General features: G+C 66.7%; 52 protein-coding genes and 1 riboswitch (2 of these 53 only partly in view). Of the genes, 28 read left to right on the top strand and 24 right to left on the bottom strand.

The window, feature by feature from the left end:
• The 4 genes from thrH to CGK74_RS03770 form a co-directional block, all read left to right on the top strand.
• A protein-coding gene (gene thrH / locus CGK74_RS03785) for a bifunctional phosphoserine phosphatase/homoserine phosphotransferase ThrH (RefSeq protein WP_094267163.1) crosses the window boundary here: on the top strand, positions 1-578 show its 3' portion. Its footprint begins 34 nt before the window's first position; only the last 578 of its 612 coding nucleotides appear in the window; its start codon lies beyond the left edge, outside the window; its stop codon occupies positions 576-578.
• Between the two features lie 8 nt (positions 579-586).
• Positions 587-1,462 (top strand): formyltetrahydrofolate deformylase, encoded by an 876-nt coding sequence (gene purU / locus CGK74_RS03780; protein WP_094267162.1) that lies wholly within the window; start codon positions 587-589, stop codon positions 1,460-1,462.
• A 144-nt stretch (positions 1,463-1,606) separates the two neighbouring features.
• Entirely contained in the window at positions 1,607-3,007 is a 1,401-nt protein-coding gene (locus CGK74_RS03775; RefSeq protein WP_094267161.1) for an aspartate kinase, read from the top strand.
• A 249-nt stretch (positions 3,008-3,256) separates the two neighbouring features.
• A complete protein-coding gene (locus CGK74_RS03770; protein WP_094267160.1) occupies positions 3,257-5,053 on the top strand; it encodes an acyl-CoA dehydrogenase C-terminal domain-containing protein in 1,797 nt (598 codons plus the stop codon).
• Between the two features lie 123 nt (positions 5,054-5,176).
• Here CGK74_RS03770 and CGK74_RS03765 read toward each other — a convergent pair whose 3' ends face one another.
• Genes CGK74_RS03765 through CGK74_RS03755 form a run of 3 tightly spaced genes read right to left on the bottom strand, consistent with a single transcriptional unit; the run spans position 5,177 to position 7,612 of the window.
• A complete protein-coding gene (locus CGK74_RS03765) occupies positions 5,177-6,508 on the bottom strand; it encodes an ammonium transporter (RefSeq protein ID WP_206186169.1) in 1,332 nt (443 codons plus the stop codon).
• Positions 6,509-6,522: 14 nt separating this feature from the next.
• Positions 6,523-6,861: a P-II family nitrogen regulator gene (gene glnK / locus CGK74_RS03760; RefSeq protein ID WP_094267159.1), complete on the bottom strand. Its 339-nt coding sequence runs from the start codon at positions 6,859-6,861 to the stop codon at positions 6,523-6,525.
• A gap of 28 nt (positions 6,862-6,889) precedes the next feature.
• On the bottom strand, positions 6,890-7,612 hold the full coding sequence (locus CGK74_RS03755; RefSeq protein ID WP_094267158.1) for a TorF family putative porin: 723 nt from the start codon (positions 7,610-7,612) through the stop codon (positions 6,890-6,892).
• 279 nt (positions 7,613-7,891) lie between these two features.
• On the opposite strand from CGK74_RS03755, the gene CGK74_RS03750 reads away from it, so the two are divergent.
• Together CGK74_RS03750 and CGK74_RS03745 are read left to right on the top strand one after the other, a co-directional pair.
• Entirely contained in the window at positions 7,892-8,149 is a 258-nt protein-coding gene (locus tag CGK74_RS03750; protein ID WP_094267157.1) for an accessory factor UbiK family protein, read from the top strand.
• A 90-nt stretch (positions 8,150-8,239) separates the two neighbouring features.
• A complete protein-coding gene (locus CGK74_RS03745) occupies positions 8,240-9,739 on the top strand; it encodes a YifB family Mg chelatase-like AAA ATPase (protein ID WP_094267156.1) in 1,500 nt (499 codons plus the stop codon).
• Positions 9,740-9,767: 28 nt separating this feature from the next.
• Here the strand turns inward: CGK74_RS03745 and CGK74_RS03740 are convergent, their stop codons facing one another.
• The 7 genes from CGK74_RS03740 to CGK74_RS03710 all read right to left on the bottom strand — a co-directional run bounded on the left by CGK74_RS03740 (position 9,768) and on the right by CGK74_RS03710 (position 16,635).
• The gene (locus CGK74_RS03740; RefSeq protein WP_094267155.1) at positions 9,768-10,160 is read right to left on the bottom strand and encodes a rhodanese-like domain-containing protein; all 393 of its coding nucleotides are present in this window, start codon (positions 10,158-10,160) and stop codon (positions 9,768-9,770) included.
• 84 nt (positions 10,161-10,244) lie between these two features.
• A complete protein-coding gene (locus CGK74_RS03735) occupies positions 10,245-10,979 on the bottom strand; it encodes an ABC transporter ATP-binding protein (RefSeq protein ID WP_094267154.1) in 735 nt (244 codons plus the stop codon).
• Positions 10,969-11,742, bottom strand: coding sequence for an ABC transporter ATP-binding protein (locus tag CGK74_RS03730; protein ID WP_094267153.1), 774 nt, complete (start codon positions 11,740-11,742; stop codon positions 10,969-10,971). The genes CGK74_RS03735 and CGK74_RS03730 overlap by 11 nt, the downstream gene beginning before the upstream one ends.
• The gene (locus CGK74_RS03725) at positions 11,739-12,836 is read right to left on the bottom strand and encodes an ABC transporter permease subunit (RefSeq protein WP_094267152.1); all 1,098 of its coding nucleotides are present in this window, start codon (positions 12,834-12,836) and stop codon (positions 11,739-11,741) included. The genes CGK74_RS03730 and CGK74_RS03725 overlap by 4 nt, the downstream gene beginning before the upstream one ends.
• A gap of 15 nt (positions 12,837-12,851) precedes the next feature.
• Positions 12,852-13,784 carry a branched-chain amino acid ABC transporter permease gene (locus tag CGK74_RS03720; RefSeq protein ID WP_094267151.1) on the bottom strand — a complete coding sequence of 311 codons (933 nt, stop codon included), beginning with the start codon at positions 13,782-13,784 and terminating at the stop codon, positions 12,852-12,854.
• 148 nt (positions 13,785-13,932) lie between these two features.
• Positions 13,933-15,048: a branched-chain amino acid ABC transporter substrate-binding protein gene (locus CGK74_RS03715; RefSeq protein WP_094267150.1), complete on the bottom strand. Its 1,116-nt coding sequence runs from the start codon at positions 15,046-15,048 to the stop codon at positions 13,933-13,935.
• Positions 15,049-15,522: 474 nt separating this feature from the next.
• Positions 15,523-16,635: a branched-chain amino acid ABC transporter substrate-binding protein gene (locus CGK74_RS03710; protein WP_094267149.1), complete on the bottom strand. Its 1,113-nt coding sequence runs from the start codon at positions 16,633-16,635 to the stop codon at positions 15,523-15,525.
• 120 nt (positions 16,636-16,755) lie between these two features.
• Between CGK74_RS03710 and CGK74_RS03705 the strand changes: the two genes are divergently transcribed.
• The 5 genes from CGK74_RS03705 to CGK74_RS03685 all read left to right on the top strand — a co-directional run bounded on the left by CGK74_RS03705 (position 16,756) and on the right by CGK74_RS03685 (position 24,196).
• A complete protein-coding gene (locus CGK74_RS03705; RefSeq protein ID WP_094267148.1) occupies positions 16,756-17,247 on the top strand; it encodes a hypothetical protein in 492 nt (163 codons plus the stop codon).
• Between the two features lie 13 nt (positions 17,248-17,260).
• Positions 17,261-17,851, top strand: coding sequence for a hypothetical protein (locus CGK74_RS03700; protein WP_094267147.1), 591 nt, complete (start codon positions 17,261-17,263; stop codon positions 17,849-17,851).
• Between the two features lie 63 nt (positions 17,852-17,914).
• A riboswitch (S-adenosyl-L-homocysteine riboswitch) is annotated at positions 17,915-17,991 on the top strand.
• Positions 17,992-18,067: 76 nt separating this feature from the next.
• Positions 18,068-21,829, top strand: a complete 3,762-nt coding sequence (gene metH / locus CGK74_RS03695) for a methionine synthase (protein ID WP_094267146.1) — start codon at positions 18,068-18,070, stop codon at positions 21,827-21,829.
• An 86-nt stretch (positions 21,830-21,915) separates the two neighbouring features.
• Positions 21,916-23,736 (top strand): response regulator, encoded by a 1,821-nt coding sequence (locus CGK74_RS03690; RefSeq protein WP_133091768.1) that lies wholly within the window; start codon positions 21,916-21,918, stop codon positions 23,734-23,736.
• Positions 23,737-23,818: 82 nt separating this feature from the next.
• Positions 23,819-24,196 (top strand): thioredoxin family protein, encoded by a 378-nt coding sequence (locus CGK74_RS03685; RefSeq protein ID WP_094267144.1) that lies wholly within the window; start codon positions 23,819-23,821, stop codon positions 24,194-24,196.
• Between the two features lie 12 nt (positions 24,197-24,208).
• Here CGK74_RS03685 and CGK74_RS03680 read toward each other — a convergent pair whose 3' ends face one another.
• The gene (locus tag CGK74_RS03680) at positions 24,209-25,102 is read right to left on the bottom strand and encodes a LysR family transcriptional regulator (protein WP_094267143.1); all 894 of its coding nucleotides are present in this window, start codon (positions 25,100-25,102) and stop codon (positions 24,209-24,211) included.
• A 171-nt stretch (positions 25,103-25,273) separates the two neighbouring features.
• On the opposite strand from CGK74_RS03680, the gene CGK74_RS03675 reads away from it, so the two are divergent.
• Together CGK74_RS03675 and CGK74_RS03670 are read left to right on the top strand one after the other, a co-directional pair.
• Positions 25,274-25,681 carry a TerB family tellurite resistance protein gene (locus CGK74_RS03675; RefSeq protein WP_094267142.1) on the top strand — a complete coding sequence of 136 codons (408 nt, stop codon included), beginning with the start codon at positions 25,274-25,276 and terminating at the stop codon, positions 25,679-25,681.
• Between the two features lie 64 nt (positions 25,682-25,745).
• Positions 25,746-26,219, top strand: a complete 474-nt coding sequence (locus CGK74_RS03670) for a phosphate-starvation-inducible PsiE family protein (protein ID WP_094267141.1) — start codon at positions 25,746-25,748, stop codon at positions 26,217-26,219.
• Positions 26,220-26,252: 33 nt separating this feature from the next.
• On the opposite strand, the gene CGK74_RS03665 is transcribed toward CGK74_RS03670, so the two are convergent.
• From CGK74_RS03665 to CGK74_RS03655, 3 genes are all read right to left on the bottom strand, one after another.
• Positions 26,253-27,890, bottom strand: a complete 1,638-nt coding sequence (locus tag CGK74_RS03665; RefSeq protein ID WP_094267434.1) for a methyl-accepting chemotaxis protein — start codon at positions 27,888-27,890, stop codon at positions 26,253-26,255.
• Between the two features lie 244 nt (positions 27,891-28,134).
• Entirely contained in the window at positions 28,135-29,079 is a 945-nt protein-coding gene (locus CGK74_RS03660; protein ID WP_206186168.1) for a ribose-phosphate diphosphokinase, read from the bottom strand.
• Between the two features lie 193 nt (positions 29,080-29,272).
• Positions 29,273-30,160 (bottom strand): THxN family PEP-CTERM protein, encoded by an 888-nt coding sequence (locus CGK74_RS03655; RefSeq protein WP_206186167.1) that lies wholly within the window; start codon positions 30,158-30,160, stop codon positions 29,273-29,275.
• Positions 30,161-30,522: 362 nt separating this feature from the next.
• Between CGK74_RS03655 and CGK74_RS03650 the strand changes: the two genes are divergently transcribed.
• From CGK74_RS03650 to CGK74_RS03640, 3 genes are all read left to right on the top strand, one after another.
• A complete protein-coding gene (locus tag CGK74_RS03650) occupies positions 30,523-31,239 on the top strand; it encodes a PEP-CTERM/exosortase system-associated acyltransferase (protein ID WP_206186166.1) in 717 nt (238 codons plus the stop codon).
• 86 nt (positions 31,240-31,325) lie between these two features.
• Positions 31,326-32,750: a phenylacetate--CoA ligase family protein gene (locus tag CGK74_RS03645; protein WP_133091766.1), complete on the top strand. Its 1,425-nt coding sequence runs from the start codon at positions 31,326-31,328 to the stop codon at positions 32,748-32,750.
• Between the two features lie 120 nt (positions 32,751-32,870).
• Positions 32,871-34,472 carry a SulP family inorganic anion transporter gene (locus CGK74_RS03640; protein ID WP_094267137.1) on the top strand — a complete coding sequence of 534 codons (1,602 nt, stop codon included), beginning with the start codon at positions 32,871-32,873 and terminating at the stop codon, positions 34,470-34,472.
• 13 nt (positions 34,473-34,485) lie between these two features.
• On the opposite strand, the gene CGK74_RS03635 is transcribed toward CGK74_RS03640, so the two are convergent.
• On the bottom strand, positions 34,486-35,706 hold the full coding sequence (locus CGK74_RS03635; RefSeq protein ID WP_094267136.1) for an exo-beta-N-acetylmuramidase NamZ family protein: 1,221 nt from the start codon (positions 35,704-35,706) through the stop codon (positions 34,486-34,488).
• Complete coding sequence (locus CGK74_RS03630; RefSeq protein WP_240498607.1) at positions 35,706-36,350, bottom strand: DOMON-like domain-containing protein; 645 nt, start codon at positions 36,348-36,350, stop codon at positions 35,706-35,708. Before CGK74_RS03630 ends, CGK74_RS03635 begins: the two co-directional genes overlap by 1 nt.
• 237 nt (positions 36,351-36,587) lie before the next feature.
• Here CGK74_RS03630 and CGK74_RS03625 point away from each other — a divergent pair, with 237 nt between their 5' ends.
• Entirely contained in the window at positions 36,588-37,790 is a 1,203-nt protein-coding gene (locus tag CGK74_RS03625; RefSeq protein WP_240498606.1) for an MFS transporter, read from the top strand.
• A gap of 63 nt (positions 37,791-37,853) precedes the next feature.
• Here CGK74_RS03625 and CGK74_RS03620 read toward each other — a convergent pair whose 3' ends face one another.
• The gene (locus CGK74_RS03620) at positions 37,854-38,711 is read right to left on the bottom strand and encodes a mechanosensitive ion channel family protein (protein WP_094267133.1); all 858 of its coding nucleotides are present in this window, start codon (positions 38,709-38,711) and stop codon (positions 37,854-37,856) included.
• Between the two features lie 244 nt (positions 38,712-38,955).
• Between CGK74_RS03620 and CGK74_RS03615 the strand changes: the two genes are divergently transcribed.
• Positions 38,956-40,263, top strand: a complete 1,308-nt coding sequence (locus tag CGK74_RS03615; RefSeq protein ID WP_094267132.1) for a tryptophan--tRNA ligase — start codon at positions 38,956-38,958, stop codon at positions 40,261-40,263.
• Between the two features lie 77 nt (positions 40,264-40,340).
• Here CGK74_RS03615 and CGK74_RS03610 read toward each other — a convergent pair whose 3' ends face one another.
• Positions 40,341-41,180: a class I SAM-dependent methyltransferase gene (locus tag CGK74_RS03610; protein ID WP_094267131.1), complete on the bottom strand. Its 840-nt coding sequence runs from the start codon at positions 41,178-41,180 to the stop codon at positions 40,341-40,343.
• 186 nt (positions 41,181-41,366) lie between these two features.
• Between CGK74_RS03610 and CGK74_RS03605 the strand changes: the two genes are divergently transcribed.
• Positions 41,367-42,434, top strand: coding sequence for an AraC family transcriptional regulator (locus CGK74_RS03605; RefSeq protein ID WP_094267130.1), 1,068 nt, complete (start codon positions 41,367-41,369; stop codon positions 42,432-42,434).
• Here CGK74_RS03605 and CGK74_RS03600 read toward each other — a convergent pair.
• Genes CGK74_RS03600 through cysT form a run of 4 tightly spaced genes read right to left on the bottom strand, consistent with a single transcriptional unit; the run spans position 42,356 to position 46,161 of the window.
• Positions 42,356-43,285: a CysB family HTH-type transcriptional regulator gene (locus CGK74_RS03600; RefSeq protein ID WP_094267129.1), complete on the bottom strand. Its 930-nt coding sequence runs from the start codon at positions 43,283-43,285 to the stop codon at positions 42,356-42,358. The two genes, CGK74_RS03605 and CGK74_RS03600, sit on opposite strands and share 79 nt — an antisense overlap.
• A complete protein-coding gene (locus CGK74_RS03595) occupies positions 43,282-44,379 on the bottom strand; it encodes a sulfate/molybdate ABC transporter ATP-binding protein (RefSeq protein WP_094267128.1) in 1,098 nt (365 codons plus the stop codon). The genes CGK74_RS03600 and CGK74_RS03595 overlap by 4 nt, the downstream gene beginning before the upstream one ends.
• Positions 44,376-45,284 (bottom strand): sulfate ABC transporter permease subunit CysW, encoded by a 909-nt coding sequence (gene cysW, locus CGK74_RS03590; protein WP_094267127.1) that lies wholly within the window; start codon positions 45,282-45,284, stop codon positions 44,376-44,378. Before cysW ends, CGK74_RS03595 begins: the two co-directional genes overlap by 4 nt.
• A 1-nt stretch (position 45,285) precedes the next feature.
• Positions 45,286-46,161: a sulfate ABC transporter permease subunit CysT gene (gene cysT / locus CGK74_RS03585; RefSeq protein WP_206186165.1), complete on the bottom strand. Its 876-nt coding sequence runs from the start codon at positions 46,159-46,161 to the stop codon at positions 45,286-45,288.
• Between the two features lie 138 nt (positions 46,162-46,299).
• Here cysT and CGK74_RS03580 point away from each other — a divergent pair, with 138 nt between their 5' ends.
• On the top strand, positions 46,300-46,560 hold the full coding sequence (locus tag CGK74_RS03580; protein ID WP_094267125.1) for a hypothetical protein: 261 nt from the start codon (positions 46,300-46,302) through the stop codon (positions 46,558-46,560).
• A 49-nt stretch (positions 46,561-46,609) separates the two neighbouring features.
• On the opposite strand, the gene CGK74_RS03575 is transcribed toward CGK74_RS03580, so the two are convergent.
• Both CGK74_RS03575 and CGK74_RS03570 read right to left on the bottom strand, forming a co-directional pair.
• On the bottom strand, positions 46,610-47,629 hold the full coding sequence (locus tag CGK74_RS03575; protein WP_094267124.1) for a sulfate ABC transporter substrate-binding protein: 1,020 nt from the start codon (positions 47,627-47,629) through the stop codon (positions 46,610-46,612).
• A gap of 97 nt (positions 47,630-47,726) precedes the next feature.
• Positions 47,727-48,617, bottom strand: coding sequence for a LysR family transcriptional regulator (locus tag CGK74_RS03570; RefSeq protein ID WP_094267123.1), 891 nt, complete (start codon positions 48,615-48,617; stop codon positions 47,727-47,729).
• A 138-nt stretch (positions 48,618-48,755) separates the two neighbouring features.
• On the opposite strand from CGK74_RS03570, the gene CGK74_RS03565 reads away from it, so the two are divergent.
• The 8 genes from CGK74_RS03565 to CGK74_RS03530 all read left to right on the top strand — a co-directional run.
• Positions 48,756-49,292 carry a cytochrome b gene (locus CGK74_RS03565; RefSeq protein ID WP_094267122.1) on the top strand — a complete coding sequence of 179 codons (537 nt, stop codon included), beginning with the start codon at positions 48,756-48,758 and terminating at the stop codon, positions 49,290-49,292.
• Positions 49,293-49,322: 30 nt separating this feature from the next.
• Positions 49,323-49,880, top strand: coding sequence for a YceI family protein (locus CGK74_RS03560; RefSeq protein ID WP_094267121.1), 558 nt, complete (start codon positions 49,323-49,325; stop codon positions 49,878-49,880).
• Between the two features lie 62 nt (positions 49,881-49,942).
• Complete coding sequence (locus CGK74_RS03555) at positions 49,943-50,518, top strand: YceI family protein (protein ID WP_004260398.1); 576 nt, start codon at positions 49,943-49,945, stop codon at positions 50,516-50,518.
• Positions 50,519-50,592: 74 nt separating this feature from the next.
• Positions 50,593-51,309 (top strand): pirin family protein, encoded by a 717-nt coding sequence (locus tag CGK74_RS03550; RefSeq protein WP_094267120.1) that lies wholly within the window; start codon positions 50,593-50,595, stop codon positions 51,307-51,309.
• Between the two features lie 139 nt (positions 51,310-51,448).
• The gene (locus tag CGK74_RS03545) at positions 51,449-52,579 is read left to right on the top strand and encodes a trans-sulfuration enzyme family protein (protein ID WP_165770035.1); all 1,131 of its coding nucleotides are present in this window, start codon (positions 51,449-51,451) and stop codon (positions 52,577-52,579) included.
• Between the two features lie 38 nt (positions 52,580-52,617).
• Positions 52,618-53,583: a D-2-hydroxyacid dehydrogenase gene (locus CGK74_RS03540; protein ID WP_094267118.1), complete on the top strand. Its 966-nt coding sequence runs from the start codon at positions 52,618-52,620 to the stop codon at positions 53,581-53,583.
• A 133-nt stretch (positions 53,584-53,716) separates the two neighbouring features.
• Positions 53,717-54,463, top strand: coding sequence for a bifunctional NADP-dependent 3-hydroxy acid dehydrogenase/3-hydroxypropionate dehydrogenase YdfG (gene ydfG, locus CGK74_RS03535; RefSeq protein ID WP_094267117.1), 747 nt, complete (start codon positions 53,717-53,719; stop codon positions 54,461-54,463).
• 111 nt (positions 54,464-54,574) lie between these two features.
• Positions 54,575-55,217, top strand: partial view of a transglycosylase domain-containing protein gene (locus tag CGK74_RS03530; protein WP_094267116.1) — the 5' portion only. It continues 2,822 nt past the right edge of the window; only the first 643 of its 3,465 coding nucleotides appear in the window; it begins with the start codon at positions 54,575-54,577; its stop codon lies beyond the right edge, outside the window.

Here is a 55,217-nt window from a genome sequence, read left to right as displayed (position 1 = left end):
TGGTCCCCGAAATCTGGATCGAATTCGCCGAACGTACCGGCATTCCCGAGCTGCGCCGCACCACCCGCGACGAGCCCAACTACGACACGCTGATGAAGTACCGCCTGAACATCCTGGCGGAGAAGAAGCTCGGGCTGCCCGACATCCAGGACGTGATCGCCAGCATGGGCCCGATGGAAGGCGCGCGCGCTTTCCTCGATGACCTGCGCGATACCTATCAGGTCGTGATCCTGTCCGACACCTTCTACGAGTTTGCCAAGCCGCTGATGAAGCAGCTCGGCCTGCCGACGCTGTTCTGCCACAGCCTCGAGGCCAACGCCGAGGGCATCCTGGTCAACTACCATCTGCGCATGCCCGACCAGAAGCGCGAGGCCGTCAGGCGCTTCAAGGAACTGAACTTCAAGGTCGTGGCTGCGGGCGACTCCTACAACGACACCGCGATGCTGGGCGAAGCCCACGGCGGCATCCTGTTCCATCCGCCGGAGAACGTCGTGCGCGAGTTCCCGCAGTATCCGGTGGTGCGTGACTACGCCGCACTGCGCGCCGAAATCGACAAGGCATTCGCCCGCGCCGGCTGATCGAGACCATGCACCGCGAACGCTTCTACACCCTGTCCGCCTCCTGCCCCGACCGCGTCGGCATCGTCGCCAAGGTCTCCGGCTTCATCGCCGAGCACAAGGGCTGGATCCTCGAGACCTCGCTGCACGCCGAGCCGCCGCAGGACGACAATACGGTCGGCCGCTACTTCATGCGCATCGAGATCAAGGCCGACTCGCTGCCCTTCCACCTCGCCGAGTTCCGCGAGCGCTTCCGGCCCCTGGCCGAAGAGCTCGAAATGGAGTGGAAGATCAGCGACTCCGCGGTCAAGAAGCGCGTGGTGATGCTGGTGAGCAAGCAGGAGCACTGCCTGTACGACCTGCTCGCGCGCTGGCAGTCCAAGGAGCTCGATATCGAGATCCCGTGCGTGATCTCCAACCACGACACCTTCCGCGGTTTCGTCGAGTGGCACGGCATTCCCTTTCACCACGTGCCGGTGACCGCCGACAACAAGGCCTCGGCCTACGCCGAAGTGCAGCGCATCTTCGAGGAAGTGCGCGGCGACACCATGGTGCTTGCGCGCTACATGCAGATCCTGTCGCCGGAGCTGTGCGCCGCGTATCCGGGCCGCATCATCAACATCCATCACAGCTTCCTGCCCAGCTTCGTCGGCGCCAAGCCCTACCACCAGGCCTGGGCCAAGGGCGTCAAGCTGATCGGCGCGACCTGCCACTACGTCACCGCCGACCTCGACCAGGGACCGATCATCGAGCAGGACGTGATCCGCATCGATCACTCGGACGCGGTTGAGGACATGGTGCGCTACGGCAAGGACATCGAGAAGACCGTGCTGGCACGCGGCCTGCGTTACCACCTGGAAGACCGGGTGCTGGTGCACGGCAACAAGACCATCGTGTTCCGCTGAGCGATCGGCGCGGCAGCTGCGCACCGCGCGGCCGGGACCGTGGTCCGCCTATGTCCAAATCCCCGTCGAGACAATACGATGTCGGGTTTCGGGCGGTCCGCAAAAAGAACTGGGATACACCTCATGCAAAACTCGGGAAAAAACATGCTCACGGTCGAGAAAATCGGTGGCACGTCGATGTCGGCATTCGGCGACGTGCTGCGCCACATCATGCTCCACGACAAGTCGCGCATCTACGGGCGCATCTACGTGGTGTCCGCCTACTCGGGCGTGACGAACCAGCTGCTGGAGCACAAGAAGACCGGCGAGCCCGGCATCTACGCCCTGTTTGCCGACGGTGCGGACTACCATGCCGCGCTCGACGGCCTGGCGGTCAGCCTGAAGAAGCTCAACGCCGGTTTTGCCGAACTCGGCCTGCCGCTGGACGTGGCCGACGCCTTCGTCGACACCCGCATCGGCGAGGTCAAGAAGTACCTCGACGCGATGCACCACGTGCTCGCCAGCGGCTACATCAGCCGCAAGGACGTGCTGCTGGCCGCGCGCGAGGTGCTGGCCTCGATCGGCGAATCGCACAGCGCGTTCAACAGCGTCGAGATGCTCAAGGCCAATGGCGTCAACGCCATCCTGCTGGACCTGGCCGGCTTCCACGACGATGAGGCCTGGAGCATCGATGAACGCATCCACAACAGCTTCAAGGGCCTGGATCTCGCCAATAACGTCATCGTCGCCACCGGTTACACCAAGGGCACCGAAGGCATCATGCGCGAGTTCGACCGCGGCTACTCCGAGGTCACCTTCAGCAAGATCGCCGTCGAGCTGCGTCCCGCCGAAGCCGTCATCCACAAGGAGTTCCACCTGTCCTCGGCCGACCCCAACGTGGTCGGGCTCGAGAATGCGGTGGTCGTGGGCGCGACCAACTACGACGTCGCCGACCAGCTCGCCGACGTCGGCATGGAGGCGATCCACCCGAAGGCGGCCAAGCCGATCGAACTGGCGGGCATCGCGATCCGGCTGAAGAACACCTTCGAGCCCGATCATCCGGGCACGCTGATCACCAAGGACTACGTTGGCGAACGCGCCCGCGTCGAGATGGTGACCGGCAGCGACAAGGTCACGCTGGTCGAGATCCACGACCCCAGCATGGTGGGCACCGTCGGCTTCGACCTCGGGCTGATGGAGATCTTCTGCCAGCACGATATCTCCTACATTCTGAAGGCGACCAACGCCAACTCGATCGCCCACGTGCTGTGGGAAAGCTCGGTGACGCCGGCACTCATCGCCGAACTCGAGGCGCGCTACGAAGTGGTGACCGTGAAGCCCAGCGCCATCGTGTGCGCGATCGGCTCCAACATCAGCATTCCCGGCGTGCTCGCGCGCGCGGCGCAGACGCTTGCCGACGCGGGCGTCAACGTCAACTGCGTGTCGCAGACCCTGCGTCAGGTGAACATGCAGTTCATCATCGAGCGCGGCGACTACAAGAAGGCGATCGTGGCCCTCAATCAGGCGCTGTGCGTCAATCCCGGCGTGCCGGTGCCGCGGGCCTGAGCGTCCGGCCCGGCGTCCATGCCGGGACGATGAGCGTACGAGCAGGGCGACCTTCGGGTCGCCCTTTTTGTTGGTGCGCCCAGCCACAGGGCGCATGCCTCACCGTGACGGTCCAGCTCACGTGGTGCAAGTCGATTCAAACGGTCGTTTGACATCGATTTATCCTTCTATAAAATAAAACGAACGTTTGATTAACGAACGGCCGTCTCAAGGCGGCCGTCTTCGATTCCACCCGAAGGAGACCCCGCGATGCCCCAATACACGCCGCCCCTGCGCGACATGCAGTTCGTCCTCCATGAGGTGCTCGACGCCGTCGGCCAACTCCAGGTCTGTCCGCCGCACGCCGAACTCGACGTCGAAACCTTCAACGCGGTGCTGGAAGAGGCTGGCAGGTTCGCGGCCGAGGTTGTCTTCCCGCTCAACGTCAGCGGCGACACCGAAGGCTGCACGCTCGACCGCGCCACGCACGAGGTGAGCGCGCCCAAAGGCTTCAAGGAGGCCTATGCGCAGTACGTCGACGGTGGCTGGCCTGCGCTCGCCTGCGATCCCGAGCATGGCGGCCAGGGGCTGCCCATCGTGCTCAACCAGTGTCTGTACGAGATGCTCAACAGCGCCAACCAGTCCTGGACCATGTATCCCGGCCTGTCGCACGGCGCCTACGATGCCTTGCACGCGCATGGTTCGCCCGCGCAGAAGGCGCTCTATCTGCCCAAGCTGACCAGCGGCGAATGGACCGGCACCATGTGCCTGACCGAGCCGCACTGCGGCACCGATCTCGGTCTGCTGCGCACCAAGGCCGAGCCGCAGGGCGACGGCACCTACCGCATCACCGGCGAGAAGATCTTCATCAGCGCCGGGGAGCACGACCTCGCCGCCAACATCGTGCATCTGGTGCTCGCGCGCCTGCCCGATGCGCCTTCCGGTAGCAAGGGCATCTCGCTGTTCGTCGTGCCCAAGTACCTGGTCAATGCCGACGGCTCGCTCGGTACGCGTAACGGCATCCACTGCGGTGGCCTGGAGCACAAGATGGGCATCCACGGCAACGCCACCTGCCAGATGGTGCTCGAGGGCGCGATCGGCACCCTGGTTGGCGAGCCCAACAAGGGCCTGCAGGCGATGTTCGTGATGATGAACGCCGCCCGCCTGGGCGTGGGCAACCAGAGCCTTGGGCTGACCGAGGTCGCCTTCCAGAACGCGCTTGCCTACGCCAGGGAACGCATCCAGATGCGCAGCCTCACTGGCCCCAAGGCTGCGGACAAGCCGGCCGACCCGATCATCGTGCATCCCGATGTGCGCCGCATGCTGCTCACCGCCAAGGCCTACGCTGAAGGCGCGCGCGCGCTGCTGTGCTTCTGTGCCGTGCTGTCGGACAAGGAGTTGCACCATCCGGACGAGAAGGTGCGCCGGGACAGCGCCGAATTGCTCGCGCTGCTGACCCCGATCGCCAAGGCCTTCGTCACCGATAACGGCTTTGCAGCCACCAACGAGTGCATGCAGGTGTTCGGCGGTCACGGCTACATCAAGGAATGGGGCATGGAGCAGTTCGTGCGCGATGCCCGCATCAACATGATCTACGAGGGCACCAACACCGTGCAGAGCCTGGATCTGCTCGGCCGCAAGGTGCTCGGCAACAACGGCGCCACGCTGAAGAAGTTCGCCCGCCTGGTAGCGGCGCTGGTGGAAACGGAGGGTGCCAACGAGAAGATGGCCGAGTTCATCCACCCGCTCGCCGAGCTCGGAGAGAAGATGACCAAGTTCACCACCGAGATCGGCATGAAGGCCCTGCAGAACCCGGACGAGGCCGGTGCCGCCGCGGTGCCCTACCTGCGTGTGGCCGGTCACCTGGTCTATGGCTACTTCTTCGCCCTGATGGCTTCGGTGGCGCTGAAGAAGATCGCCGCCGGCAGCACCGACCCCTTCTACACCGCCAAGCTGCAGACCGCGCGTTTCTACTTCGCCCGCCTCTTCCCGGAGACCGCGATGCTGATGCGCGCCGCACGCGCGGGCAGCGCGGTATTGATGGACACCGACGCGGCGCTGGCGTGACAACCGAGCCCCGGGTGGCATGCCGCCTGCGGTGTGCTGCCCACAAAAAAACGGCGCCCCGAGGGGCGCCGCGCTAAATCGAAGCCGGGGAGGACCGGCTCCGCAGGTGACACGTTTTGACGTTCAGACGCGGTAGGCCGTTTCGCCGTGGGCCGTGATGTCCAGGCCCTCGCGTTCCTCTTCTTCCGGCACACGCAGGCCGACCAGGACGTCCGCGATCTTGTAGGCGACGAAGGCCACGACGGCGGACCACACGATGGTGATGATCACGCTCCAGGTCTGGATCCAAACCTGGGCGCCCATCGCGAAGTCCTCGCCACCGGTGCCGCCGAGCGACGGGGCTGCGAACACGCCGGTCAGGATGGCGCCGACGATGCCGCCCACGCCATGCACGCCGAACACGTCGAGCGCGTCGTCCGCACCGAGCATGTGCTTCAGGCCATTCACGCCCCACAGGCAGATGAAGCCGGACAGCAGGCCGATCACGATGGCGCCCATCGGGCCGACCGAACCGCAGGCCGGGGTGATGGCGACCAGACCAGCCACCGCACCCGACGCCGCACCCAGCATCGAGGGCTTGCCCTTCAGCAGCGCTTCACCCAGCGACCAGGCCAGCACGGCGGCAGCCGTGGCGACCAGGGTGTTGATGAAGGCCAGCGCGGCACCCGAGGTGGCTTCGAGGTTGGAGCCGGCGTTGAAACCGAACCAGCCCACCCACAGCAGCGAGGCACCGACCATGGTCAGCGTCAGGCTGTGCGGCGCCATCGATTCGCGACCGAAGCCGATGCGCTTGCCCACCATGTAGGCACCCACCAGGCCGGCGACACCGGCGTTGATGTGCACCACGGTGCCGCCCGCGAAGTCGAGCGCGCCGTCTTCCAGCAGGTAGCCGCCCGGACCCCACACCATGTGGCAGATCGGCAGGTAGCAGAAGGTGAACCAGATCACCGAGAAGATCAGCACCGCGGAGAACTTCATGCGTTCGGCGAAGGCGCCGACGATGAGCGCACCGGTGATGCCGGCGAAGGTGGCCTGGAAGGCGATGAACGCGAATTCCGGCAGCTTCACGGTTTCGGTGAAGGTGTCGGCGAGCGAGTCGATCGTCACCCCGGACAGGAAGATCTTGTCCAGCGAGCCGATGAAGGGGCTGGCCTCGGTGAAGGCCAGGCTGTAGCCGTAGATGGCGAACAGCAGGGCGTTCAGCGAGAACACAGTCATGACCTGCATCAGCACCGACAGCATGTTCTTGGCGCGCACCAGGCCGCCGTAGAACAGCGCCAGGCCGGGAAGGGCCATCATCAGCACGAGCAGGGTGGCGGTCATGATCCAGGCTACGTCGCCCTTGTTGACCTCGACCGCCGCTGCGGCTGCTTCCTGGGCGAAGGCGCCGCCCGATACGCCGGCCAGTGCGCCCCCGAGGGCCAGTGCCGGCAGAAGTGCAAAGCGTTTCTTCATTTTGATGTTCTCCCTTACAGCGCGTCCGGGCCGGTTTCGCCGGTGCGGATGCGGATGGCCTGTTCCAGTTCGAAGACGAAGATCTTGCCGTCGCCGATCTTGCCGGTAGCGGCGGCCTTCTCGATGGCCTCGATCGCCTGGTCCAGGATGTCGTCGGAAACGGCGGCCTCGACCTTCACCTTGGGCAGGAAATCGACGACGTACTCGGCGCCCCGGTAGAGCTCGGTGTGGCCCTTCTGGCGGCCGAAGCCCTTGACCTCGGTGACGGTGATGCCCTGCACGCCGATGGCGGACAGTGCCTCGCGCACCTCGTCGAGCTTGAAGGGCTTGATGATTGCAGCGATGAATTTCATGGTTTTCTCCCGTTCAACTGGCGGGGGGTCAGAAGGACTTGCTGACGGACAGGATGAAGCGGTCGTCGGCGAGATCGAGGTCCTTGATGTCGGTGTCGACGTAGTGCAGGCCGAACTCGAAGCCACCGAACTCCTTGGTCACGCCGAGCTTCCAGTCCTTGTAGTCGTCACCGCCCTTGAGGTCGTTGTAGCCGTAGTGCGCGTCGAGGTTGAAGCCGCCGCCCAGCTCGTAGGACACGCCCAGGTCGTAGTACTGGCTGCCTTCCGAGTCAGGCAGGCCGAACAGGTCGGTGAAGGAGTAGGAGTACTTGAACGACAGGAACTCCCACGACAGCCCGATGTAGCCTTCCAGCGTGTTCGGCTTGGTCAGCCCGGTCTCGTTCTTCCAGGTCGAGCTGTAGCTGCCCGGGTAGTAGTACTGCAGCAGGCCGACGTCGTAGCCGATGGGGCCGGCCTCGCCGCTGTAGCCGGCATAGAGGTCGATCTCCAGACTGTTACCGGTCGAATCGGTGGTGTCGACGTCATTGAGCCAGGACACGTTCGAGCCCCACACGCCGACGTAGAAGCCGCTCGAGTGCGCATAGTCGAAGCCGCCCTGCAGCGCCGGGCGCTCGTCGGTCTGGCTGATGCCGCGATAGGCGTAGTCCGACACGATGCCGACGTTGGCGGAGAAGGGGCTCTCCTCGGCGTGGACGGTGCCCGCGAAGGGAAGGGCTGCGGCGACAGCGGCGGCGACAAGGGTCTTGTGCATGGTTGTTTTCTCCTGAGACAGATGAGGGGTTTCGACGCACAACCCTTAGCAGACGCCGTGCCAGATTCGTGAAATCCACTGTTCATGCGGCTTTCACGTTGTATGGCGGCATTTTTCGGGTCGTCGTGTTGCGGTGCGCAATCCATTCGCGCACGAAAGCGGGTCGTCATGCACTGATGTGGTGCATCGTCGCTGGTGCCACGCACGGAGTCGACGCGGGGTGGTCTCGGTGGGCGTGCTAGACTTGCGCCGTTCGCAACCGGCATTTCAATACCGATCATGGCTACTCCGCGCTTTCTCGACGAAATCGGCTCCAAACTTTCCGAACTGGCGGCCAACAGCCCCGCCCGCGACATCGAGAAGAACGTCAAGGCGATGCTCGGCAGCGCCTTCGGCAAGCTTGACCTCGTGACCCGCGAGGAATTCGAAGTGCAACGCGAGGTGCTGGCCCACGCGCGCCAGAAGGTTGCCGATCTTGAAGCCCGCGTCGCCGAGCTCGAGCGTCGCCTTGCCGGCGAGGGCGACAAGCCGGCCTGATCGCCGGTGCCGGGCATGCTGTCCGGCTTATCTGTTTGTCATTGATGCATTCTCCGCTAGACTGGCGCCCCGCCCAGCCTGGAGAACCGCATGTCGCTTGCACTCGTGCGCAGCCGCGCACTCGACGGTCTCGACGCCCCCGAGGTCACGGTCGAGGTGCATCTGGCCAACGGTCTGCCTGCGTTCAGCCTCGTCGGCCTGCCCGACACCGAGGTGCGCGAGGCGCGCGACCGGGTCCGCGCGGCCCTTCAGACCTCGCAGTTCGAGTTCCCGCAGCGGCGCATCACCGTCAATCTGGCGCCGGCCGATCTGCCGAAAGAGGGCGGGCGATTCGACCTGGCAATCGCGATCGGCATCCTGGTCGCCTCCGGCCAGGTCGCCGGCCGGCTGCTCGATGGACTGGAGTTCTGTGGCGAGCTGTCGCTGAATGGCGAGTTGCGCGCGGTGCGTGGCGTGCTGGCAGTCGCGCTGGCCGCCGGACGTGCGCGACGCGGCCTGGTGGTGGCGACGGCCAACGCCCCCGAAGCGGCGCTGGCGCGTTCGGCGACCGTGCTGCCGGCGGGCAGCCTGTGCGCGGTGGCGGCCCATCTCAACGGTCACACGCCACTGCAGCCCGCAGCGTTCGACAACCCCGCCGCTGCAGCGACGAGTGGTCCTGACCTTGCCGATGTGCGCGGGCAGCTTCAGGCGCGCCGCGCCCTTGAGGTGGCTGCCGCGGGGGCACACTCCCTGCTGCTGTTCGGTCCGCCGGGCACGGGCAAGTCCATGCTGGCGCAGCGGCTGCCCGGCCTGCTGCCGCCGATGCTGGAGGGTGAGGCGCTCGAGACCGCGGCCGTGTGCTCGCTCGAGGGCAGTTTCGATGCGTCACGCTGGGCCCAGCGGCCCTTCCGCAGCCCGCATCATTCCGCCTCGGCCGCGGCGCTGGTCGGCGGCGGGGCAACGCCGCGGCCGGGCGAAATCTCGCTGGCTCACAACGGCGTGCTCTACCTCGACGAGCTGCCCGAGTTCGACCGCCGGGTGCTCGAGTCCCTGCGCGAACCGCTGGAAACGGGCCATATCAGCGTGTCGCGCGCGCGCCGGCGCGCGGAGTTTCCCGCCCGTTTCCAGCTGGTCGCGGCGATGAACCCGTGTCCCTGCGGCTATGCGGGACACCCGCGCAAGCCCTGCCGGTGCACACCTGAACAGGTTGCCCGCTATCGCGGCAAACTCTCCGGACCGCTGCTGGACCGCATCGACCTGGTGGTCGAGGTTCCGGTCCTGGCGCATGAGGAACTGGCCGCGGCGACGCCGGCGGCCTCGTCAGCGGAAGTACGGGCGCGGGTGGTGCAGGCGCGGGCGCAGCAGATGGAACGCCAGGGAGACGTCAATGCGCGGCTCGACAGCCGCGGCGTGGAGCGCTTCTGCCTGCCGGACACTGCGGGTGCCGCGCTGTTGCAGCAGGCGATGAGCCGGCTGGATCTGTCCGCGCGAGCCTATCACCGCATTCTGCGGGTGGCGCGCACGCTGGCGGACATGGCGGGGGCTGCGCAGCCGGGTGCGGCCCATGTGGCGGAGGCGATCCAGTACCGCCGCAGCCTGGATGGGCGCTGACAAGGCGTGCGGCCTTGCGCTCAGCGCTTCAGCACTGCTCCCAGGGCAGGCCGTCGAAACGCCAGCCGCTGACCGAATTGCGGTGGTGGCGTTCGTCCAACTCGCCTTCGAAGCCGTGCTGCACGTTGTAGACCTCTTCGAAGCCGGCCTCGAGCAGCGCATTGCCCGCCGTCTCGGAACGGTTGCCCGAACGGCAGATCAGCAGGATCGGGCGCTTGCCGCCGTTGCCGGCCAGCTTCTTGACCTCGCCGACGAAGTGCGGGTTAACGTCCCAGTCCGGGCCGTCGTTCCACGAGACGTGGATCGCGCCGACCGGATGGCCGACGAAGAGGTACTCGATCTCGCTGCGCACGTCGATCAGCAGCGCTTCCGGGTTCGCCTGCAGGAAGGCGTAGGCCTCCTTGGGGGTGATGTGCTTCATGCGTTGTTCTCCTTTGGCGCAGGATTATATTCAGAACAACGAATGGACGACCCCGCCCGCGCTGTTCTGCGGGCCGGGCCGGGATCAGGCAATCTCGCCCAGGTAGGCCTCGCGCACCTTCGGGTCGGCCAGCAATTCCTCGCCGGTGCCGGTCAGCGTGATCTTGCCCGACTCCATCACGTAGCCGCGCTGGGCGAACTCCAGCGCCAGGTTGGCGTTCTGCTCCACCAGCAGGATGGTCACGCCTTCGCGGGCCACCGACTGAACGACCTCGAAGATCTTCTCGACCACCAGCGGCGCCAGGCCCATCGAGGGCTCGTCCAGCAGCAGCAGCTTCGGGCGCGACAGCAGCGCGCGGCCGATGGCCACCATCTGCTGCTCACCGCCCGATAGCGTGCCGGCGACCTGGTGCAGGCGTTCCTTGACGCGCGGCAGCATGGTGTAGACCCGCTCCAGATCGGCCTCGATGCCCGCCTTGTCGTTGCGCGTGTAGGCACCCATGCGCAGGTTCTCTTCCACCGTCAGGCGGGTGAAGATGCCGCGCCCTTCGGGCACCAGCGCAATGCCCTTGCGCAGGCGCTTGTGTGCCGGCACGGTGTTCATCCGGTCGCCGGCGTAAAGGATGTCGCCGCCGGCGAGGGGCAGCACGCCGGCGATGGCGTTCAGCGTGGTGGTCTTGCCGGCGCCGTTGGCGCCGATCAGGCAGACGAGTTCGCCGGCCCACAGGTCGAGGTCGATGCCCTTGACGGCCTGGATGCCGCCGTAGGAAATCTGCAGGTTCTGCAGCTGCAGCAGCGGAGAGGTGGGATTAGTGTGCATGCTTGCCTCCGCCCAGGTAGGCGGCGATGACCGCTTCGTTCTTCTGCACCACGGCGGGCACGTCTTCGGCGATCTTCTTGCCGAAGTCCAACACCGCGACCCGGTCGCACAGGCCCATCACCAGCTTCACGTCGTGCTCGATCAGCATCACGGTGATGCCGTCGTGGCGGATCTGTTCGATCAGCAGCTTGAGCTGGCCGGTCTCGGTGGCGTTCATGCCGGCGGCCGGTTCGTCGAGCGCCAGCAGCTGCGGCTCGGTGGCCAGCGCGCGGGCGATCTCGAGTCGGCGCTGGTCGCCGTAGGACAGGTTCTTCGACACCACGTCGGCGAAGCGGCCGATGCCGACGTAGTCCAGCAGCTCGTACGCGCGCTGGGTGGTCAGGCGCTCCTCCTCGCGGGTGAAGCGGTTCTGCGTCAGGATGCCCCACACGCCCGCCTTGGTGCGGATGTGGTGGCCGGCCATGACGTTCTCGAGCGCGGTGAGGTCGCGGAACAGGCGGATGTTCTGGAAGGTGCGGGCGATGCCGCGGCCGACGATCTTGTGCGGCTTGCCTGCGGGCAGCTCGCTGCCGTTGAACACGAACTCGCCGCCGTCCGGCGTGTAGGCGCCGGTCAGCACGTTGAAGAAGGTGGTCTTGCCAGCGCCGTTGGGGCCGATCAGGCCATAGACTTCGCCCTTGCGGATGGTCAGCGACACGTCGGTCAGTGCCTGCAGGCCACCGAAGCGTTTGCCGATGTTGCGGGCTTCGAGCAGGGTGATCACTGCGCGCCCTCCTGCTTCATGTTCTCGCGGTGGGCGTAGCGGGCGCGGGCGGGGATCATGCCCGAGGGACGAAGCAGCATCATCAGGATCATGGCAAGCGACAGCAGCAGCATGCGGAGGACTTCAGGGTCGAGGATCACGGTGCCGAACAGCGTCTGCTGCAGCGGCACGGCGACGTCACGCAGGATTTCGGGCAGCAGGGCGAGCACGAAGGCGCCGACAATGGCGCCGGCGATGTTGCCCATGCCGCCGAACACCACCATCGTCAGCACGGCGATGGATTCCATCAGGCTGAAGCTCTCGGGGCTGACGAAACCCTGGAAGGCGCCGAACAGCGCGCCGGCCACACCGCCGAAAGTGGCGCCGAGCGAGAACGCCAGCAGCTTCATGTTGCGCGTGTTGATGCCGATGGCCTTGGCCGCCAGCTCGTCGTCACGCATCGCCGCCCAGGCGCGGCCCACGCGCGAGATCTGCAGGCGCTGGATGAACAGGATCGAGCCCGCCACGCACAGCAGGAAGAAGTAGTAGTACAGGAACAGCGAGTTGATCGAAAAGGTTTCGGTGACCTGCAGGTTGCGCGACAGGTCCCAGCCGAACAGGTTGATCGGGTCGATCATGTTGATGCCCTGCGGCCCGTTCGTGATGTTGATCGGGTAGTTCAGGTTCAGCATGAAGATGCGGATGATCTCGCCGAAGCCCAGGGTCACGATCGCGAGGTAGTCTCCTCGTAATCGCAGGACTGGAAAGCCCAGCATGATTCCCGCCAGTGCGGCGAAGGCCGCCCCCAGTGGCAAGACCAGCCAGAACGGCATGTGGATGTCGAAGTGCGGCGAGGCGAGGAAGGCGAAGGTGTAGGCGCCCACCGCATAGAAGGCGATGTAGCCCAGGTCGAGCAGGCCGGCGAAGCCCACCACCAGGTTCAGCCCCAGCGCCAGCATCATGTACAGCAGTGCGAAGTCCAGGATGCGCACCCAGCTCTTGCCGAACTGCCAGGCGATGATCGGCGCCACCAGGGCGATGATGATGATGAGCCAGCGCGCGGCCATCGGGTTGCGCTTGCCCAGGTAGGGGACGGCGGAGACGAGTTCGTTCATGGTTGTACTGCCTCCTCAGGCCCGGTCCGACACGCGTTCGCCGAGCAGGCCGGTGGGCTTGAAGATCAGCACCAGGCCCAGGATGATGAAGGCGAAGATGTCCTGGTAGGACGAGTTCAGGAAGCCGAAGGTCATGTGTTCGATGTAGCCGGCACCGAAGGACTCGACCAGGCCCAGCACGATGCCGCCGAGCATGGCGCCGCCCAGGTTGCCGATGCCGCCGAGTACGGCAGCGGTGAAGGCCTTGAGGCCGGGCATGAAGCCCATGCCGTAATGCGCGATGCCGTAGTTGCTGGCGTACATCACGCCCGCCACGGCGGCCAGCGCGGCGCCGACGACGAAGGTGAAGGCGATCACCGCGTTGGTGTCGACGCCCATCAGGCTGGCGACGCGGTGGTTCTCGGCGGTGGCGCGCATCGCGCGGCCGATCTTGGTGCGGGTCACCAGCAGCGACAGGCCGATCATGATCGCGGCCGAGGCGAGGATGATGACGACCTGCACCGGGGTGATGAAGACGCCGGCGATCGGCTCCAGCGGCGTGGTCGAGATCAGCTGCGGGAAAGTGTGGTAGTTGCGCCCCCAGATGATCATTGCCAGCGTCTGCAGCAGGAAGGACATGCCGATCGCGGTGATCAGCGGCGCCAGGCGCGGCGCGTTGCGCAGGCGCCGGTAGGCGAGCCGTTCCATCAGGAAGCCGATCGTCATGCTCACAGGGATCGCCACCATCAGCGCGATCGTCAGCATCGCGATCGGCGACATGCCGGGCGCGACACCCATCAGGAACATCATGGTCTGCAGCGCGGTCAGCGCGCCGACCATCAGCACGTCACCGTGCGCGAAGTTGATGAGGCCTAGGATGCCGTAGACCATCGTGTAGCCCAGAGCGATCAGCGCGTAGACGCTGCCGATCACCAGGCCGTTGATCAGTTGCTGGATGAGGGTTTCCATTGGGGGCTTGTAGCGCTTTCGGGAAAGTTTGAATGGCCCGGGCGTCGGGTGAAGGCGCGCGGGCTCGAGGGGCAAGGTCTGGGTGCGTCCGGTGGGGCGTGCCCCAGGCCTTGCCCCTCACGCCAGGGCGTGAGGGTCGGGATCAGGCTTACAGCGCGACCCAGGTACCGTCCTTGAACTGGTACATGGTCACCGCACCTTCCTTGATGTCGCCCTTGTCGTCGAACGAGACGTTGCCGGTGACGCCGTCGAAGCTGATCTTCTTCAGCTCGGGCAGGTACTTGGCGGGCTCGACGGAGCCGGCCTTTTCCATGGCCTTGATGATCGCCATCGCGGCGTCGTAGGCGTAGGGCGCGTAGAGCTGGACCTCGCCGTTGAAGCGCGCCTTGTAGTCCGCGCGGAACTTGGCGCCACCCGGCATCTTGTCGAGCGGCAGGCCGGCCATCGAGCAGTAGGTGGTCGAGTTGATCGCGTCGCCGGCGAGCTTGATCATCTCGGGGCTGCAGCCGCCGTCGCCGGTCAGGAACTTGGCGTTGATGCCGAGCTGCTTGAGCTGGCGCAGCATCGGGCCGGCCTGCGCATCCATGCCGCCGAAGAAGATCACGTCCGGGTTGGTGGCGCGGATCTTGGTCAGGATGGCGTTGAAGTCGGTGGCCTTGTCGGTGGTGAATTCACGCGCCACGACCTGGGCACCGGCGGCCTTGACTGCCTTGTCGGTCTCGTCCGCCAGGCCTTGGCCGTAGGCGGTGCGGTCGTCGATGATCGCCACCTTGGTGGCGCCGAGCGTCTTCACCGCAAAGGTGCCGAGCGCGCCGCCCTGCTGTACGTCGTTGGCGATGGTGCGGAACACGCCCTTGAAGTTCTGCTGCGTCAGCTTCGGGTTGGTCGAAGCCGGCGAGATCTGCGGCACGCCACCCTGGTCGTAGATGCGCGAAGCCGGAATCGAGGTGCCGGAGTTCAGGTGGCCGATCACCCCCTTCACGCCCGCATCCACCAGGCGCTGGGCCACCGTGGTGCCGGTGCGCGGGTCGGCCTGGTCATCCTCGCCGACGAGCTGGAACTTCACCTTCTTGCCGCCGATGTCGGCGCCGCCCTGGGCATTGACCGCGTCGACCGCCATGCGGCTGCCGTTCTCCAGGTCCTTGCCGAGGTGCGAAATGGTGCCAGTCAGCGGCGCGGCGCTGCCGAGCTTGACGACTTCCTGGGCGTGGGCTGCACCCAGCCCGATGCTCATGACCGCAATTGCAACGATGCTCTTCTTCATGCTTGATCCTCCAGCGAACGCAAGTGATGGCTGATTGGTTGTTGTCCGACGCATCTGCGAGGCCTTGTCTCCCTCGTCGGGGCCGTTGTTCCCGGCCCCCTTCTCCTCCTGCCACCCCGGCGGGAGCCGGATCTGTGACAAAAGTTTGCGTATTCTGCACAAAAACGGGGCGCAGGCACGCACACCCTCATGGCGCTGAGCCGTCCTGTGTTGCTGCAATGCGGCGAAAAATGCCCTGTCCATCAGCAGTCGTGCGTCGAACCTTCATGACGCAACGCGTCCGGACCTGACAGTGCGTCGAACAGGGGTGATGCATTGCACAATTCATGCCACTTGCGGATAACCCTGATCGCGGTCGCTGTCTGGGTTCAACGAGCGTGTAAACGAGAACGGGGGCGCCATCTGCGCCCCCGTTCCGTCGCACCCATCGTGTGCGAGGGCACCGTCATGGTGCCCTCGCGCATAGTGCCGCGCTTACTTCAGCGGCTCCCACTTCCCGTTCGCGTAGCCGTACAGGCTCACGCCGCCTTCCTTGATGTCGCCCTTGGCGTCGAAGGCGATGTTGCCGGTGACGCCCTTGAAGCTCACCTTCTGCATGGCCGCGAGGTACTTGGCCGGATCGGTCGAGTCGGCAGCCTTCATGCCTTCGATCAGTGCGCTGGCGGCGTCGTAGCTGTAGGGGGCGTAGAGCTGGACTTCGGCGTTGAAGCGCTGCTTGAAGCGCGACAGGAACTCGCTGCCGCCCGGCATCATCGACAGCGGGATGCCGGCCTGGGTGCAGAAGACCTTGTCGTTCATCGCGTCGCCAGCCAGCTTCACCATCTCGGCCGTGCAGTTGCCGTCGCCGCCGAGGAAGGTGGCGGCGATGCCGAGCTGGCGCATCTGGCGCAGCATCGGGGCGCCCTGCGCGTCCATGCCGCCGTAGAACACGGCGTCGGGCGTGCGGGCCTTGATTTTGGTGAGGATGGCGGTGAAGTCGGTGGCCTTGTCGTTGGTGAACTCGCGACCCACCACTTCGCCGCCCATCTTCTTGACGTTTTCGGCGAAGGCGTCGGCCAGGCCCTGGCCGTAGGCGGTGCGGTCGTCGATGATGGCGAACTTCTTCACCTTCAGTGTCTCGATGGCGTACTTGGCCATGGCCTCGCCCTGCTGCAGGTCGTTGGCGATGACGCGGTAGGTGACCTTGTAGTTCTGCTGGGTCAGCTTGGGGCTGGTCGAGGACGGGGTGATCACCGGCACGCCGGCCTGCTCGTACACGCGAGAGGCGGGGATGGAGGCGCCCGAGGTGGTGTGGCCGATCACGCCGGCGACCCCCGCGTCGGTGAGGCGCTGCGCAGCGGTGGTGGCGGTGCGCGGGTCGGCCTGGTCGTCCTCGCTGACCAGCTCGAACTTGACGGCCTTGCCGCCGATGGTGAGGCCCTTGGCGTTGGCGTCCTCGATCGCCAGGCGGGCACCGTTTTCGCCGTCCTTGCCGATATGGGCGATCGGGCCGGTCAGCGGGCCGGCGTGGCCGATCTTGACGACGGTCTGGGCGTGCGCGGCGAAGCCGGCGCTGACCAGGGCGAGTGCAAGCAGGGTCTTCTTCATTGATGTCTCCGAACGTTGCAAAGAGTCACCGCGAGGGCGTTGCAAAACCCAGGGTGATGGCGGATTCTAGCCCAGTGCCCTGCCGCCCGGCAGGCGCCCGCGATTGGGGGAAACCAAGGGATGAAACGCCTGCTTGCCTGGCTGTGTGCGCTGCTGTCCGCGGTGGGAATAACGGCCTGCGACTACTTCAACCTGCGCGAGCTGAAGCCCGGCGTGTCGACGGCGATGGAGGTGCGCGAGCGCTTCGGTCCGCCGAGGATGGAGTGGAAGAACGAGGACGGTTCGGTCACCTGGGAATACACGCGCCAGCCCGAGGGGATCGAGTGCTTCATGATCACGATCGGGCCGGACGACATCCTGCGTCAGATCGATCAGGTGCTGAACGAACAGAACTTCGCCCGCGTGGTCAATGGCATGAATGGCGACGAGGTACGCCGTCTGCTCGGCAAGCCGGCGCGCAGCCAGTTCTTCCAGCTCAAGCATGAGACCGTGTGGGAGTGGAAGATCAGCCATGGCTTTGCCGGGACCAGCGAGCCGGTGTTCTTCACCGTGTCGTTCAATACCGATGGCCGTGTGGTCGGCACCGGCCGTTACACGCAATATCGACGCTGAGCGGAGGAAGACCATGAGTGTCTTCAACCTGTTGCCACTGCGCCTGCTGCGCGGGATCGGCATGTTGCTGTTTGTGGCGGTCGCGCTGCAGCTGGCCGGCTGCATGACGTTTGCGCCGCCGCGTCCCTTCACCACCGAGGCCGAGACCCTGGCGGCCAAGGGCGAACCCACGCGGCGCTGGCAGAACGAGGACGGCACGACCACGCTCGAATATGCGACCCAGCCTTATGGGCGCAGCTGCCTGATGGTGCAGATCGACCAGGGTGGCATCGTGCTGCGGCAGTGGGATGCGCTCGACGACGAGAACCTGATGCGGGTGCAGAAGGGCATGACGCGCGAGGAGGTCGACCGCCTGCTCGGCGAGCATCGTTCGGAGCAGACCTTCCGCCTGTCGGGCGAGGAGGTGTGGGACTGGAACGTACGCAACTACGGCCCGGGCATTGCCACGCTGTTCAACGTGCATTTCATCGACGGCAAGGTGGTGCGGACGAGCCAGACCTACGTCTATCCGCGCGAAGGGCCGTTCTGGGGCGGGTGGGGCTACCCGCACCCGTACTACCGGCATCCCTTCTTCCCGCCGCATCCCTTCTTTCCCTACTGGTAAGTCCCTGTCGACAAGCCACTTTCGCGCTTGGCAAGTCTCGGCGTGAGCCGATACAATTCGCCCCCTGCCGAGGAGCGCTGCGACCCCGACTGAACCTGCGAGGGCCAGGCTCGGCAACCGATCAACGGCGCTCACAAACCTTCAGCCGGTTTGTGGCGCCGTTCGCATTTGTGCATGGCGTTGCCCGGCGACCGTTGACCGACCGAGGTAAGACCCATGCAAGCCGACCGTACCGCCGAACTTCGCCAGCTTCTCGCCGACCGCATCCTGATCCTGGACGGCGCGATGGGCACGATGATCCAGCAGGAAAAGCTGGGCGAGGCGGACTACCGCGGCGATCGCTTCCTCGACCATCCGAAGGATCTCAAGGGCAACAACGACCTGCTGGTGCTCACGCGCCCGGACGTGATCGTCGGCATCCACCGCGCCTATCTCGAGGCCGGCGCGGACATCATCGAGACCAACACCTTCAACGCCACCCGCGTGTCGCAGGCGGAGTACGGGCTTGAGGCGCTGGCCTACGAACTCAACGTCGAGGGCGCGCGCCTGGTGCGCGAGCTGTGCGACGAGTACACCGCGAAGAACCCCGCCAAGCCGCGCTACTGCGCCGGCGTGCTCGGACCGACCTCGCGCACGCTGTCGATCTCGCCCGACGTGAATGATCCCGGCTTCCGCAACATCAGCTTCGATGCGCTCGCCGACGACTACTACGACTCGGCCAAGGCCCTGCTCGAAGGCGGCGCCGACATCCTGCTGATCGAGACGGTGTTCGACACGCTCAACGCCAAGGCCGCGGTGTTCGCGATCGAGAAGCTCTTCGACGAGATTGAGAAAAGCGGCGGCCAGCGCGTGCCGGTGATGATCTCTGGGACCATCACCGATGCCTCAGGCCGCACGCTGTCGGGCCAGACCGCGGAGGCGTTCTGGAATTCACTCAGCCACGCGCAGCCGATCAGCTTCGGCCTCAACTGCGCGCTCGGCGCCGACCAGCTGCGCCAGTACGTCGAGGAACTGTCCAACGCCTGCGACACCCACGTGTCCGCCCACCCCAACGCCGGCCTGCCCAACCCGCTGTCGCCCACCGGCTACGACGAAACGCCCGAGCACCTCGCCAGCCAGATTCGCGAGTGGGCGCAGAGTGGCCTGGTGAACATCGTCGGCGGCTGCTGCGGCACCACGCCGGCGCACATCGCGGCGATCGCCGAAGCCGTTGCGGGCCTCGCGCCGCGCGTCGTGCCCACCATCGAGAAGAAGCTGCGCCTGTCGGGCCTCGAGCCCTTCAACGTCGGCGGCGACGCGCTGTTCGTCAATGTGGGCGAGCGCACCAACGTCACTGGTTCCAAGGCCTTCGCGCGCATGATCCTCGAGGGCCGCTTCGACGACGCGCTCGCGGTGGCGCGCCAGCAGGTCGAGAACGGCGCCCAGGTCATCGACATCAACATGGACGAGGCGATGCTCGATTCGGTCGCCGCCATGGAGCGGTTCTGCAAGCTCATCGCTACCGAGCCCGACATCTCGCGCGTGCCGATCATGCTCGACTCGTCGAAGTGGTCGGTTATCGAGACCGGCCTCAAGTGCATCCAGGGCAAGGGCGTGGTCAACTCGATCTCGATGAAGGAGGGCGAAACCGAGTTCCTGCGCCAGGCCCGCCTTGCGCGCCGCTACGGCGCGGCGGTGATCGTGATGGCCTTCGACGAGCAGGGCCAGGCCGATACCTTCCGCCGCAAGACCGAGATCTGCGAGCGCGCCTACAAGCTGCTCACCAAGCCGGTGGCCGAAGGCGGCGCCGGCTTCCCGGCCGAAGACATCATCTTCGACCCCAACATCTTCGCCATCGCCACCGGCATCGAGGAGCACGACAACTACGCGGTCGATTTCATCAACGCCGTGGCTTGGATCAAGGAGAACCTGCCTTACGCCAAGACCTCGGGCGGGGTGTCGAACGTGTCATTCAGCTTCCGCGGCAACGACCCGGTGCGCGAGGCGATCCACACCGTGTTCCTGTATCACGCGATCAAGGCCGGCCTGTCGATGGGCATCGTCAACGCCGGCCAGCTCGGCGTGTATGACGAGCTCGTACCCGAGCTTCGCGACAAGGTCGAGGATGTGGTGATGAACCGCCGTCCGGGCGCGGGCGAGGCGCTGGTCGAGTTCGCGCAGACGGTGAAGGGTCAGGCCAAGGAGTCCGCGCAGGATCTGGCTTGGCGCGAGTGGCCGGTCGAGGAGCGTCTGAGCCACGCGCTGGTCAAGGGCATCACCGAGTTCGTTGTCGCCGATACCGAGGAGGTGCGTGCCAGGCTCGAGGCCGAGGGCAGGCCGCCGCTGGCGGTCATCGAAGGCCCGCTGATGGCGGGCATGAGCGTGGTCGGTGACCTCTTCGGCGCGGGCAAGATGTTCCTGCCGCAGGTGGTGAAGTCGGCGCGCGTGATGAAGCAGGCGGTCGCCCACCTGATTCCCTACATCGAGGCGGAAAAGCTGCGCACCGGCGCCACCAGCAAGGGCCGCATCATCATGGCCACGGTCAAGGGTGACGTGCACGACATCGGCAAGAACATCGTCGGCGTGGTGCTCGGCTGCAACGGCTACGAGGTGATCGACCTCGGCGTGATGGTGCCGGCGGCGAAGATCCTCGAGGCGGCCAAGGAACATGGCGCGCAGGCCATCGGCCTGTCCGGCCTCATCACCCCCTCGCTGGAGGAGATGGCCCACGTTGCCGCCGAGATGAAGCGCCAGGGCTTCGAGGTGCCGCTGCTGATCGGCGGTGCCACCACCAGCCGCAACCACACCGCGATCAAGATCGCGCCGCACTACGACCAGCCTGTCGTGTACGTGCCCGACGCCTCGCGCGCGGTAGGCGTGGTCACCGCGCTGCTGTCGGAGGGGCAGAGCGAAGCCTTCAAGGCCGAGGTCGCCGCCGACTACGAGAAGATCCGTGCCCTGCATGCCGGCAAGAAGGGCATGCAGCTGGTGAGTGTCGAGGCAGCGCGCGCCAACGCCTTCCGTACCGATTGGACGGCCGAGCGCGTGGCCGCGTGCAGCACTGCCCACCAGGCCGGATTCACGCCCTACCAGCCCCCGCGACCCAACATGCTCGGCGTGCAGGCGATCGATGTCGAGCTGGGCGAGCTGGTGAGCTACATCGACTGGGGCCCCTTCTTCCAGACCTGGGACCTCGCCGGCCGCTTCCCCGCCATCCTCGACGACGCGGTGGTGGGCGAGACCGCGCGCAACGTGTTCGCGGACGGCAAGGCGATGCTGGACAGGATCGTCGCCGAGAACTGGCTGCAGGCCAAGGCGGTGTTCGGCCTGTTCCCGGCCAATGCGGTCGGCGACGACATCGAGATCTACACCGGCGAGGACCGCAAGCACCTGGCCATGGTCTGGCACGGCCTGCGCCAGCAGCACGAGCGCCCGGCGGGCAAGCCGCACTGGTGCCTGACGGACTTCGTCGCGCCCAAGGAGTCGGGCGTGCCGGACTGGATCGGCGCCTTCGCGGTCACCGCCGGCCTGGGCATCGAGGCCAAGCTCGCCGAGTTCGAGGCGGCGCACGACGATTACCACGCGATCATGCTCAAGAGCCTGGCCGACCGCCTGGCCGAGGCTTGCGCCGAATGGCTGCACGAGCGCGTGCGTCGCGAATGCTGGGGCTACGCGGCCGATGAGGCGCTCGACAACGAGGCGCTGATTGCCGAGCAGTACCGCGGCATCCGCCCGGCGCCGGGCTATCCGGCCTGCCCGGATCACACGGTCAAGGGGCCGCTGTTCGAGCTGCTAGGTGCGCGCGAACGCATCGGCATGGACCTCACCGAAAGCTATGCGATGACCCCGGCGGCGGCGGTGAGCGGCTTCTACTTTGCTCACCCCGAGAGCCATTACTTCGCCATCCCCAGGATAGGCCGCGACCAACTCGAGGACTGGGCGCGCCGCACCGGCATGGAGGTGGAGGAGGCGGCGCGCTGGCTGGCGCCGCTGCTGTAATCGCGCCGTTACGGAACCAGGTCACGGAGCGCAGAATGAGGTCATGCTAGCCTCGATCATTTCCGTGCTCCGTGGAACCGCCTGACGTGACGCCTGCCGGACCGACCGACCGAGTGGATGCCGCCGTCTGGCACCAGTCGGTATGCCTGCTCTATCGCAACGCCTTGCCTGCGCAGGGCGTGCTCGTCACCGTCGCGACCTTGCTGGCGGTCGGCAACATCGTGTTTGGTGCAGCCTTGCTGCCCGCGCTCGTCTGGGCCGGTGCCATGGTGCTGCTGGGCGCCGGTCGGGCGATGTTGGTGCGCCGCTTCTACGCCTGCGCCCCGGGCGTAGAACAGACCGATCTGTGGTTCCGGCGCTACATGGTGGGCGCGGTGCTGGCAGGGATTGGCTGGGGTGTCGGGGCTGCGCTGTTCATGATCGAAGCTGGCTATGGCGCCCGCTTTTTCACCGCCGGTCTGATCTCGGCCACGATTGCAGGTGCAGTGTCGACGCTCGCCCCGTCACGCGGCGCGCTGACGATCTACGTCATGCTGTCGGTGCTGCCGATCGGAGTGATCTGCGCATTCGACTATGGCGGTCCGCCCGATCTGATCCTGATCGTGCTGTCGCTGGTGTTCATCGCCGCGGTGATCAACAGCGCCAACAACCTGCGGGCCATTCTGGTCGAGGCGATCCAGCTCAGCCTCGAACGCAGCCGCATGATTGCCGAACTCCAGGTCTCGCGCGACCAGGCCGAGATCGCCAACCGCACCAAGAGCCAGTTCCTGGCCAACATGAGCCACGAGATCCGTACGCCGATGAACGGCATCATCGGGCTCACCGAACTCGCGCTGATGGACCCGCGTGCGCCGGACGTGCCCGAGCATCTGCTCATGATCCAGGCGTCGGCCGATTCGCTGCTGCGCATCCTGAACGACATCCTCGACTTTTCCAAGATCGAGGCCGGCCGGATCGACATCGAGAGCGAGTCCTTCGACCTCCACGACACGCTGCGCCTGTCCACCCAGGTGCTGGCTGCGCCGGCGCAGGCCAAGGGGCTGGACCTGCGGCTCGAGATTCCGCCCGACCTGCCGCGCCGCGTGGTGGGTGATGCGCTGCGGCTCAAGCAGGTACTGACCAACCTGATCGGCAACGCGATCAAGTTCACGCCACACGGCGAAGTGGTCGTGTCGGCCTCGCTGAGCGACGCGACCGAGGATGACGTGGTGATCGGTTTTTCGGTGCGCGACACGGGTATCGGCATCGAGGCCGATGCGCAGACGCTGGTGTTCGACGCCTTCGCCCAGGCCGACAGCTCGACCTCGCGCCGCTATGGCGGCACCGGCCTCGGGCTGACCATCTCGCGCCGCCTGGTCGAGCTGATGGGCGGCACGCTCGGCGTCGATAGCCAGCCCGGGCGCGGCAGTCACTTCTTCTTCAGCGTCCGTTTCCGCCGCCCGGTCGCGCCGGCGGAGACCCCGGCCAGCTCGACCGGGCCGGTGAGCCAGGCCGGCGACCTGCCGCAAGCAGGCAGCGCCGGCACCATCCTGCTGGTCGAGGACAACCCGATCAACCAGAAGCTGGCTGTCGCCTTGCTGAGCCGCAAGGGCTACGCGGTGACCGTGGCCGACAACGGGCTGAAGGCGGTCGAACGCTGCGCGCAGCAGGATTTCGATCTGGTGCTGATGGACCTGCAGATGCCGGTGATGGACGGGCTCGAGGCCACACGCCGCATCCGCGCGCACGAGCGCGAGAATGGGCGTCGGCATGTGCCGATCGTGGCGATGACGGCCAGCGCGCGCGAAGAGGATCGCCAGATCTGCTTTGCCGCGGGCATGGACGACTTCCTGACCAAGCCGCTCAACGTCGCGCAGCTTTTCGACCGCATCGCGGTCGTGCTGCAGGCCGCTCCCCGCAGCGACTGAACGTCGCGCCCCGCGTCGCTCGTGCTTGGGGTGCGTCGCCGCCTCGGGTAGCATCTTGGGCTTCAATCCCCAGGAGCCCGACATGGCCAGCCTCGAAATCACCGCCGAAAACTTCAACGACGTCCTGGAAAAGAACCCGATCGTGTTCCTGGACTTCTGGGCGGCCTGGTGCGGCCCCTGCCGCAATTTTGCCCCTACCTACGAGGCGGCCTCCGAAGCCAACCCGGACATCGTCTTCGGCAAGATCGACACCGAGGCCCAGCAGGAACTGGCCGCGACCTTCCAGATCCGCTCCATTCCGACCATTGCGGTGATCCGCGAGGGCATCATGGTGTTCCGCGAGTCCGGCGCCCTGCCCGCCAGCGCCTTGAATCAGGTCATCGAAGGCGTGCGAGGCCTGGACATGGAACAGGTGCGGGCCGAGATCGCCGCCCAACAGGCAGGCCAGGAACAGGCCTGAGCGGGTCCGGCATCAGCCCAGCTTCCCGGCCTGCTCGCGGATCGCCTGCATGGCGGGATGCGATAGCCGGCGTTCGGTGGTGATCGCATAGACCTGGCTCACCACCGAGTCGATCTCGCCAATCACCTCCAGTCCATACTGCCGGCAGACGTAGTCGGCAATCGAAGTCGGCGCTACGATGGCGCCGGCGCCTCCCTGGGCGAAGGATTTCATCAGCGCGCTGTCGTCGAATTCAGCCACGATCGAGGGCTGCACGCGCTCGCGCTCGAACCATTGCAGCAGTGCCCCACGGTGGGCGACGTCCTCGCCCGGCATCAGGAAGGGCGCCCCATCCAGCGTGGCCGGAAACCCGTCGGCCAATTGCGCTGACAGTGCCGGTGCGGCGAACACGGTCAGCGTGCTCTCGCTCAGCAGCGTGCTGTAGCCGCGCACGCTGACCTCGGGCGGCACCGGACGGTCGGCGATCACCAGGTCGAGCCGATGCACCGCCAGTTCGGCGAGCAGTTCCGCCAGCGGGGCTTCGCGGCACACCAGCCGGCCGGGGCGCTCGACGTGCAGCGCCGGTTCGATCAGGTGGTAGATGACGGACTTGGGCATCGCATCGGGAATGCCGATGCGAAACGGCAGGCTGCGGCGCAGGCTGTCATCGCGCACCACGTCGACGATCTGATCGCCCAGCGCGAAGATTTTCTCGGCGTGACCCAGGATGCGTTCGCCCGCTTCGGTGAGGACCAGCCGGCGCCTGGCACGGCGGAACAGGCTGACACCGAGAGCTGCCTCGAACGTGGCGAGTTGGGCGCTGATCGAGTGTGGCGCAAGATTCAGCAGGCGGCCGGCTTCCGCAATCGTGCCCACGCGCGCCACCGTCCAGAAGTAGCGCAGGTGCTTGTAGTTGAGTTCAGTCATCCCGCACCACCCTTTGTTCCGTCGAAAAAATCGATTGTATTGCTAATCGAGATCGACTTTTTGGGCGTTCGCTTCTCCTTTAGTCTGCAGCTGTCTGCAGCGCTCCCCGGTGGGCCAAACCGGTTGTCCGGGCCGCAGCAGCCATCCCGACACAAGAAAGGAGACAGCACCATGCGCCACTACGAAACCGACAGCACCCCGGCGGCCGCCCGCCTGCTTGCCCTGACCGTGCTCGCCGACGGCGGCCTGGACCGCAACGAGCTCGATGCCATGATGCAGGCCGACCTCGCTCGTCGCCTCAGCATCGGCCGGGTCGAGTTCGAGCGCATCCTGCGCGAGTACTGCGACGATCTGCTGTTGAGCGCAAACTACCTCGACGGCGTGCGGCTGAAGGTGGCCGACGAGGTGCTCGACCTCCTGCTCGAGGACATTACCGATCCGGCCCTGCAGCGGGCGCTGCTGCAGACAATGCAGGAGATCGTCAGCGCCGACGGCGTGGAGACCTCTGCCGAGGTCGACGTCCTCGCCCGCGCGCTGGAGAAGTGGGGGGCGTACCCGAAAGGCGGGGCGCTGAACTGAAGCTGGCGGCACACAGGCCCATCCGGATGCGGGTCTGCGTGCCGCGAACGCATCGGGGGGCGACATGGAACGCACGAAGCTCGCACGCAGTTCAGACCACGACAACCACCTCGGCGAACGCGTCGATGACCCGCTGATCGACCGACTGCACTGGATCATCCGCCAGGCGATCCGGGTGCTGGCGGTGCTGATGGTGGCGGTGATCCTGTGGACCGTGGCCGACGTCGTCCTGGTGCTCTACGAGAAGCTGTCCGCCCCGCCTTTCCTGCTGCTGGATCTCAATGACATCTTCGTCGTCTTCGCCGCCTTCCTGGCGGTGCTGATCGCGATCGAGATCTTCGTCAACATCACGCTCTACCTGCGTGACGACGTCATCCACGTGAAGCTGGTGATCGCCACCGCGCTGATGGCGATCGCGCGCAAGGTGATCGTGCTCGATCTCTCCGCGCTGGCGCCGATGTACCTGTTCGCTATCGGCGTCGTCGTGCTCGCGCTCGGTGTGACCTACTGGCTGGTTTCGGCACGGCCGGGCGACTGAACGCCCCGCCAGCCATGGCGGGACGTGCGGCGCTCAAAGACTGAAGCGGCTCACGTTGCCTTGCATGCGGCCAGCCATGGCCTGCAGAGCCTCCGCCGAGCGCTTGGTCTCGGTGGTGACCGTATGGATTTCCTCGGCGTTGCTGGCGATCTGCTCGACGGTGCGCGCGACGTCGTTCGAGGCTTCGGCCTGCTCCCGGAGCGCAAGGTCGATGTCGCTGATCAACTCGGAGACCTCGCGTGCGATGGCGAGCAGCGACTCGATGCTCTCGCCGGCGTCGCGGGCGTGGGCCACGCTGCGGCCGACGGCCGACACGCCCTCGTCGATACGGGTGACGACCTGGGCGGTCGAAGCCTGGATGGTACCGACCATCTCGGTGATCTCGCCCGTCGAGTGCGACGTGCGTTCGGCCAGCTTGCGGACCTCGTCAGCCACCACCGCGAAGCCGCGGCCCTGTTCGCCCGCGCGGGCCGCTTCGATCGCCGCGTTGAGGGCCAGCAGGTTGGTCTGGTCGGCGATCTCCTTGATGACGTTCACGATCGCGGAGATCTTCTTGGAGTCTTCGGCGAGGTTGCCGATGCCTTCCGACGCCGTTCGCACCACGTCGGCAACACGGTCGATCTCGTGCTCGAGCTTGCGCAAGACTTCACGGCCATCGCGCGCCTTGGTATCGGACTCCCGCGCCGCGGCGCTGGCGTCGTTGGTACGGTTGGCAACCTCGCCGATCGACACCGTGACTTCCTCGACGCGGGCCGCAATGTTGGAGGCGGCCGTGCTCTGCGCATCGACGCTGGCTTCGAGGTGGGCTACGCCCGCGCCCAGTCCTGTAGCGGACTCGGACAGCCGCATGGACTCGTCGCGGGTTTCGCGGATGGTACCGTGCAGCGATTCGCGCATGGCGTCGATGGCGCCCTGCAGGTCCCCGATCTCGTCCGTGTTCCTCACTCCGCTGCCGACTGCCTGGGAGGCCAGGCGGCCGGCGGCGATCTCGCTCGCCACCGCGACGACACGATTCAGGCGCGAGCCGATCCGGCGTGCCAGGAGAACCGAGAGCAGACCGGCCACCAGAGTGCCGATCACCAGTGCGCCGATTGCAATCCGCTCGGCGTGGACGGCGGCCTGGGCACTGGCATCGCGAACCTTGTCGCCCTGCTCATTGATGTGCTTGAGCAGAGCGCTCGTGGTGGCCGCGACACGCGAACCGGCCGCGAACCATTCCGTCTTCTGCAACTGCACGGCCTCGGATTCGCGGCCGTCCTTGACGAGCTTCACCGAGGCCATCACGGCGTTGCGATACTCGCCAACAGCCTTGCCGAAGGCGTCGAGCAGCTCGCGGGCTTCGGGTGTCGTAGCGAACTGGCGGTAGTCCTCGATCGACTTGGCGAGCTTGGTGTCGATGTCGACCAGCGAAGCCTCGAGCTTCTCGCGCTCCGCGGCACTGTCGGCAAGCATGAATTCGAGGCTGCGGATGCGATAGCGCATGCGGCCTTCGCTCAGGCTCGCGGCCTGTGTTACCGAGGGCAGGGTGTGCTCCGACATCTCGTGCGAGAGCGCGTCCATACGGTCGATCTGCACGTAGCAGATGATGATCGCGGCGATCAGGATGCCGCTCGACGCAACGAAATTGAAGAGCAGCTTCGTGCGCAGCCTGAGATTGTCGAACCAGACCATGATGACCTCGGCGAACGTGATTGGATGCCCCGGCAAGCCAGGTGCCATTGCTACTAACGGCGCCAGGCACCGGAGACTGAAGGGGGATCGAAAGATTTAATTAATCATAAACAATATAGGGTGTCGAAAATTAGAAAAACAAAGACTTTGTGCGAAATTGCGCAGTGTGTTGTCGTCTGCCGCTCGGAAGGCTTGAACTAGGTGCAGGGCGCCTGATGGGCTGGGCACCCGGTAAGGCGGGCCTTCACTCGAACAGTGCGCCGACGCTCTGGCCGCCGTGGATGCGTTCTATCGCCGCTGCAAACAGCGGTGCCACGCTCAGCGTGGTGATCTTGGGCAGGCGCTTCTCGACCGGCAGAGCGACGGTATTGCTGATGACCACCGAGTCGATCTCGGCCTCGCGCAGGCGCTCGATGGCCGGCCCGCACAGCACGCCGTGCACTGCACCCGCGTGGATGCTGCGCGCGCCGGCCGCCTTCAATGTGGCCACGGTCGACACCAGCGTGCCGCCGGTCGAGATCTCGTCCTCGAAGATCACCACGTCGCGCCCGCGCACGTCGCCCACCACCTCGCCATGCTTGACGTCGGTGTCGCTGACGCGGCGTTTGTCGATGATCGCCATCGGGATGCTGAGCCGTTCCGAGAAGCGGCCCACGCGCTTGGCGCCGCCGGCGTCGGTGGCCACCGCGACCATGTTCGACAGGTCGTAGTGACGGCGGAAGTGCTCGGCGATCGCCGGGATGGCGGTGAGGTGGTCGACCGGTACGCTGAAGAAGCCGTGAACCTGGTCGGCGTGCAGGTCCATCGTCAGCACACGATCGGCGCCGGCGGTCTTCAGCATGTCGGCGATCAGCCGGCCCGTGATCGAGATGCGGGGCGCGTCCTTCTTGTCCGAGCGCGCGTAGGAGTAGTACGGGATCACTGCCGTGATGCGCTGGGCTGATGCGCTGCGCAGCGCATCGAGCGTGATCAGCAGTTCCATGATGTGTTCGCTGACCGGCTCGGTGAAGGACTGCACGACATACACGTCGCGTTCGCGCACGTTCTCCTGGATCTGTACCCGCAGGTTGTCGTTGGAGAAACGCGAAATGTCGAGCTGGCCAAGGCGGATGCCGAGGCGGTGGCAGATCTCGCTGGCGAGCTCGCGGCTGGCGTTGCAGGCAAAGATCTGGAGGCCGTGCTTCATCATGGGACTGTCTCTGGGCGGGTGGCGGAGATCTTCCTTTTATCCCCTGTCGGCGTGGAGGGAAAGAGGAAAATCGCTGCTCATGCGCACGCGGCAACCCGCCCCGGAAAAAGAAACGGCCCCCGATTCCAGGAGCCGTTTCGTTTCAGATGCCGTCGCCGCGCGCTAGCCTGCGGCCGACACTTCCCGGGTTGAGTCAGGCGGCAGTCGCCTTGCGACGACGAGCGCTCAGGCCCATGCCCATCAGGCCGATGCCAAGCAGGCCGAGAACGCCCGGTTCGGGAATCTGGGTGGCAGTCCAGGCGGCGGCAACGAACAGGTTGCTTTGCTCTTGCTCGGCTGCATAGACCTTAATCAACTCGTCGGCATCAAATGTCACGCCCGCTGCCTCGCATTCCGGCGAGAGGGCATCCTTAACACAAACGGTTGTGCCAGCGCCCGGTTCGAGACGGAACGAGATCTCATATATGTAGTCGTCGAGGATGAACGACAGCGGTGCAAGCGATAGGGCTAGCACGGTGTACTCATCGTCACAAAGTGAGCCCAGCGGAGTCGGTCCGTCACACTGGTCCAAGTTGTCCTCGTTGAGAGTTTCCCAGTACTTGAGTGTTGTGGTGGTCGTGTCGCTACCGCCTGGTAGCAGCGCGTTGCTGAAGTCAGCGTTCTGATACACAGCGAAAGTGCCAATGATGTCAGCGATCCACAACGGATTCGGGACAGGCACGCCGCCGGGAACTGACAGAACTTGGTTGCGCTGGATCAACTGGTCAATCCGGAACCACTCACCAGCATTCCATTCTCCGTTGGCATCACCCGCTGCCGCTTCGGTTTGCCCCGAATTATACGATTCGATCGTCAGGCTGCTTGTGGTGCCGCTGAGAGTAGAAGTCCACGAAAATGTCCTGTTTGAATCGCTGAATGCCGGCACTAGCCCCTGCGAATTATCGAAATCAAGCGAGGTCGGGTCGTAGGCCGACGCTTGGGTGAAGTGGAGTTGCGTCAGCGGTGCTGCGTTTGCGGCACCGCTCATCGCTGCGAGTGCAATCATTGTCGCGCCGATTGCGGGCTTGAGTGCGATTCTCATGATTCCCTCCGTCAGGAAGTCCGGCATCTGCCGCGAATCGTCATGCATCGAGCGTGCCATCATATGTTTTTAGATAAAAAACAATGGCTTAATGTCTATGCTTGAGATCGTATTGGGTGTCTGTGTAAAAAAAACCGACACTGACCAGTGCGGTCGTCATGGCCGAGAGGCGCGAGTGACGCAGCTTCTTACACTTGGCCAAATGCATTCTCGGTCTGAAGACCTAAAATCACGCGGATTTGTGACGCATTTCCTTTGCCTGTCGACCGGATTCCATTCTTTTTGCGCCTCTCCCTGTGTGTCGGGTGTTGCCGCGCGTGTTAACCTCTGCTTGTCCACTGAGACTGAAGGCGGGGTGTGCCATGGAATCCACTGGAAATGCCATTTTTGATGCATTGACGAGATATTTTTCCATGCACACCTATGAAGTGGGCTGCCGAGAGCAGGAACTCGTCGAGATCTACGCCCTGCGTTACCAGACTTACTGTCTCGAATGCGGATTCCTGCCGCCGGCTGAGTACCCTGCAGGGCTCGAGAGCGACGAGTTCGACGCGCGATCGGCGCATTTCGCGGCTCACAATGTCGATGGCGCGGTCGTCGGCACAGCACGGCTGGTATTGGGCGCACAGGGCGAGCCGTTTCCCTTCGTGAGCCATTGCCCGGTGTTCGACGACGTTGCGTTGCCTGCGCCCGAACTGACGGCGGAGGTTTCGCGTCTCGCGGTCAAGAAGGACTATCGCCGCAGGACCGGCGACACCTGGTTCGGCGTGAACACCGCCGATGGCGATGCGGCGGACAGTGGTCAGGGGCGCCGGACGAACGCCCCGGTCGTGGTGCTGGGGCTGTATCGTCAGATGTACCGGTACAGTCGCGAGAAGGGCATCCGCTACTGGTATGCGGCGATGGAGCGGCCGCTCGCGCGCGCGCTGGCCCGGTTCGATTTCATCTTCGTGCCGATTGGTGCCGAGCGCGACTATTACGGGCCGGTCACGCCTTACCTCGCGGACCTCAAGGAGATCGAGGACAGGCTCAAGGTGACCAAGCCCGAGTTGCTCGACTGGTTCCAGTACGGGCCCTGAGCGCCTCGGCCTGACCGGCGACGCGAGGCGCCTGGTGGCGACGGCGTCGTGTGCGATGAGCGTCGTGTCGAGTGAGGGGCGAGGTCATGTCACCGCTTTCCCAGCTGCGCCGCTTCGGGCGCAGGTTCATGCTGCAGCAGTTGTCGAGGCAGAAGCCGGACAAGCTGCTGGATCTGTCGCGCGGACGCCTCGAGCGCTGCTTTGAGCGCGCGGCGCGCGTGTCGCCGGCCTACCGGACACTGCTCGCCGAGGCCGGCCTTGCCGGATCCGCCGCACTGTCGGCCCAGGACATCGTCACCCGCGCTCCGCTGCTCGACAAGGCGAATACCTTTGGCCGCTTCACGATCACGGAGCTCCTCGCGGAGGACATTCCGCTGTCGTCCATCGCGGGCGTTCTGACGAGCTCCGGGCAGGGCGGGAAGACCTTCGGTTTCGGCATGAGCACGCGGGCGCAGATGGATGCGAGCGCCGGCGCGATCGACCTCGGGCTGCAGCTCGCCTTCGGCATCGACGAACGTAGTACCCTGCTCGTCAATTGCCTGCCGATGGGCGTGGTGTTCACCTCCCGTACCGTCACGGTGGCGAACGTCAGCGTGCGCGAGGACATGGCGCTGGCGATCGTGCGCCAGGCGATGCCCTTGTACGAGCAGCTGATCCTGTGCGTCGATCCCCTGTTCTTCAAGCGCCTGCTCGACCATGCGCAGCAGCAGGGCTTCGACTGGTCGGGCATCCGGACCAATGTGATCCTCGGCGAGGAGACCTTTTCCGAGGATTTCCGCAGCTACGTCGCTGGCAGGTTGCACGCCGAGGTCGATGGCGCCGGCGCCGACGACCCCCTGATCGGCAGTTCGATGGGGGCGGGCGAACTCGGCCTGAACCTGTTCTTCGAGACCCGTGAGACGATTGCCCTGCGAAGGGCGCATCATCGGCGCGATCCGGGCGCCGTGTTGCCGGTGTTCTTCTGCTATGACCCGCTGCGGACCTTCGTCGAGATCCATGCGCCCGACGCCGATGGCGTGGGCGAGCTGGTGATCACCGTGCTCGACGCCAAGGCGACGATTCCCTTGATCCGCTACTGTACGGGTGATCTCGCGCGCTGGCTGACGGAGGATGATTACGCCGTTGTGCCGGCCGACGTGAGGGTGCGGTTGCGTGCGCAGCCCCTGCCGATGATCGCCATGCTGGGCCGCAAGCGCGACTGGATCGACGCGCGCTGGCACGTCGACCATTTCAAGTCGCTGCTTTATCGCCGCCCCGAGCTGGCGGACCTGCTCTCCGGGGCGTTCCGCGTCTTCGCGGGCGAGCCTGCACCAGTGTGGGAAGTGCAGTTGCGGCGCGATGCCGCGGTCGACCCGCAGGCCATGGCCGAGGCGCTGGCTGCGCTGGTGGGCGAGCAGTGCGAGCAGCCAGCGGCGGCGGTTCCCACCGTGCGGTGCCATCGATACGAGGCCTTCCCCTACGGCATGAGCCTCGACTACGAGCGCAAGTTCGCCTATCTCGGCGCCCGTTAGCGAATGGGACTTGCCCGCGCAGCATTTTTCGCACATCTTTGCGATAAAACGACAGCGGGGGAGACAGCACCACCCATCGTCGGCCGGTCCCGCACGGCCATGCATTGAAACGGAGTTTCGATGGAGCGTGGTGCGTTTGCCCTTTCCCGCGTGCGGGGGGACGTGTTCGGTGGCCTGACGGCCGGCGTGGTTGCCCTGCCGCTGGCCCTCGCCTTTGGCGTGGCATCCGGTGCCGGTGCGGCGGCGGGCCTGTATGGGGCGATTGCGCTCGGGTTGGCGGCTGCTCTGCTGGGCGGCACGCGGATGCAGATCTCCGGCCCAACCGGGCCGATGACGGTCGTGTTCGCGTCGGCGCTGGTCGCGCTCGGTGGCGACCTTGCGATGGCGCTCGGCGCGGTGCTGGTCGGCGGTCTGGTGCAGGTCGGGCTTGGTCTGCTGAAGGCGGGGGGCCTGGTCCGCTTCATTCCCTATCCGGTGGTGTCCGGCTTCATGAGCGGCATCGGCACCATCATCATCCTGTTGCAGATCGCGCCGCTGCTTGGCGTGGGGCCGCTGGCCTCGCCGCTGGCCGCGGTGATCGCGCTGCCGAAGACGCTCGTCGGACTCGATGCGCAGGCGCTGCTGCTGTCCTTCCTGACCCTGGTGCTGGTGTTCCGTACGCCGATGGCCGTCAGCCGCCTCGTGCCGGCCCCGCTGGTGGCGCTGATCGCGATGACCGCGCTGTCGGTGACGGCGGGTTTCGACGTGCCCGTGATCGGCCACATCCCGATGGGGCTGCCGGAGCTGCAGTTGCCGGCCTTCTCGGTCGAGGCCTGGACCACGATCATGGTGCTGGGCGTCACGCTGGGTGTGCTGGGCGCCATCGACAGCCTGCTGACCTCGCTGGTGGCGGATTCCATCACCCGCACGCGCCACGACTCCGATCGCGAGCTGATCGGCCAGGGCGTCGGCAACATGCTGTGCGCCTTCGTCGGCGGTCTGCCGGGTGCGGGCGCGACGATGCGCACGGTGGTCAACATCAAGTCCGGCGGGCGCGGGCGCCTGTCGGGCGTGGTGCATGCGCTGTTCCTGCTTGCGCTGCTGCTGGGGGCCGCGCCGCTGGCAAGCCAGATCCCGCTCGCGGTGCTAGCGGGCATCCTGGTGAAGGTCGGCGTGGACATCCTCGACTACCGCATGCTGAAGCTGCTGCGCACCGCACCGCGTACCGACGTGATGGTCATGGGGGCAGTCTTCGGCCTCACCGTGTTGGTGGACCTGATCGTTGCGGTCGGCGCCGGGGTGATGCTGTCGATGATGCTGATCATCCACCAGCTGACGCGGCAGGCGAGCCTGCGCGTGTGGCCGCTGCCGCGTGACGAGCAGTCTGCCGCGGGTGCGGGCGAGGCGGAGGCCGACCTGGAGAGCGGGGTGCGCGTCGTCGAGGTCGGCGGACCGTTCTTCTTCGGTTCCACCAGCCAGTTGCTCGACCGCGTCGACGAGGTCATCGGCACCCGTGCTGCGGTGTTCGATTGCAGCCGCGTGCCCTTCATGGACCTCTCGGCGCAGTTCGCACTGGAGGACATGGTCGAGCGCCTGAAGGTGCAGTCGATTGCGGTGTTCGTGGTCGTGCCGCCGGCGATCCATGCGCAGTTGCTACGGCTGCGCGCACCGCAGCTCCCTGCGGCGGTCCTCTATGACGATCTTGACGCGGCCTTGCAGCAGGCGCGCCAGGCCGCAGGCTGAGGGGCGTGGGCGATCAATCCGGATAGAGCAGGAAGGGGCGGCGCGCCTCCCGCCAGGCAATCTCGTCGGCGCCGGCGAGCGCATCCAGATCGGCCGCTGCCGCCTCAGGGTCGTCCACCCATTGGCGCAGCAGCGGCGAGCCGTTGATGAGGTCGATCGCCAGGCGCTCGAATTCGTACTCGTAGCCGAAGTCGCGCCACAGCGGATAGTCCGGCCACAGCCGGCGGATCGCCTTGAAGGCCAGCGCCTGCACCCGCCACGGCCGGAAGACGGCGTGGTCGTAGTGGGCCGGGTCCTCGACGTGGATCTGCACGCCGTTGCAAAGCTGGCCGGCGTGCTTGTGGAAGGTGGGTTCGAACCAGCAGTCGCGCAGCATGCAGCCGTGCAGCCAGTCGGGCGCCAGCGTGTGCATCTCGGCGATGATCGCGCGTGCGTCGAGGTCGGGCGCACCGAACAGCTCCAGCGGCCGGGTGGTGCCGCGGCCTTCGGACAGCGTCGTGCCTTCGAGCATCACGGTGCCGGCGTAGGCGCGTGCCATCGACAGGTTGGGTGCGTTGGGGCTGGGGTTGATCCAGCTGCGCTCACCCAGCGGCCAACCGTAGCCGGGCGCAGCCGCGGGCTGCCAGCCTTCCATCTCGACCACGTGGCAGTCGACGTCGAGCTTAAGTGTGGCGGCGAACCAGCGCGCCAGTTCGCCCATCGTCAGACCGTGGCGCATCGGCAGGGGGCCGGCGCCGACGAAGCTCTCCCAGCCGGCGCGCAAGGTCGTGCCTTCTACCGGCCGGCCGGCGGGGTTGGGGCGGTCCAGCACCCACACCGACTTGCCGTGCTTCGCCGCTTCTTCCAGCACGTAGCGCAGCGTGGTGATGAAGGTGTAGATGCGGCAGCCGAGGTCCTGCAGGTCGACCAGCAGCACGTCGAAGCTGTCCATCATCGCCGCGGTAGGGCGACGCACCTCGCCGTACAGGCTGAACACCGGGATGCCCAGTAGCGGATCGGTGTAGTCGGGCGACTCCACCATGTTGTCCTGCTTGTCGCCGCGCAGGCCGTGCTGTGGGCCGAAGGCGGCTGACAGCGTGATGTCGGGCAGCGCGGCCAGGGCATCGAGCGAATGTGTCAGCGCGCGCGTCACCGAGGCGGGGTGGGCGAGCAGGGCGACGCGCTTGCCCGCCAGCGGGCGGCGCAGCGCGGGGTCGGCGAGCAGGCGGTCGAGGCCGAAGCGGATCGAGGGCATCACTTCCTGTCGTCCGGCTCGACCCAGGTCTTCAGCATCAGCACGAAGCTGTCGCGGGCGTGGAAATCGGGCTGGTCGGCGACGTGCTGCACGGCCCAGTACTCCAGTTCGCCGCCATTGCGCTCGATCACCGCGGCGAGGCCGATCTCGAGTTCGGTGCCCGGCGGCACCGCGGGCAGCGCTGCCGACGGCACGCGTGCCTCGAGCCAGGCGGCGTCGCCGTCCTGCGCGAAACGGATCTCGGGCGCCGCGTCCGCAGCGTAGTCCTCATTGCGTTCGCGGCAGGCGCGGAAATCGTAGATGGCCCACCGCCCGGACGGCGAGAAGTTGAACTCGCGGTAGCCCGGTTCGCCCTTCACGCCCATGAAGACTTCGAAGCAGGTTTGCCGCCACAGTTCGTCCGCCGAACCGGGCTCGGTCGCGGCCGGAAGGCGCAGAGCCTCGAGGCGGCTGTCCTCGAGCTTGAACTCGAACACCGCCGCGCCGTCGGGGGCGGCGTACATCGTCGCCAGCAGCATGCCGACAGGCGATGTCACGGCGGGCGCGTCGGCGGTGGCGGGCTGGAGCGGGGTGGTCGTGTGATGGGGGCGCAGGCCGATGGTAATGGTCGGCACGCGGGGGCGTTCGGGGGAGGGCAGGCTCACGATGGAATCGACGCTGAGTGATCAAAAGGGCGAGGGCGCATGCGATTGTGCATGCGTCCTTTTGCGCAGGCGCAATGGTATCCCGATCGCGCGGAAGAGGGGCGTGAAGGCGTCCCGACATCGTGACGGTGCCGTGGCGGCGAGTGTTGGTGGTGCGTGTTTCGCGTCGGCCAGCTGCTGCGGCGCGTCATGCATGGCCCTTGAATCGGGTGTTCGCCGCCTGCAGACTGGCTGCCCATGACCATCCCGTCCCCACCGTCGCCCGTGCGTCTGCCGCCCCTGTTCCTGATCGTCGTCGCACAGCTCTTCGGCACCTCGCTGTGGTTCTCCGCCAACAGCGCCGGCGACGACCTGATGCGGACCTGGGCGCTTCAGCCGGCGGACATCGGCCGGCTGACCAATGCCGTGCAGCTCGGCTTCATCCTCGGCACGCTGGGCTTCTCGCTCAGTGGCCTGGCCGACCGCTTTGCCGCCAGCCGCATCTTCGCCGTCTGCGCGGTGCTCGGCGCGGGCGCCAATGCCGGCTTCGCGCTGCTGGCGCAGGGGCTGGCGGACGGACTGGCGTGGCGTTTCGCGGTCGGGCTGTCGCTCGCCGGTGTCTATCCGCTGGGCATGAAGCTGGTGGTGAGCTGGGTGCCGCAGCAGGCTGGGGCGGCCCTGGCCTGGCTGGTCGGCATGCTGACCCTCGGTACCGCGCTGCCGCACGGGGTGCGCATGCTCGATGCCGGCTGGGGGTGGCAGGCGACCATTCTGGTGTCCTCGGTGCTGGCGCTGCTGGCCGCGGTGATGATCTTCGCGCTGGGCGACGGGCCGCATCTGGCGCGGCGGCCGGGCGCGCCGCGGCTGCGACTCGGCGAGGGCCTGTACGCCATGCGCGAGCCCCGCTTTCGCGCTTCGGCGTTGGGGTACTTCGGCCATCAGTGGGAGCTGTACGCCTTCTGGACGCTGGTGCCGCTGCTGGTCGTCGCCGCACGAGGCACCGAGGCGGGTTCGCCGTCGGGTCCGGCGTTTGCGGTGATCGGCATCGGCGCCTTGGGCTGCGTGCTGGGCGGGTGGCTAAGCCGGCGCATCGGCAGTGCGCGCGTGGCCGCGTTGGCGCTGGCGACGTCCGCGCTGTGCTGCGCGGTCTATCCGCTCGCCACTGGCTGGCCGCCGCTGTTGCTGGCGGCGCTCATGCTGGTGTGGGGCGCGAGCGTGGTGGCCGATTCGCCGCATTTCTCCGCACTGTCGGCACGCGCGTGCCCGCCCGAGAGCGTGGGTAGCGCACTGGCCTTCCAGAATGCGATCGGCTTTGCCATCACGATGGGCTCGATCGAACTCACCACCCGGCTGTGGCCGCTGATCGGCGACCGCGTCGCCTGGGTGCTGCTGCCCGGGCCGGTGTTGGGGCTGATCGCGCTGGCGCCGCTGTGGCGGCGTGGTGCGGCGCGCGAAAACTGAGTGTGGATGAACGCAAACGCCCGCCTCGAGGGCGGGCGTGGCGGGTAGGGCCGGTGGTCGCGCTCAGGCGCCGTTTCCGGCTTCGGCCACCGGCGTGGCCGGCACCTGGATCACATGCTGGTACATGTCCACCTGCGGATAGGGAATGGTGATGCCGTTCTCGTCGAAGGCGATCTTCACCTTTTCCTTGAGGTCGCACATCGTATCGAAGTAATCCGCAGTGGCGACCCACGGCCGGACGTGGATGTTGACGCTGCTGTCGGCGAGGTCGGCGACACCGATGAAGGGCGCGGGGTCGGCCAGCACGCGCGGGTCGTCCTTCAGCACCTGCTCGATGATGCCCTTGACCTTGCGGATATCGTCGTCGTAGCTGATGCCGAACAACAGATCGATGCGTCGCGTCGCGCGCGCCGAGAAGTTGGTGATCACGCCCGAATAGATCGCGCCGTTGGGGACGATGATCTCGCGGTTGTCGACGGTGCGGAAGGTGGAGCTGAAGATGTTGATCTTCTCGACCACGCCCGAGGTGCCGCCGGCCTCGACGAAGTCGCCGGCCTTGAACGGGCGGAACACGATCAGCATCACCCCGGCGGCGAAGTTCTTCAGCGAGTCCTGCAGCGCCAGACCGATGGCCAGGCCCGCCGCACCGATCAGCGCGACCAGCGAGGTGGTGTCGACGCCCAGGCGGTCGAGCGCGGCGATGATGACCACCAGCAGCAGCACGCCCTGCAGGATCGACAGGATGAAGTTCACCAGGATCAGGTCGAGCTTGGCGTGCGTGAGCACCTTGCGCGCCACGGCGACCACGCCGAGAGCGACCCAGCGGCCGACGATGAAGGTGCCGAGCGCGAACAACAGGTTGATGCCCCAGGGCAGGGCATAGGTGTCGATCCAGTCCAGGTTGGTGAGGGTGTCGAGCATGCGGCGGCAGTCCTTGTCGTTGTCGGGGGTTGCGGGAGGGGTGTTCCGTGACCCGCTTGTCGCGGGGCAAGGAACTTCGTCACCGAATGCGCGCGCTTGTTCCGCGCTTCGCGTCGTGCTGCGGACATGACCATAGCCCAGGTTCGCGACCGGCGCATGTCGGATGAGCGCATCACGCGCCTTATCCGGGCAGGCGGAAGCCGTTAAACTCGCGGTCTTTGTCCAGTTTCCGCCGGAGCGATCCATGACTGTCCAGCGCGTCCTCACCGGGATCACCACCTCGGGCACGCCCCACCTCGGCAATTACGCCGGCGCCATCCGCCCGGCCATCGCCGCCAGCCGCCATCCGGGTGTGGAGAGCTTCTACTTCCTGGCCGACTACCACGCGCTGATCAAGACCACCGATCCGCTGCGGGTGCAGCGCTCGACGCTGGAGATCGCCGCCACGTGGCTCGCGGCCGGACTCGACACCGACCGCGTGTGGTTCTACCGCCAGTCCGACATTCCCGAGATCCCCGAACTGACCTGGCTGCTGACCTGCGTCGCCGGTAAGGGTCTGCTCAACCGCGCCCACGCCTACAAGGCGGCTGTGGACAGGAACACCGCCGACGGCGTGGATCCGGATGCCGGCGTCAACATGGGCCTTTACATGTACCCGGTGCTGATGGCGGCCGACATCCTGATGTTCAAGGCGCACTCGGTGCCGGTCGGGCGCGACCAGATCCAGCACATCGAGATGGCGCGCGACATTGCCGGCAGCTTCAACCACCTCTACGGTGAGCATTTCGTGCTGCCGGAGGCAGCCATCGACGCCTCGGTCGCCACCCTGCCCGGGCTGGACGGCCGCAAGATGAGCAAGAGCTACGACAACACCATCCCGCTGTTCGCCACGCCGGCCGAACTGAAGAAGCTGATCTTCTCCATCGTCACCGACTCGAAGGCACCGGGCGAGCCCAAGGACGCAGACGGCTCGGCCCTGTTCGAGCTCTACCAGGCCTTCGCCACCGCCGAGGAAACCCGTGCCATGCGCACCGCCTTCGACGAAGGCATCGCCTGGGGCGAGGCCAAGCAGGCGCTGTTCGAGAAGATCGAGGCCACCGTGGCGCCGATGCGCGAGCACTACCAGGCCTTGATCGCCGAGCCGGCGCGCATCGAGAAGCATCTGCACGAAGGCGCGGCCAAGGCGCGCGCGATCGCGACGCCCTTCCTGGCCGAACTGCGCCACGCCGTCGGCCTGCGCAACCTGGCCGCGGTCGCCAGGCCCGCCGCGGTGGAAAAGGCCAAGGCCGCGCTACCGCAGTTCAAGCAGTACCGCGAGGCGGATGGCCGCTTCCACTTCAAGCTGGTCGCGGCCGACGGCAGGCTGCTGCTGCAGGGCGAGGGCTTCGCCTCGCCGCGCGAGGCGGGCAGCGCCGTGTCCGCGCTCAAGCAGGGTGCCGCGTTCGCCGTGGAGGGCACCAAAGTCGTGGTCGACGGACAGGCCGTGGCTGCGCTAGCCGAGGACGTCACCCCAGACGATCTGCGCGAGGCCTTGGCGGCGTTCGCCGCCTGAACCCGCTCACGGCCGGATTCATCCGGTCGTGCGCATGGCCTCGTGTGGTATCCGGCCGCGCCCCGCGGCCGGTCCCGTCAGTGCCGGGTGATGACGGCTTCCACGTATTCGCCCGGCACCACCAGCGAGTCCGCTCCGCCGACATTCATCGACTCGAGCAGTGCCGTGAGGTCGGCGTGGAGGCGCGCCTGGCCAGCCTCGTCGAGCGCGGCGAAGGCTTTGTGCGTGGGTCCGTAGTAGTTGCGGAAGACCTCGATCCAGTGTGCCGGCGAGCGGTAGCGGAAGTTGAAGGTGCGTCGTGCGCACTCGATATCTTCGGCATGGGCGCCGAACAGCTCCGCCAGATAGGGTTCGTCGCCCCATTTCACCGGTGAGCGCAGCCCGGCCGGCGGCGGCACGTGGGCGGAAATGACGCGGAACAAGCGGCCGATGAAGCCCTCCGGCGTCCATGCGGCGATGCCGATGCGACCGCCGGGACGCACGACCCGCAGCAGTTCGCTGGCGGTGCGCTCGTGATCGGGCGCGAACATCGCACCGAAGGTCGACAGCGCGGCGTCAAAATGGCCATCGGCGAAGGGCAGGGCCTCGACGTCGGCGACCTGGAACCGTACCGACAGGCCTTCGGCGCGTGCGCGGTCGGCGGCCTTGTCGAGCAGCGGCCCCACGTAATCGGTGGACGTGACTTCGGCAAACCGGCGCGCCGCGGCGAGCGTGGCATTGCCGTTACCGGCGGCGACGTCGAGCACGCGTTCGCCGGCGCGCACGTCGGCCGCCTCGGCGAGGTTCTCGCCGACGATCTGCAGGGTGGTGCCGATCACCGCATAGTCGCCGCTGGCCCAGGTGGCCTGCTGACGCAGCTTGATCGCGGCGAGATCCAGGGTGGCGGGGGCCGCGCGCAGTTCGGTAGGGGCGTTCATGTTGGGGTCTCCTTGCCTTTGGGGTTGGGGGTGGGCCTCTGCGGGTCCGTGCCGGAGGGGGCTCCCTCCGACGCCTTCATTCTTTCGCTGGCGCGGATTCGGTGCTTCACTGGAAATCCGGCAGATCTGCTCGTGCGTCCGCCATTGGTGCGCGCAGGCCTGCCCGATTGACGGAGGTTCTGCCCCATGGGCCGCGACACGTTGTCCGACCTGCTTGGCGCCGTGCGCCTGCGCGGTGCCGTGTTCTACTACGTGAGCTGCTGGCGCGACTGGGCGACCGAGGCGCCACCGGCGCGCGAGATCGCGGCGGCGGTGATGCCCGGCGCTGACCAGGTCATGGCCTTCCACATGGTCGCGCGCGGCAGCGCCTGGGCGGCGGTCAGCGGCGATGCGCCGCTGCGCCTGGCCGCCGGCGACATCGTCGTGCTGCCTCACGGCGATGCGCATGTGATGTCGAGCGCGCCCGGTCTGGCGGCCGAGCGCCAGCAGCCGGAATGGGTGTTCGCCAATCGCGACGCCCCGCGCCCGATGCCGATCAGCTTCCGCGATGGCATCGGCGTGCCGACGCCGGACGCGCCCAGCGAAGATGCCGATGCCGTGCTGGTGTGCGGCTTTCTCGGCTGCGACCTGCGACCGTTCAACCCGCTCGTCACCACCTTGCCCCGCCTGCTGCACCTGCCGGCGGCGCGCGCCGGCGGCTGGATGGCCAACGTCATCGACCAGGCGGCACGCGAGTCCGCCGAGCGACGCGCCGGGGGCGACGCGGTGCTGGAGCGTCTGGCGGAGATGATGTTCGTCGATACCGTGCGCCGCTATCTCGAAGACCTCCCCGCCGACGCCCGTGGCTGGCTGGCGGGATTGCGCGACCGCCACGTTGGCCGCGCCCTGGCGCTGCTGCACGGCACCCCCGCGCATGCGTGGACCATCGACGAACTCGGGCGCCAGGCCGGCCTGTCGCGCTCGGCGTTGCATGAGCGCTTCGTGCAGTTCCTCGGCCAGCCGCCGATGCACTACCTTGCCCGCTGGCGCATCCAGCTCGGTTCGCGCCTGCTGCGCGAGACCCGCCACACCGTGGCGGCGATCGCGCTCGAGGTTGGCTACGAGTCGGAGGCGGCGTTCTCGCGCATGTTCAAGCGGCTGGTCGGCGTTCCGCCGGCAGCCTGGCGGCGGCAGGCTCAGCCGGTCGTGCCGCCGACCGCGTCGGCCACCACGGCCTCGGTCAGCTCGGGCGCGCACAGCTCGATGAAGCGGTAGGCGAAGCCGCGCAGGTAGTGGCCGCGCCGTACCGCGATGCGGGTGATGTTCTCGGGGAAGAGGTGGCTGCTGTCGAGCTGTCGCAGCCCGGGGTCGCGCGTGGGATTGAAGGCCATCGAGGCGAGGATGCCGACGCCGAGTCCCAGCTCCACGTAGGTCTTGATCACGTCGGCATCCAGCGCCGACATCACCACGTCGGGCTTCAGCCCGGCCTGCGCAAAGGCCTGGTCGATGCGTGTGCGGCCGGTGAAGCCTTCGTGGTAGGTGATCACCGGGTGGGCGGCGATCGCCTCGAGCGTCAGCGGCTGGACCGATTCCAGCGGATGTCCGGCTGGCACCACGACCGCGTGCTGCCAGCCGTAGTAGGGGAAGGAGGCCAGCTCCGGCACGTCCGCCAGCGCCTCGGTGGCGACGCCGATGTCGGCCTCGCCGTCGAGCAGCATCTGCACGATTTCGTGCGGGCTGCCCTGGTGCAGGTGCAGCACGACACGCGGGTAGGCCTGCTTGAAAGCCGCCACGACCTTGGGCAGCGCATAGCGTGCCTGCGTGTGGGTGGTGACGACGGTGAGCTGGCCAGCGTCGACATTGCTGTACTGCTCGGCCAGGCGCTTGATGTTGCCGGCGTCGAGCAGCATGCGCTCGACCATCACCACCAGCTCCTTGCCCGGATCGGTGAGGCCGAGCAGGCGCTTGCCCTTGCGGGTGAACAGCTCCACGCCGAGCTCGTCCTCCAGGTCCTTGATGTGCTTCGATACGCCCGATTGCGAGGTGAACAGCGCGTTCGCGACCTCGGTGAGGTTGAAACCCCGTCGCACCGTCTCGCGGATGATGCGCAACTGCTGGAAATTCATCGTGCGGCTCCCGCCGCGCGGGCGGCGTGTGGCTGTTCAAAAAGGCTCAGGCGAGAGGGTAGCAGGCGGACGGACTGGCCCTCGTGCAGGTCGAGCTGGGCCACGCGCTCGCGCGTCAGCTCGACCTCGAAATGCTGGCCGGTCGCGCCGTTGATACCGTCGAGCTCGACGCGGGCTGTCACGCCGAAGGCAAGGATGCGGTTGATCCGGGCGGCCACGCCGTCGCCAGCGTCGCCATCGACCATGATGTCAAGTTCGTGCGGACGCGCGAAGGCGACGACCTCGGCCCCCTGGCCCAGGCCTTGCACGCCATGATGCAGGTGATCGCCGCCCACGCGCAGCCCCTCGCCTTCGACCCGGCCGTGGAAGAAGTTCACCGACCCCAGGAAGCCATACACGAAAGGCGTCGCCGGGTGGCGATAGACCTCTTCCGGCGTGCCGATCTGCTCGACATGGCCCTGGTTCATCAGCACCACGCGGTCGGCCACCTCCAGCGCTTCTTCCTGGTCGTGGGTGACGAAGATCGAGGTGATGTGCAGGTCCTCGTGCAGCTTGCGCAGCCAGCGGCGCAGTTCCTTGCGCACCTTGGCGTCGAGCGCGCCGAAGGGCTCGTCGAGCAGCAGCACGCGCGGCTCCACCGCCAGCGCGCGGGCGAGCGCGATGCGCTGGCGCTGGCCGCCGGAGAGCTGCGACGGGAAACGGTCGGCCAGCCAGTCGAGCTGCACCAGGTTCAGCAGCTCATGCACCTTTTCCGCGATCTGCTTCTCGGACGGGCGCTGGCCGCGCGGCTTCATGCGCATGCCGAAGGCGACGTTGTCGAACACGGTCATGTGGCGGAACAGCGCGTAGTGCTGGAACACGAAGCCGACCTGACGGTCGCGCACATGGGTCCCGGAGGCGTCCTCGCCGTCGAGCAGCACCTGGCCCGCGTCGGCCTGCTCCAGACCGGCGATGATGCGCAGCAGCGTCGTCTTGCCGCAGCCCGAGGGGCCGAGCAGGGCGACGAGTTCGCCGGTGGGGAAGTCGAGCGAAATGTCGTCGAGCGCGGTAAAGGCGCCGAACTGCTTGTGGATGTTGCGTACCTGGATGCTCATGATGCGTCGTCCTGTGAATCGCGATAGGCCGCAGCGGCGCGGTGCTCGATCCAGGTCTTGATGCCCAGGGTCACCAGCGCCAGCAGGGCCAGCAGCGAGGCCACCGCGAAGGCGGCCGCGAACTGGTATTCGTTGTAGAGAATCTCGACGTGCAGCGGCAGCGTGTTGGTCTGGCCGCGGATGTGGCCGGACACCACCGACACTGCGCCGAACTCCCCCATCGCCCGGGCGTTGGTCAGGATCACGCCGTAGAGCAGGCCCCACTTGATGTTGGGCAGGGTCACGTGCCAGAAGGTCTGCAGGCCGTTGGCGCCGAGCACCACCGCGGCTTCCTCTTCTTCCTTGCCCTGCGCCTGCATCAGCGGGATCAGCTCGCGGGCGATGAAGGGGAAGGTCACGAACACCGTGGCGAGCACGATGCCGGGCACGGCGAAGATGATCCTGATGTCGTGCTCCGCCAGCCACGGCCCGAACCAGCCCTGGGCGCCGAACACGAGCACGTAGATCAGGCCGGCGATCACCGGCGACACCGAGAACGGCAGGTCGATCAGGGTGATCAGGAAGTGCTTGCCGCGGAACTCGAACTTGGCGATCGCCCAGGCCGCGCACACGCCGAACACCAGGTTCAGCGGCAGCGCGATCGCGGCCGCGATCAGGGTCAGGCGCAGCGCCGACAGCGCGTCGGGGTCGACCAGCGCGGTGACATAGGTTTCCCAACCTTTGCGTAGCGCCTCGACGAACACCGCGATCAGCGGCATCAGCAGGAAGACGGCGAAGAAGGTGAGGGCCGTGCCGAGGATCAGCCATTTCACCAACGGTGTTTCGCGCGTCGCCGCGCGGGCCTCGAAGCGTGTCTGGCCGAAGTCGGCCGCCGCGCCCAGGCGGAGTGTGGTCGCGCCGGCCATGTCAGCGGTCCCTCCCGGTTCGTTTCGCCGTCCACGCCTGCAGGCCGTTGATGATCAGCAGCAGGGCGAAGGACAGGATCAGCATCACGGTCGCGATCGCCGTGGCGCCGGTGTAGTCGTACTGCTCGAGCTTCGTGATGATCATCAGCGGCGTGATCTCCGACACCATCGGGATGTTGCCGGCGATGAAGATGACAGAGCCGTATTCGCCCACCGCACGCGCGAAGGCGAGCGCGAAGCCGGTCAGCAGCGCCGGAAAGACGATGGGCAGGATCACGTGGCGGAAGGTCTGCCAGCGCTGCGCGCCCAGGCTGGTGGCGGCCTCTTCCAGCTCGGTGTCGAGGTCTTCCAGGATCGGCTGCACCGTGCGCACCACGAAGGGCAGGCCGATGAAGACCAGCGCCACCAGCACGCCCAGCGGCTTGAACGCCACCTGGATGCCGAGCGGCTCGAGGAACTGGCCGAGCCAGCCATTCTTGGCGTACAGCGCGGTCAGCGAGATGCCGGCCACCGCGGTGGGCAGGGCGAAGGGCAGGTCGACCAGAGCGTCGATCAGCTTCTTGCCAGGGAAGGAGTAACGCACCAGCGCCCATGCCAGCATCAGCCCGAACACCGCATTGATGGCGGCGGCCAGCAGCGACATGCCGAAGGACAGCTTGTACGACGCCACCACCCGCGGCGCGGTGACGACGTTCCAGAACTCGGCCAGCGTCAGCTCGGCCGTCTTCAGGAACACCGCTGCCAGCGGAATCAGCACGATCAGCGACAGGTAGCCGAGGGTGTAGCCAAGCGTCAGGTTGAAGCCGGGCAGCACGCGAAAGGGTGGGGCGGCAGAAGAGGTGGGGCGGAGAGGAAGGGACGGGGCGGCGGTAGCCATGATGAATGCCTGTACTCGGGGATGCGATCGAGTCTAGGCGTAAGGGCTATGGCCGAAAAATAATAAAAACAGCGTTGCTTATTCGATTTGCTGCTAACCCGCCCCTAGAATGGCGCCGGCAATCAAGAAGAGGATCACATGTCGGATTTCGCGGGCAATTTCCTGCTGGCCCTGCTGCTGGTCGTCCTGCTGCGCGTGCTCTACACCGTCAGCGCAATGCTCGTGCGCACGGGCGACGGCGGCAACATCGCCTTCGGCATCGCCTTGCCGGCGGGCCTGCTCTACATCGTCGTGCGCAACCCGGTGCCGGTCAGCAGTTGGGCTGGGCTGGTTGCGGGAGCGGTCTTCGGCGTGGCGCTGTGGGGGGCGATCGCGCTGTGGAGGCGGCGTCGATCCTGATCGTGCGAACCAGGCCGGGCGGCCTGGTTCGTCAGGTTCGATACCCCGCTTACCTGGCGTAGATCTGGTCGAACACGCCACCGTCGGCGAAGTGCTCCTTCTGCGCCGCCTGCCAGCCGCCGAGGTCTTCGATGGTGATCAGGTCCACCTTCGGAAAGCGCGCGACATCGGCCGGGTCGGCGTGCTCGGGCTTGACCGGGCGGTAGTAGTGCTTGGCGGCGAGCTTCTGGCCGACCGGCGAGTACAGGTACTCGAGGTAGGCCTGGGCGACCTTTTCGGTGCCGCGCTTCTTCGCCACGCCGTCCACGACCGTGACCGGCGGTTCGGCGAGGATCGAGATCGACGGCACGACGATCTCGAACTTGTCCGGGCCGAGCTCGTTGATCGACAGGAAGGCCTCGTTTTCCCAGGCCAGCAGCACGTCGCCGATGCCGCGCTGGACGAAGGTGTTGGTGGAACCGCGGGCGCCGGAATCGAGCACCGGCACGTGCTTGAGCAGTTGGGTGACGAAGGCTTGCGCCGTCTGTTCGTTGCCGCCCGGCTGCTTGAGTGCGTAGCCCCAGGCGGCGAGGTAGTTCCAGCGTGCGCCGCCCGAGGTCTTCGGGTTGGGGGTGATGACCTCGACACCCGGCTTGACCAGGTCGCCCCAGTCCTTGATGCCCTTGGGGTTGCCCTTGCGCACCAGGAACACGATGGTCGAGGTGTAGGGCGAGCTGTTGTGTGCGAGGCGCTTCTGCCAGTCGGTCGGGATCTTGCCGGTCTTCTCGGCGATGGCGTCGATGTCGTAGGCCAGCGCCAGCGTGACGACATCGGCTTCGAGTCCGTCGATTACCGCACGTGCCTGCTTGCCGGCGCCGCCGTGCGATTGCTTGATGGTGACGTCTTCGCCGGTCTGGCTCTTCCAGTGCTTGGCGAACTGGGGGTTGAATTCCTGATAGAGCTCGCGTGTCGGATCGTAGGAGACGTTGAGCAGCGTGGTCTGCGCCTGTGCGCTGCCAACGAAACCGGCTGCCAGGGCCGGGGCCAGGACAAGGGCGAGCAGGCTGCGGCGGATGGGGCTGAACTTCATGATTTTCTCCGTCAGGGGTGATTGCGATGGAGAAAATCTATCCGTCCGGCTTCATGACCTGAACGAAGAAAAAACGGATTGCTTATTCGGATGCGCGCTATGCCGGCGCGGCAAGTCCCTTGGCGAGGAAATCGATCAGCACCCGCACGCGGTGCGGCAGGTAGCGGTTGCTCGGCAGCATCGCGTGGATACCGAGCGGCGGCGGCGCGAAGCCTTCCAGGATCGGTTCCACCGCACCGCTCGCGAGGTAGGCGTTGGCGATGAAATCCGGCTGCACGGTGATGCCCAGGCCCTGCGCGGCTGCTTCCATCAGGGCGTCGCCGTTGTTGGCCTGCAGGCGGAAGGGCACGTGAATGTTCTCCATCCTGCCGTCGATGAGGAAGGCGAGCGGGCGGTTCTGCGTCCTGGCCGAGTAGCCCAGGCAGCCGTGGGCGGTCAGTTCCGATGGATGCGTCGGCCGGCCGTGCCGTGCCAGGTAGTCGGGCGAGGCGACGGCGATGAGCCGGCTTTCGCCCAGCTTGCGCGCGACGTCGCCGGGGTCGAGACGGGGCGCGATGCGGATCGACAGGTCCACGCCCTCGTCGATGAGGTTGATGTGGCGGTCGGTGAAGTCGAGGGCTAGGCTGATCTCGGGGTAGGTCTTCAGGAACGCGGGCAGCAGCGGCGCGATCCGCTTCAGGCCGTAGCTCAGCGGCAGGCTGATGCGCAGGTTGCCGCGGGGCGTCAGGCGCGCCTCCATCACGTCGGCCTCGGCGCTCTCCACCAGGTCGAGAATGGTGCGGCACTTGTCCAGGTAGCTCGTTCCCGCGCTGGTCAGGGTCAGCCGGCGGGTGGTGCGCACCATCAGCTTCACCCCCAGGTGCTCCTCCAGCGCCGCGATCTGGCGCGTGACCACCGAACGGGCCACGCCAAGCTGGTTGGCGACCGCGGCGAAGCTGCCGAGGTCCGCCACCCGCACGAAGAGGTTCATCGCATCGAGCCGGTTCATTGTTGCTCTCCGAGCAATTTTGATTTTTCGATTGTCGCCTATTTCGCGACGCCGCCAGCGCCTAAAGTTCAGTCATCGCAATTGCACGGACCGCGGTCCGGGCCGATCGTCAAAGGACTTCGGATCATGAGCACCCCCATGAACGCCCATTACACCGCCACCGCCAAGACCCTGCACTGGCTCATCGCCATGCTCATCTTCGGCATGCTGGGCCTGGGTTTCTACATGACCGGGCTGGATGTCTCGCCCACCAAGCTGCAGATCTACTCGTGGCACAAGTGGGTGGGCGTCACCGTGTTCCTGCTCGTCGTCGTGCGCCTGGCCTGGCGCATCACCCACCGGCCGCCGGCGCTGCCGCAGCACATGGCGCCGATCGAACGCATCGCCGCCCACGCCGGCCACCACCTGTTGTACGTGCTGATGTTCGCCATCCCGCTCACCGGCTGGCTGATGAGCTCGGCCAAGGGCTTCCAGACCGTGTGGTTCGGCGTGCTGCCGATCCCAGACCTGCTCGCCAAGGACAAGGCGCTCGGCGACCTGCTGCAGACGGTGCACGTGGTGCTGAATTTCGTGCTGATCGCCGTGCTGCTCGGCCACGTCGGCGCCGCGCTCAAGCATCACTTCTTCGACAAGGACGACGTGCTCACCCGCATGCTGCCGGGCCGCGCCGACTGAACCCCTCCCGAATTGCCAAGGACTGAAACCATGAAACGCATCGCCCTCGCCCTGTTCTCCACCTTCGCCATCGCCGCGTCCGCCCACGCCGTCGAATACAGCCAGGTCCAGGCCGACCAGAGCCGCATCGCCTTCGGCTATCAGCAGATGGGCGTGTCGATGGACGGCGCCTTCAGGAAGTTCTCGAGCCAGCTTCGCTTCGACCCGGCCGCCCCGCAGGCGGCCTCGGCCACCATCGAGGTCGAACTCGCCAGCATCGACACCGGCAGCGACGAGGGCGACGAGGAGGCGGCGCGCAAGACCTGGTTCAACACCAAGGACTTCCCCACCGCGCGCTTCGAATCCACTGGCGTCAAGGCGCTCGGCGGCAACAAGTACGAGGTCGCCGGCAAGCTGACGATCAAGGGCACGACCCGGGACGTCGTCGTCCCCGCCACCTTCGCCGAGCAGGGCAAGGCCGGCGTGTTCGAAGGCAGCCTGACGATCAAGCGCGGCGACTTCTCGGTCGGCGAAGGCGCCTGGAAGGCCTTCGACGTCGTCGCCAACGACGTCGTGATCAAGTTCCGCATCACCGCCGCGGCGAAATAAGCCGCGGCATCGCTCGCAACCCCACCCCTGTTCAAGACCCCCAACCCTGAGAGGACCTCAACATGAACCGTATCGCCAAACTTTCCGCCGCCCTGATCATCTCGGCCGCCGCCAACTCCGCGTTCGCCGCGCCCGAGACCTACGGCATCGACCCCACCCACACCTTCCCGAGCTTCTCGTACAGCCACTTCGGCCTGTCGACCCAGGTCTCGAAGTTCGAGAAGACCACCGGCACCGTCACGCTGGACAAGGCGGCCAGGACCGGCGCGGTCGACATCACCATCGACATGACCTCGGTCAACACCGGCTATGCCACCTTCAACGAGCACATCCAGGGCGAGGACTTCCTCGACACCGCCAAGTACCCGACCGCCACCTTCAAGTCGACCAAGGTCACGTTTGACGGCGACAAGCCGGCGAGCATCGACGGCGAGCTGACGATCAAGGGCGTGACCAAGCCGGTGACGCTGAAGGTGACCCACTTCACCACCATGCCGCACCCGATGCTGAAGAAGGACGCCATCGGCGCCAACGCCAGCACCGTGATCAAGCGCAGCGAGTTCAACGCCGGCAAGTACGCGCCCAACGTGGGTGACGAGGTGACGATCACCGTCTCGCTCGAAGCGATCAAGCAATAAGGCGGCAATGCGCGGCGGGCGCCGTCCGGTGGCGGCCCCGCCGGCGCCCGCGCCAACGACAGGACCAGGACGTCATGGAACTCCGACCCGCCGCCGCGCGCGGCCTCGCAAACTTCGGCTGGCTGCATTCGCAGCACAGCTTTTCCTTCGGCAGCTACTACGACCCGCAACACCTGGGATTCTCGGACCTGCTGGTGATCAACGAGGACCGGGTGCGTCCGGGGCGGGGCTTCGACACCCACGGTCACCGCGACATGGAGATCTTCTCCTACGTCCTCGATGGCGCGCTGGAGCACAAGGATTCGATGGGCACCGGCTCGGTGATCCGCCCGGGCGACGTGCAGATGATGAGCGCCGGCACCGGCGTGCGCCACAGCGAGTACAACGCCTCGCGCGAGCAGGAGGTGCACTTCCTGCAAATCTGGATCGTGCCCGATCGGAAGGGCGTGGCGCCGCGCTACCAGCAGCAGCATTTCGACGCCGGGGAAAAGCGCGGCCGGCTGCGCCTGATCATCTCGCCCGACGGTGCCGAGGGCTCGCTGTCCGTGCATCAGGACGCCCGCGTGTATGCCGGCCTGTTCGACGGTGCGGAACACCAGCGCTTCACCTTGCCGGCCAAGCGCTTCGCCTACGTGCATGTGGCGCGCGGCGCCCTCGACATCAACGGCCGGCGTCTCGCGGCAGGCGATGCGGTCAAGCTGCGCGACGCGCGCGAGATCGAATTCGCCCGGGGCGAGCAGGCCGAGGTGCTGCTGTTCGACCTGCGGTCGAACGAGACGCCGCACTACTGAGCAGGGGTGCAGCCCCTTGGTGCGACCCCAGGGGTGATCCCCGAGGGGACCCCCTCTCGCGGCGCGCTGGATTAGGATGGCGGTCCTTCCGAATCCATCGACCGGGCAGGCCGACGCGCCCGCCACCCTGGGGAACCGCATGAGCTCACTCGAAACCCTCACCGTGCATGGCCTTGGCCGCGTGGCCGAGCCCTACCGCGACATCGTCCCGCCCATTCACCTCGCCAGCACCTTCGAGCGCGCGGCAGACGGCAGCTACCCGGGCGGGCGGGTCTATGCGCGCGACGCCAGCCCCGCCTACATCGAGGCGGAAGAGGTGCTGCGCCAGCTCGACGGTGGCACCCAGGCCCTGCTGTTCGCCTCCGGCCACGCCGCGGCATCGGCCGTGCTGCAGGCACTGGAGCCGGGGGACCGCGTCCTCGCCCCGCAGTCGATGTACTGGGCGCTGCGCAAGTGGCTGCTGGACCTCGCCGAGCATGGCCGCATCCAGCTTGCCTTCTACGACAACGCCGACATCGCCGACGTCGAGCGCCAGCTCGCTGCCGCACCTACGCGCCTGCTGTGGGTGGAGACGCCCGCCAATCCCACCTGGGAACTCACCGACATCCGCGCCGCGGCCGCGCTCGCGCGCCAGCACGGCGCCATGACGTTGGTCGATTCCACCGTGGCCACGCCGGTGCTGTGCCAGCCGCTGGCCCTTGGCGCGGACATCGCGCTGCATTCGGCCACCAAGTACCTCAACGGACATTCCGACGTCGTCGCCGGCGCCCTGGTCACGCGCGAGGACTCGCCGCTGTGGCAGCGCATCCGCGTCATGCGTAACCTCGGCGGCGCCATCCTCGGCCCCTTCGAGGCCTGGCTGCTGCTCCGCGGCATGCGCACGCTGCATCTGCGGGTGCGCGCCGCCTGCGCGAATGCGCTGCAGCTCGCGACCGAGCTCGCGCAGCACCCGGCGATCGCGCAGGTGCTGTATCCGGGCCTGCCCTCGCATCCGCAGCACGCGACCGCCGTCGCGCAGATGAACGGCGGCTTCGGCGGCATGCTGTCGATCCGGCTCAGGGACGGCGAAGCCAGGGCCCGCGACGTGGCGGCGCGCGTGCAGGTCTTCAAGCGTGCCACCTCGCTTGGCTCGGTCGAGAGCCTCATCGAGCACCGCGCCAGCGTCGAAGGCCCGGGCAGCCGCTGCCCCACCGACCTGCTGCGGCTGTCGGTCGGCATCGAGCCGGTGGCCGACCTGCTCGCCGACCTGACGCAGGCGCTGGGCGACTGAGGTCGCGTTCTTCCTTCCCCAAGACAAACCCAACGTCCATGCACAAGATCGTTTTCCTCGACCGCGCGACCATCGCGCCGCAGATCCGCCTGCGCAGCCCGGCGTTCGCGCACGAACTGGTCGTCCATGACCGGACCGCGCCCGAGCAGATCGTCGAGCGCCTGGCCGGTGCCAGCATCGCCATCACCAACAAGGTGCCGCTGTCCGCCGCGGTGCTGGCGCAACTGCCCGCGCTGCGTCTGGTCGCGGTCGCCGCCACCGGCACCGACTGCGTCGACAAGGCGTACTGCCAGCAGCACGGCATCGCGGTGGCCAACATCCGCGGCTACGCCGTCAATACCGTGCCCGAACACACCTTCGCGCTGATGCTGGCGCTGCGCCGCAACCTCGTCGCCTACCGTGACGACGTGCTGGCCGGCGAATGGCAGCGCTCGGGCCAGTTCTGCTTCTTCAACCACACCATCCACGACCTGCGCGGCGCCCGCCTGGGCATCATCGGCGAAGGCGTGCTGGGCCAGCGTGTGGCCGACATCGCGCGTGCCTTCGGCATGGTGCCGCTGTTCGCCGCACGCAAGGGCAAGACCGGCGCCGGCCGCCTCTACACGCCCTGGGACGAGATGCTGGCGACCAGCGACATCATCACCCTGCATTGCCCGCTCACGCCGCAGAGCCGCGGCATGATCGCGACGCCCGAATTCCGCGCCATGGCACGGCGCCCGCTCATCATCAACACCGGCCGCGGCGGCCTGGTGGACGAGGCCGCGCTGGTGCAGGCGCTGGACGAAGGACTCATCGCCGGCGCCGGTTTCGACGTCGCCGACGGCGAGCCGCCCGCGGCCGACAGCCCGATGATGCGCATCGCCGCGCGCCCCAACGTCATCCTGACTCCGCACGTGGCCTGGGCCTCGGACGAGGCGCAGCAGACGCTGGCCGACCAGCTGATCGACAACATCGAGAACTTCGTCGCCGGCCGGCCGACCAACCTCGTCGACAGCGCGTACTGAAAGGCCCGGCGCCGGGGCGATTGCGGATTGGAGCCTGCGCCCGGCTCCGCTACCATCGTCCGGCCGTGCGCCGTGTCGCGCCTTCGTGACGCTGGTGCGTCCCGCTTCAACCCATCATTCAGGAAACTCGCTCATGATCGTCTTCGTTACCGGCGCTTCCGCCGGCTTTGGTGCCGCCATCGCCCGCAGCTTCGTCAAGGGAGGCCATCGCGTCGTCGCCACCGCGCGCCGCAAGGACCGGCTGGACGCGCTCGCGGCCGAACTCGGCGACGCACTGCTGCCGCTCGAGCTCGATGTCCGCGATGCCGACGCCGTCGCCGCCGCGCCCGCGTCCCTGCCTGCCGACTTCGCCGCCATCGATGTGCTGGTGAACAACGCCGGGCTTGCGCTTGGCCTGGAGCCCGCCCACAAGGCCTCGCTGGACGACTGGCACACCATGATCGACACCAACTGCACCGGCCTCGTGCAGGTGACGCGCGCCTTTCTGCCCGGCATGGTCGAGCGCAACCGCGGCCACGTCTTCAACCTCGGCTCCATCGCCGGCCGCTGGCCCTACGCCGGCGGCAACGTCTATGGCGCCACCAAGGCTTTCGTGCGCCAGTTCAGCCTCAACCTGCGCGCGGACCTGCTTGGCACCGCCATCCGCGTCACCGACATCGAGCCGGGCCTGTGCGGCGGCACTGAGTTCTCCAACGTGCGCTTCCATGGCGACGACGACAAGGCCGCCCAGGTCTACGCCAACGTGCAGCCGCTGACGGCCGAGGACATCGCCGACTCGATCTACTGGATCGCGACCCGCCCGGCCCACGTCAACATCAACACCATCGAGCTGATGCCGGTCGCGCAGTCGTTTGCAGGCCTGGCAGTGCATCGCGGCTGACAGCAGGCCGCCGGGGAGCGCGCCGGCACGCGGCGGCGGATCTGTAACAGTGTCATTTTTCCGCGCTGGAATGCGGATAATTGATGCAATGCAATATCGATTCGCCCGCCCGTGAGTTCCGACGTCCCGACCCCGCAACCCGCGCTGCAAGCGGCGGCGCCCCGGCGCCGCATCCGCCCCTTCCGGCTGTTCGGCGCGCTGATCCTCATCCTCGTGCTGGTCGCGCTGGTGGCGGGAGGTCTGCTGCTCGCGCACGAGCTGCAGACCTCCCGCCTGCAGGCGCGCGAGATCTCGCGCTTCGCCGCCAAACTCGACTACGAACGCGTCGCTGGCCGCAGCAACGCGGTGCGCTACCCGCAGCACGGCCCCTTCGACCAGCGCCTGGGCTACACCGAGCTGCCGCGCTTCATCGAGCGGCTCGAGGCGCGCGGCTTCGAACTCACCGCACAGACCCGCTTCAGCCCCGACCTTCTCGACTACGTCGACCGCGGGCTGTTTCCGCCCTATCGCGAGAAGACGCGCACTGGCCTCGACGTGCTCGACTGTCGCGCCGGGCCGCTCTATGACTTCCGCTATCCCTACCGCGGCTACGCCGACTTCGCCGCGGTGCCGCCGGTGGTGGCGCAGGCGCTGCTCTTCATCGAGAACCGCGACCTGCTCGACGAGAGCCGGCCGATGCTGAACCCGGCCGTCGACTGGGTGCGCTTCGCGCGCGCTGCTGCGGCCCAGGTCGGGCGCATGGTCAAGGAGGATC

The organism is Thauera propionica, from assembly GCF_002245655.1.
In the GTDB taxonomy this organism is placed as follows: domain Bacteria; phylum Pseudomonadota; class Gammaproteobacteria; order Burkholderiales; family Rhodocyclaceae; genus Thauera; species Thauera propionica.
The sequence above is the reverse complement of the archived record's forward strand: the minus strand, read 5'-3'. Positions and strand labels throughout refer to the sequence as shown.

What these genes read in the sequence shown, in the direction of transcription:
- purU (WP_094267162.1), top strand. Translation starts at nt 587, where the DNA reads ATGCACCGCGAACGCTTCTACACCCTGTCCGCCTCCTGCCCCGACCGC.
- CGK74_RS03775 (WP_094267161.1), top strand. Translation starts at nt 1,607, where the DNA reads ATGCTCACGGTCGAGAAAATCGGTGGCACGTCGATGTCGGCATTCGGC.
- CGK74_RS03770 (WP_094267160.1), top strand. Translation starts at nt 3,257, where the DNA reads ATGCCCCAATACACGCCGCCCCTGCGCGACATGCAGTTCGTCCTCCAT.
- CGK74_RS03765 (WP_206186169.1), bottom strand. Translation starts at nt 6,508, where the DNA reads ATGAAGAAACGCTTTGCACTTCTGCCGGCACTGGCCCTCGGGGGCGCA.
- glnK (WP_094267159.1), bottom strand. Translation starts at nt 6,861, where the DNA reads ATGAAATTCATCGCTGCAATCATCAAGCCCTTCAAGCTCGACGAGGTG.
- CGK74_RS03755 (WP_094267158.1), bottom strand. Translation starts at nt 7,612, where the DNA reads ATGCACAAGACCCTTGTCGCCGCCGCTGTCGCCGCAGCCCTTCCCTTC.
- CGK74_RS03750 (WP_094267157.1), top strand. Translation starts at nt 7,892, where the DNA reads ATGGCTACTCCGCGCTTTCTCGACGAAATCGGCTCCAAACTTTCCGAA.
- CGK74_RS03745 (WP_094267156.1), top strand. Translation starts at nt 8,240, where the DNA reads ATGTCGCTTGCACTCGTGCGCAGCCGCGCACTCGACGGTCTCGACGCC.
- CGK74_RS03740 (WP_094267155.1), bottom strand. Translation starts at nt 10,160, where the DNA reads ATGAAGCACATCACCCCCAAGGAGGCCTACGCCTTCCTGCAGGCGAAC.
- CGK74_RS03735 (WP_094267154.1), bottom strand. Translation starts at nt 10,979, where the DNA reads ATGCACACTAATCCCACCTCTCCGCTGCTGCAGCTGCAGAACCTGCAG.
- CGK74_RS03725 (WP_094267152.1), bottom strand. Translation starts at nt 12,836, where the DNA reads ATGAACGAACTCGTCTCCGCCGTCCCCTACCTGGGCAAGCGCAACCCG.
- CGK74_RS03720 (WP_094267151.1), bottom strand. Translation starts at nt 13,784, where the DNA reads ATGGAAACCCTCATCCAGCAACTGATCAACGGCCTGGTGATCGGCAGC.
- CGK74_RS03715 (WP_094267150.1), bottom strand. Translation starts at nt 15,048, where the DNA reads ATGAAGAAGAGCATCGTTGCAATTGCGGTCATGAGCATCGGGCTGGGT.
- CGK74_RS03710 (WP_094267149.1), bottom strand. Translation starts at nt 16,635, where the DNA reads ATGAAGAAGACCCTGCTTGCACTCGCCCTGGTCAGCGCCGGCTTCGCC.
- CGK74_RS03705 (WP_094267148.1), top strand. Translation starts at nt 16,756, where the DNA reads ATGAAACGCCTGCTTGCCTGGCTGTGTGCGCTGCTGTCCGCGGTGGGA.
- CGK74_RS03700 (WP_094267147.1), top strand. Translation starts at nt 17,261, where the DNA reads ATGAGTGTCTTCAACCTGTTGCCACTGCGCCTGCTGCGCGGGATCGGC.
- metH (WP_094267146.1), top strand. Translation starts at nt 18,068, where the DNA reads ATGCAAGCCGACCGTACCGCCGAACTTCGCCAGCTTCTCGCCGACCGC.
- CGK74_RS03685 (WP_094267144.1), top strand. Translation starts at nt 23,819, where the DNA reads ATGGCCAGCCTCGAAATCACCGCCGAAAACTTCAACGACGTCCTGGAA.
- CGK74_RS03680 (WP_094267143.1), bottom strand. Translation starts at nt 25,102, where the DNA reads ATGACTGAACTCAACTACAAGCACCTGCGCTACTTCTGGACGGTGGCG.
- CGK74_RS03675 (WP_094267142.1), top strand. Translation starts at nt 25,274, where the DNA reads ATGCGCCACTACGAAACCGACAGCACCCCGGCGGCCGCCCGCCTGCTT.
- CGK74_RS03670 (WP_094267141.1), top strand. Translation starts at nt 25,746, where the DNA reads ATGGAACGCACGAAGCTCGCACGCAGTTCAGACCACGACAACCACCTC.
- CGK74_RS03665 (WP_094267434.1), bottom strand. Translation starts at nt 27,890, where the DNA reads ATGGTCTGGTTCGACAATCTCAGGCTGCGCACGAAGCTGCTCTTCAAT.
- CGK74_RS03660 (WP_206186168.1), bottom strand. Translation starts at nt 29,079, where the DNA reads ATGATGAAGCACGGCCTCCAGATCTTTGCCTGCAACGCCAGCCGCGAG.
- CGK74_RS03655 (WP_206186167.1), bottom strand. Translation starts at nt 30,160, where the DNA reads ATGAGAATCGCACTCAAGCCCGCAATCGGCGCGACAATGATTGCACTC.
- CGK74_RS03650 (WP_206186166.1), top strand. Translation starts at nt 30,523, where the DNA reads ATGGAATCCACTGGAAATGCCATTTTTGATGCATTGACGAGATATTTT.
- CGK74_RS03645 (WP_133091766.1), top strand. Translation starts at nt 31,326, where the DNA reads ATGTCACCGCTTTCCCAGCTGCGCCGCTTCGGGCGCAGGTTCATGCTG.
- CGK74_RS03640 (WP_094267137.1), top strand. Translation starts at nt 32,871, where the DNA reads ATGGAGCGTGGTGCGTTTGCCCTTTCCCGCGTGCGGGGGGACGTGTTC.
- CGK74_RS03635 (WP_094267136.1), bottom strand. Translation starts at nt 35,706, where the DNA reads ATGCCCTCGATCCGCTTCGGCCTCGACCGCCTGCTCGCCGACCCCGCG.
- CGK74_RS03625 (WP_240498606.1), top strand. Translation starts at nt 36,588, where the DNA reads ATGACCATCCCGTCCCCACCGTCGCCCGTGCGTCTGCCGCCCCTGTTC.
- CGK74_RS03620 (WP_094267133.1), bottom strand. Translation starts at nt 38,711, where the DNA reads ATGCTCGACACCCTCACCAACCTGGACTGGATCGACACCTATGCCCTG.
- CGK74_RS03615 (WP_094267132.1), top strand. Translation starts at nt 38,956, where the DNA reads ATGACTGTCCAGCGCGTCCTCACCGGGATCACCACCTCGGGCACGCCC.
- CGK74_RS03610 (WP_094267131.1), bottom strand. Translation starts at nt 41,180, where the DNA reads ATGAACGCCCCTACCGAACTGCGCGCGGCCCCCGCCACCCTGGATCTC.
- CGK74_RS03605 (WP_094267130.1), top strand. Translation starts at nt 41,367, where the DNA reads ATGGGCCGCGACACGTTGTCCGACCTGCTTGGCGCCGTGCGCCTGCGC.
- CGK74_RS03600 (WP_094267129.1), bottom strand. Translation starts at nt 43,285, where the DNA reads ATGAATTTCCAGCAGTTGCGCATCATCCGCGAGACGGTGCGACGGGGT.
- CGK74_RS03595 (WP_094267128.1), bottom strand. Translation starts at nt 44,379, where the DNA reads ATGAGCATCCAGGTACGCAACATCCACAAGCAGTTCGGCGCCTTTACC.
- cysW (WP_094267127.1), bottom strand. Translation starts at nt 45,284, where the DNA reads ATGGCCGGCGCGACCACACTCCGCCTGGGCGCGGCGGCCGACTTCGGC.
- cysT (WP_206186165.1), bottom strand. Translation starts at nt 46,161, where the DNA reads ATGGCTACCGCCGCCCCGTCCCTTCCTCTCCGCCCCACCTCTTCTGCC.
- CGK74_RS03580 (WP_094267125.1), top strand. Translation starts at nt 46,300, where the DNA reads ATGTCGGATTTCGCGGGCAATTTCCTGCTGGCCCTGCTGCTGGTCGTC.
- CGK74_RS03575 (WP_094267124.1), bottom strand. Translation starts at nt 47,629, where the DNA reads ATGAAGTTCAGCCCCATCCGCCGCAGCCTGCTCGCCCTTGTCCTGGCC.
- CGK74_RS03570 (WP_094267123.1), bottom strand. Translation starts at nt 48,617, where the DNA reads ATGAACCGGCTCGATGCGATGAACCTCTTCGTGCGGGTGGCGGACCTC.
- CGK74_RS03565 (WP_094267122.1), top strand. Translation starts at nt 48,756, where the DNA reads ATGAACGCCCATTACACCGCCACCGCCAAGACCCTGCACTGGCTCATC.
- CGK74_RS03560 (WP_094267121.1), top strand. Translation starts at nt 49,323, where the DNA reads ATGAAACGCATCGCCCTCGCCCTGTTCTCCACCTTCGCCATCGCCGCG.
- CGK74_RS03555 (WP_004260398.1), top strand. Translation starts at nt 49,943, where the DNA reads ATGAACCGTATCGCCAAACTTTCCGCCGCCCTGATCATCTCGGCCGCC.
- CGK74_RS03550 (WP_094267120.1), top strand. Translation starts at nt 50,593, where the DNA reads ATGGAACTCCGACCCGCCGCCGCGCGCGGCCTCGCAAACTTCGGCTGG.
- CGK74_RS03545 (WP_165770035.1), top strand. Translation starts at nt 51,449, where the DNA reads ATGAGCTCACTCGAAACCCTCACCGTGCATGGCCTTGGCCGCGTGGCC.
- CGK74_RS03540 (WP_094267118.1), top strand. Translation starts at nt 52,618, where the DNA reads ATGCACAAGATCGTTTTCCTCGACCGCGCGACCATCGCGCCGCAGATC.
- ydfG (WP_094267117.1), top strand. Translation starts at nt 53,717, where the DNA reads ATGATCGTCTTCGTTACCGGCGCTTCCGCCGGCTTTGGTGCCGCCATC.